Source organism: Shewanella sp. UCD-KL21, from assembly GCF_001957135.1.
Classification (GTDB): domain Bacteria; phylum Pseudomonadota; class Gammaproteobacteria; order Enterobacterales; family Shewanellaceae; genus Shewanella.
Genome location: NZ_MPHK01000021.1, coordinates 1 through 57,671, shown reverse-complemented (window position 1 = coordinate 57,671; position 57,671 = coordinate 1). Strand labels below are relative to the sequence as shown.

Annotated in this window: 55 protein-coding genes and 1 pseudogene (1 of these 56 running past the window's edge); 22 read left to right on the top strand and 34 right to left on the bottom strand. The window is 42.1% G+C overall.

Annotation, left to right across the window (positions count from 1 at the left end):
• From BM739_RS16465 to rpoE, 12 genes are all read right to left on the bottom strand, one after another.
• A protein-coding gene (locus BM739_RS16465; protein ID WP_076542564.1) for a DUF962 domain-containing protein crosses the window boundary here: on the bottom strand, window positions 1-392 show its 5' portion. It extends 151 nt beyond the left edge of the window; the window shows 392 of its 543 coding nt (coding positions 1-392); the start codon lies at window positions 390-392; its stop codon lies beyond the left edge, outside the window.
• A 158-nt stretch (window positions 393-550) separates the two neighbouring features.
• Entirely contained in the window at window positions 551-931 is a 381-nt protein-coding gene (acpS, locus tag BM739_RS16460; RefSeq protein ID WP_076542562.1) for a holo-ACP synthase, read from the bottom strand.
• A complete protein-coding gene (gene pdxJ, locus BM739_RS16455) occupies window positions 931-1,668 on the bottom strand; it encodes a pyridoxine 5'-phosphate synthase (RefSeq protein ID WP_076542560.1) in 738 nt (245 codons plus the stop codon). The genes acpS and pdxJ overlap by 1 nt, the downstream gene beginning before the upstream one ends.
• A 113-nt stretch (window positions 1,669-1,781) precedes the next feature.
• Window positions 1,782-2,489 carry a DNA repair protein RecO gene (gene recO / locus BM739_RS16450; protein ID WP_076542558.1) on the bottom strand — a complete coding sequence of 236 codons (708 nt, stop codon included), beginning with the start codon at window positions 2,487-2,489 and terminating at the stop codon, window positions 1,782-1,784.
• A gap of 47 nt (window positions 2,490-2,536) precedes the next feature.
• Entirely contained in the window at window positions 2,537-3,541 is a 1,005-nt protein-coding gene (gene era / locus BM739_RS16445) for a GTPase Era (RefSeq protein ID WP_076542556.1), read from the bottom strand.
• A complete protein-coding gene (gene rnc, locus BM739_RS16440; protein WP_076542554.1) occupies window positions 3,538-4,218 on the bottom strand; it encodes a ribonuclease III in 681 nt (226 codons plus the stop codon). The genes era and rnc overlap by 4 nt, the downstream gene beginning before the upstream one ends.
• Window positions 4,218-5,132 (bottom strand): signal peptidase I, encoded by a 915-nt coding sequence (gene lepB, locus BM739_RS16435; protein WP_076542552.1) that lies wholly within the window; start codon window positions 5,130-5,132, stop codon window positions 4,218-4,220. Before lepB ends, rnc begins: the two co-directional genes overlap by 1 nt.
• Window positions 5,133-5,340: 208 nt before the next feature.
• Window positions 5,341-7,131 (bottom strand): translation elongation factor 4, encoded by a 1,791-nt coding sequence (gene lepA, locus BM739_RS16430; RefSeq protein ID WP_076542550.1) that lies wholly within the window; start codon window positions 7,129-7,131, stop codon window positions 5,341-5,343.
• A gap of 141 nt (window positions 7,132-7,272) precedes the next feature.
• Window positions 7,273-7,740: a SoxR reducing system RseC family protein gene (locus BM739_RS16425; RefSeq protein WP_076542611.1), complete on the bottom strand. Its 468-nt coding sequence runs from the start codon at window positions 7,738-7,740 to the stop codon at window positions 7,273-7,275.
• 166 nt (window positions 7,741-7,906) lie between these two features.
• The gene (locus tag BM739_RS16420) at window positions 7,907-8,839 is read right to left on the bottom strand and encodes a MucB/RseB C-terminal domain-containing protein (RefSeq protein ID WP_076542548.1); all 933 of its coding nucleotides are present in this window, start codon (window positions 8,837-8,839) and stop codon (window positions 7,907-7,909) included.
• Between the two features lie 12 nt (window positions 8,840-8,851).
• Complete coding sequence (locus tag BM739_RS16415) at window positions 8,852-9,466, bottom strand: sigma-E factor negative regulatory protein (RefSeq protein ID WP_076542546.1); 615 nt, start codon at window positions 9,464-9,466, stop codon at window positions 8,852-8,854.
• A gap of 24 nt (window positions 9,467-9,490) precedes the next feature.
• Complete coding sequence (gene rpoE, locus BM739_RS16410) at window positions 9,491-10,069, bottom strand: RNA polymerase sigma factor RpoE (protein ID WP_076542544.1); 579 nt, start codon at window positions 10,067-10,069, stop codon at window positions 9,491-9,493.
• Between the two features lie 224 nt (window positions 10,070-10,293).
• On the opposite strand from rpoE, the gene nadB reads away from it, so the two are divergent.
• A complete protein-coding gene (gene nadB, locus BM739_RS16405) occupies window positions 10,294-11,904 on the top strand; it encodes an L-aspartate oxidase (protein WP_076542542.1) in 1,611 nt (536 codons plus the stop codon).
• A gap of 11 nt (window positions 11,905-11,915) precedes the next feature.
• On the opposite strand, the gene BM739_RS16400 is transcribed toward nadB, so the two are convergent.
• From BM739_RS16400 to rppH, 9 genes are all read right to left on the bottom strand, one after another.
• Window positions 11,916-12,347, bottom strand: coding sequence for a protein YgfX (locus BM739_RS16400; protein ID WP_076542540.1), 432 nt, complete (start codon window positions 12,345-12,347; stop codon window positions 11,916-11,918).
• A 51-nt stretch (window positions 12,348-12,398) separates the two neighbouring features.
• Entirely contained in the window at window positions 12,399-12,647 is a 249-nt protein-coding gene (locus BM739_RS16395; protein WP_102439242.1) for a succinate dehydrogenase assembly factor 2, read from the bottom strand.
• Between the two features lie 30 nt (window positions 12,648-12,677).
• Entirely contained in the window at window positions 12,678-13,610 is a 933-nt protein-coding gene (nhaR, locus tag BM739_RS16390) for a transcriptional activator NhaR (protein ID WP_076542538.1), read from the bottom strand.
• A 28-nt stretch (window positions 13,611-13,638) separates the two neighbouring features.
• Window positions 13,639-14,025 (bottom strand): hypothetical protein, encoded by a 387-nt coding sequence (locus tag BM739_RS16385; RefSeq protein ID WP_076542537.1) that lies wholly within the window; start codon window positions 14,023-14,025, stop codon window positions 13,639-13,641.
• Window positions 14,026-14,039: 14 nt separating this feature from the next.
• A complete protein-coding gene (nhaA, locus tag BM739_RS16380; RefSeq protein ID WP_076542535.1) occupies window positions 14,040-15,212 on the bottom strand; it encodes a Na+/H+ antiporter NhaA in 1,173 nt (390 codons plus the stop codon).
• A 501-nt stretch (window positions 15,213-15,713) separates the two neighbouring features.
• Complete coding sequence (locus BM739_RS16375; protein ID WP_076542534.1) at window positions 15,714-16,565, bottom strand: thymidylate synthase; 852 nt, start codon at window positions 16,563-16,565, stop codon at window positions 15,714-15,716.
• Window positions 16,566-16,640: 75 nt separating this feature from the next.
• On the bottom strand, window positions 16,641-17,444 hold the full coding sequence (locus BM739_RS16370; protein WP_076542532.1) for a sulfite exporter TauE/SafE family protein: 804 nt from the start codon (window positions 17,442-17,444) through the stop codon (window positions 16,641-16,643).
• Window positions 17,445-17,632: 188 nt separating this feature from the next.
• Complete coding sequence (ptsP, locus tag BM739_RS16365) at window positions 17,633-19,867, bottom strand: phosphoenolpyruvate--protein phosphotransferase (protein WP_076542530.1); 2,235 nt, start codon at window positions 19,865-19,867, stop codon at window positions 17,633-17,635.
• 24 nt (window positions 19,868-19,891) lie between these two features.
• On the bottom strand, window positions 19,892-20,410 hold the full coding sequence (rppH, locus tag BM739_RS16360) for an RNA pyrophosphohydrolase (protein ID WP_076542529.1): 519 nt from the start codon (window positions 20,408-20,410) through the stop codon (window positions 19,892-19,894).
• Window positions 20,411-21,144: 734 nt separating this feature from the next.
• Between rppH and mutH the strand changes: the two genes are divergently transcribed.
• Entirely contained in the window at window positions 21,145-21,810 is a 666-nt protein-coding gene (gene mutH, locus BM739_RS16355) for a DNA mismatch repair endonuclease MutH (protein ID WP_076542605.1), read from the top strand.
• Window positions 21,811-21,931: 121 nt separating this feature from the next.
• Window positions 21,932-23,011 carry an adenylate/guanylate cyclase domain-containing protein gene (locus tag BM739_RS16350; protein ID WP_076542527.1) on the top strand — a complete coding sequence of 360 codons (1,080 nt, stop codon included), beginning with the start codon at window positions 21,932-21,934 and terminating at the stop codon, window positions 23,009-23,011.
• Between the two features lie 35 nt (window positions 23,012-23,046).
• On the opposite strand, the gene oxyR is transcribed toward BM739_RS16350, so the two are convergent.
• The 3 genes from oxyR to BM739_RS16335 form a co-directional block, all read right to left on the bottom strand.
• Window positions 23,047-23,952, bottom strand: coding sequence for a hydrogen peroxide-inducible genes transcriptional activator OxyR (oxyR, locus tag BM739_RS16345; RefSeq protein ID WP_076542526.1), 906 nt, complete (start codon window positions 23,950-23,952; stop codon window positions 23,047-23,049).
• 164 nt (window positions 23,953-24,116) lie between these two features.
• Window positions 24,117-24,482, bottom strand: coding sequence for an Hpt domain-containing protein (locus tag BM739_RS16340; protein WP_076542524.1), 366 nt, complete (start codon window positions 24,480-24,482; stop codon window positions 24,117-24,119).
• Window positions 24,483-24,672: 190 nt separating this feature from the next.
• Window positions 24,673-25,593, bottom strand: coding sequence for a TIGR01212 family radical SAM protein (locus BM739_RS16335; protein ID WP_076542522.1), 921 nt, complete (start codon window positions 25,591-25,593; stop codon window positions 24,673-24,675).
• 514 nt (window positions 25,594-26,107) lie between these two features.
• Here BM739_RS16335 and gltB point away from each other — a divergent pair.
• The 7 genes from gltB (at window position 26,108) to BM739_RS16300 (ending at window position 35,545) form a co-directional block, all read left to right on the top strand.
• Window positions 26,108-30,556 (top strand): glutamate synthase large subunit, encoded by a 4,449-nt coding sequence (gltB, locus tag BM739_RS16330; protein WP_076542520.1) that lies wholly within the window; start codon window positions 26,108-26,110, stop codon window positions 30,554-30,556.
• A 6-nt stretch (window positions 30,557-30,562) separates the two neighbouring features.
• Window positions 30,563-31,975: an FAD-dependent oxidoreductase gene (locus tag BM739_RS16325; protein WP_076542518.1), complete on the top strand. Its 1,413-nt coding sequence runs from the start codon at window positions 30,563-30,565 to the stop codon at window positions 31,973-31,975.
• Window positions 31,976-32,187: 212 nt separating this feature from the next.
• Complete coding sequence (locus BM739_RS16320; protein WP_076542516.1) at window positions 32,188-32,880, top strand: 5'-methylthioadenosine/adenosylhomocysteine nucleosidase; 693 nt, start codon at window positions 32,188-32,190, stop codon at window positions 32,878-32,880.
• Window positions 32,881-32,977: 97 nt separating this feature from the next.
• Complete coding sequence (locus BM739_RS16315) at window positions 32,978-33,979, top strand: cobalamin biosynthesis protein (RefSeq protein WP_175609542.1); 1,002 nt, start codon at window positions 32,978-32,980, stop codon at window positions 33,977-33,979.
• A gap of 80 nt (window positions 33,980-34,059) precedes the next feature.
• Window positions 34,060-34,440, top strand: coding sequence for a DUF2721 domain-containing protein (locus tag BM739_RS16310; protein WP_076542602.1), 381 nt, complete (start codon window positions 34,060-34,062; stop codon window positions 34,438-34,440).
• Window positions 34,433-35,059 (top strand): trimeric intracellular cation channel family protein, encoded by a 627-nt coding sequence (locus BM739_RS16305; protein WP_076542512.1) that lies wholly within the window; start codon window positions 34,433-34,435, stop codon window positions 35,057-35,059. The genes BM739_RS16310 and BM739_RS16305 overlap by 8 nt, the downstream gene beginning before the upstream one ends.
• Entirely contained in the window at window positions 35,060-35,545 is a 486-nt protein-coding gene (locus tag BM739_RS16300) for a nuclear transport factor 2 family protein (protein ID WP_076542510.1), read from the top strand. It abuts the gene before it with no gap.
• Window positions 35,546-35,641: 96 nt separating this feature from the next.
• Here BM739_RS16300 and tyrS read toward each other — a convergent pair whose 3' ends face one another.
• Window positions 35,642-36,838 carry a tyrosine--tRNA ligase gene (gene tyrS / locus BM739_RS16295; RefSeq protein ID WP_076542508.1) on the bottom strand — a complete coding sequence of 399 codons (1,197 nt, stop codon included), beginning with the start codon at window positions 36,836-36,838 and terminating at the stop codon, window positions 35,642-35,644.
• A 124-nt stretch (window positions 36,839-36,962) separates the two neighbouring features.
• Here tyrS and BM739_RS16290 point away from each other — a divergent pair, with 124 nt between their 5' ends.
• The 5 genes from BM739_RS16290 (at window position 36,963) to BM739_RS16270 (ending at window position 41,803) form a co-directional block, all read left to right on the top strand.
• Window positions 36,963-38,477 carry a peptidoglycan DD-metalloendopeptidase family protein gene (locus BM739_RS16290; RefSeq protein WP_076542506.1) on the top strand — a complete coding sequence of 505 codons (1,515 nt, stop codon included), beginning with the start codon at window positions 36,963-36,965 and terminating at the stop codon, window positions 38,475-38,477.
• 101 nt (window positions 38,478-38,578) lie between these two features.
• On the top strand, window positions 38,579-39,691 hold the full coding sequence (locus tag BM739_RS16285) for an anhydro-N-acetylmuramic acid kinase (RefSeq protein ID WP_076542504.1): 1,113 nt from the start codon (window positions 38,579-38,581) through the stop codon (window positions 39,689-39,691).
• A gap of 283 nt (window positions 39,692-39,974) precedes the next feature.
• Window positions 39,975-40,676: an aquaporin Z gene (aqpZ, locus tag BM739_RS16280; protein WP_076542502.1), complete on the top strand. Its 702-nt coding sequence runs from the start codon at window positions 39,975-39,977 to the stop codon at window positions 40,674-40,676.
• 195 nt (window positions 40,677-40,871) lie between these two features.
• Complete coding sequence (locus BM739_RS16275; protein ID WP_076542501.1) at window positions 40,872-41,258, top strand: DUF2750 domain-containing protein; 387 nt, start codon at window positions 40,872-40,874, stop codon at window positions 41,256-41,258.
• 119 nt (window positions 41,259-41,377) lie between these two features.
• A complete protein-coding gene (locus tag BM739_RS16270) occupies window positions 41,378-41,803 on the top strand; it encodes a hypothetical protein (RefSeq protein ID WP_076542599.1) in 426 nt (141 codons plus the stop codon).
• A 68-nt stretch (window positions 41,804-41,871) separates the two neighbouring features.
• On the opposite strand, the gene erpA is transcribed toward BM739_RS16270, so the two are convergent.
• Together erpA and BM739_RS16260 are read right to left on the bottom strand one after the other, a co-directional pair.
• Entirely contained in the window at window positions 41,872-42,222 is a 351-nt protein-coding gene (erpA, locus tag BM739_RS16265) for an iron-sulfur cluster insertion protein ErpA (protein ID WP_055024237.1), read from the bottom strand.
• Window positions 42,223-42,301: 79 nt separating this feature from the next.
• The gene (locus tag BM739_RS16260; protein ID WP_083698201.1) at window positions 42,302-43,015 is read right to left on the bottom strand and encodes a DUF6776 family protein; all 714 of its coding nucleotides are present in this window, start codon (window positions 43,013-43,015) and stop codon (window positions 42,302-42,304) included.
• Between the two features lie 67 nt (window positions 43,016-43,082).
• Here BM739_RS16260 and BM739_RS16255 point away from each other — a divergent pair, with 67 nt between their 5' ends.
• The 4 genes from BM739_RS16255 to nhaD all read left to right on the top strand — a co-directional run bounded on the left by BM739_RS16255 (window position 43,083) and on the right by nhaD (window position 48,730).
• Window positions 43,083-44,807, top strand: coding sequence for a chloride channel protein (locus BM739_RS16255; protein ID WP_076542499.1), 1,725 nt, complete (start codon window positions 43,083-43,085; stop codon window positions 44,805-44,807).
• Window positions 44,808-44,952: 145 nt separating this feature from the next.
• Complete coding sequence (locus tag BM739_RS16250; protein WP_076542497.1) at window positions 44,953-45,972, top strand: aspartate carbamoyltransferase; 1,020 nt, start codon at window positions 44,953-44,955, stop codon at window positions 45,970-45,972.
• A 27-nt stretch (window positions 45,973-45,999) separates the two neighbouring features.
• Window positions 46,000-47,292 (top strand): glutamate-1-semialdehyde 2,1-aminomutase, encoded by a 1,293-nt coding sequence (gene hemL / locus BM739_RS16245; protein ID WP_076542495.1) that lies wholly within the window; start codon window positions 46,000-46,002, stop codon window positions 47,290-47,292.
• Between the two features lie 190 nt (window positions 47,293-47,482).
• The gene (nhaD, locus tag BM739_RS16240; RefSeq protein WP_076542493.1) at window positions 47,483-48,730 is read left to right on the top strand and encodes a sodium:proton antiporter NhaD; all 1,248 of its coding nucleotides are present in this window, start codon (window positions 47,483-47,485) and stop codon (window positions 48,728-48,730) included.
• A gap of 162 nt (window positions 48,731-48,892) precedes the next feature.
• Here nhaD and BM739_RS16235 read toward each other — a convergent pair whose 3' ends face one another.
• A complete protein-coding gene (locus BM739_RS16235; RefSeq protein WP_076542491.1) occupies window positions 48,893-50,083 on the bottom strand; it encodes a general secretion pathway protein GspB in 1,191 nt (396 codons plus the stop codon).
• Window positions 50,083-51,699: an ExeA family protein gene (locus BM739_RS16230; RefSeq protein ID WP_076542489.1), complete on the bottom strand. Its 1,617-nt coding sequence runs from the start codon at window positions 51,697-51,699 to the stop codon at window positions 50,083-50,085. Before BM739_RS16230 ends, BM739_RS16235 begins: the two co-directional genes overlap by 1 nt.
• Window positions 51,700-51,841: 142 nt before the next feature.
• Between BM739_RS16230 and BM739_RS16225 the strand changes: the two genes are divergently transcribed.
• Together BM739_RS16225 and BM739_RS16220 are read left to right on the top strand one after the other, a co-directional pair.
• Window positions 51,842-53,068, top strand: a complete 1,227-nt coding sequence (locus tag BM739_RS16225) for a multifunctional CCA addition/repair protein (protein WP_076542487.1) — start codon at window positions 51,842-51,844, stop codon at window positions 53,066-53,068.
• A gap of 279 nt (window positions 53,069-53,347) precedes the next feature.
• Window positions 53,348-53,614, top strand: coding sequence for an Lpp/OprI family alanine-zipper lipoprotein (locus BM739_RS16220; protein WP_076542485.1), 267 nt, complete (start codon window positions 53,348-53,350; stop codon window positions 53,612-53,614).
• A 155-nt stretch (window positions 53,615-53,769) separates the two neighbouring features.
• On the opposite strand, the gene BM739_RS16215 is transcribed toward BM739_RS16220, so the two are convergent.
• The 4 genes from BM739_RS16215 to folB all read right to left on the bottom strand — a co-directional run bounded on the left by BM739_RS16215 (window position 53,770) and on the right by folB (window position 56,464).
• Window positions 53,770-54,597, bottom strand: coding sequence for a methyltransferase domain-containing protein (locus tag BM739_RS16215; RefSeq protein WP_076542483.1), 828 nt, complete (start codon window positions 54,595-54,597; stop codon window positions 53,770-53,772).
• Between the two features lie 127 nt (window positions 54,598-54,724).
• Window positions 54,725-55,525 carry an undecaprenyl-diphosphate phosphatase gene (locus tag BM739_RS16210; protein WP_076542481.1) on the bottom strand — a complete coding sequence of 267 codons (801 nt, stop codon included), beginning with the start codon at window positions 55,523-55,525 and terminating at the stop codon, window positions 54,725-54,727.
• A 17-nt stretch (window positions 55,526-55,542) separates the two neighbouring features.
• Complete coding sequence (folK, locus tag BM739_RS16205) at window positions 55,543-56,046, bottom strand: 2-amino-4-hydroxy-6-hydroxymethyldihydropteridine diphosphokinase (RefSeq protein ID WP_076542479.1); 504 nt, start codon at window positions 56,044-56,046, stop codon at window positions 55,543-55,545.
• A gap of 64 nt (window positions 56,047-56,110) precedes the next feature.
• Window positions 56,111-56,464, bottom strand: coding sequence for a dihydroneopterin aldolase (gene folB / locus BM739_RS16200; protein ID WP_076542477.1), 354 nt, complete (start codon window positions 56,462-56,464; stop codon window positions 56,111-56,113).
• Window positions 56,465-56,705: 241 nt separating this feature from the next.
• On the opposite strand from folB, the gene plsY reads away from it, so the two are divergent.
• Entirely contained in the window at window positions 56,706-57,314 is a 609-nt protein-coding gene (plsY, locus tag BM739_RS16195) for a glycerol-3-phosphate 1-O-acyltransferase PlsY (protein WP_076542475.1), read from the top strand.
• Window positions 57,315-57,394: 80 nt separating this feature from the next.
• On the opposite strand, the pseudogene BM739_RS16190 reads toward plsY, so the two are convergent.
• Window positions 57,395-57,671 (bottom strand): annotated as a pseudogene (locus tag BM739_RS16190) (IS4 family transposase); the annotation flags it as partial.

Genomic DNA, 57,671 nt, shown 5'->3' with positions numbered 1-57,671 from the left:
TCAATAAAAGCTGGTTTGGCTTTTTCGTATTTATGGCCGATAAACTGAATCACCCAACCAACAACAAATACCGCAATGGCCACAAGCCAGCCCGCCCCATGCTGCGCTGCCAGCGAAGTGGTGATAAGCACTGGAATAATAAAAATCGTTAATCCTAACGCTAAACCTTTATGCAAGATGAAGTAGTAAATTAAGGTCGCGATAGCAAACGCGGATGCCACATTCACATTGATATACAAATTTGGCAATGACAGCAAATTCACCGGTATAAAATTTAACATCAAAAATGCCGACCAAATAATCAGCGGTACGCCGATGAAATGAGTGCGGATATTATTCGGGTTTAAGTGCACACTTTTGTAAGTTGCTAACTGCTCTACCGCTGATTTCATATCACCACCTTTAGTTGTTAGTTTTTTGTGAGTAATGGTTAACTGACGTTAACTTACCCTATCGGCATCAGCAAACTCAAGTTTCGCCATAAAAAGACTCAAGCACAAAAAAGGCGCATTAAGCGCCTTTAGGTATTTAATGTGAACAATTTCAGTTACTAAGACTCAATAATCACGGTTGCCACGGCATAATGCTGCTCATCAGCAATAGTAATATGGCCGCGGGTCGCGCCAAGTTGCTCAAGCCTTGCTAATGCACCATCGGTAAAGCTGATCAGTGGCGCGCCATTGTCATCATTACTGATATGGATATGCTGAAATGACACTCCGCGGCCAATACCTGTACCTAAGGCTTTAGCAGCGGCTTCTTTCGCGGCAAAACGTTTTGCTAGGTATCGGTGGGCTATTTTTGAAGATTGGTAAATTTCCAGCTCTGAAGGCGTGAGCACACGCTTAGCCAACTTATCGCCTAAACGGGCATATTGCTGCTCAATGCGGTTTATCTCAATAATGTCTGTACCAATACCCACAATGGCCATTATTCGCCTCTACGCCCTTCTAGCATTAATGTTTTCATATCTTTTACTGCAGTCGCTAAACCGTCAATGGCAGCTCTAGCGATAACAGCATGTCCAATATTTAACTCATACAACTCAGGGATAGCTGCAATGGCTTTGACGTTATGGTAATGCAAGCCATGACCGGCATTAACAACCAAGCCTTTACTGTGCGCATATTTGGCCATTTCAGTAATGCGCGCTAGCTCTATAGCCTGCTCAGCATCCGTTTCAGCGTCGGCATAACAACCGGTATGGATTTCAATATAAGGTGCACCCGATGCTACAGCGGCATCAATTTGGGTTTTGTCGGCATCGATAAACAACGATACCTTGATGCCTTTAGCTGCTAACGTCGTGACAGCTTGAGTGATTTTATCAAATTGGCCAGCCACATCTAAGCCACCTTCTGTGGTCAGCTCTTCACGTTTTTCTGGCACTAGGCAGGCATAAGCGGGTTTGACTTCACAGGCTATTGCAATCATTTCATCGGTAACAGCGAACTCAAAATTCATTCGCGTTTTTAGGGTTTTAGCCAACAAATACACATCACGGTCTTGAATATGGCGACGATCTTCTCGTAAATGAATCGTGATGCCATCTGCGCCAGCATGCTCTGCAACCGCTGCGGCATGGATAGGATCAGGGTAACTGGTTCCACGAGCTTGACGAAGAGTGGCAATATGATCGATGTTAATTCCTAATAAAATTCCACTCATTGTGGCTCCTTAATTGGCAAAACTGACTCGCTAACTAGCAAATCTAAAAAGTAATATTACAAACTAGTGGGCCTATTCTAATGTAAACCACTGGCTGCTCATATATGAAAAAGTTATTGTTTAATAAATAACTTACGGCTAAGTAATGGCTTACCGCCTAATAGCGGCGTTAACAGATAGCGCATCAGCCCTTTGGCTTGAATTAGGTGCTCTGGGGTTAATTGCTTTTGCTTGAGCTGAATGAGCATCTCGCCAGCGAGCAAGTTACGACTGCTACTAAAATGCTCTGATGCGGCTTGATTCACGACAGCAAAACCGGCATCAGCAACAAAACGGTAGCTGCAACCTGCCATGATCATCTCACCTAAGGTGTCGTAATCCAGTGATGGCAAAGCACCTAACTCTAAAAGCAGCTCCATCTCAAAGTAGCGTAAATGACTGGAACTAAATTGCTGGGCCAAGTCCATTAAACTGCGGTGATAATGCAGGAATAACCCTTCAGCATGTTGGCCTGAATTAACGACCCTAACCAGCAGCTCATTAAGATACATAGCAGAATATAAGCTTTCAGCTTTAAGGGGCAATGCCGGCGCTGCGGGTTCAACTTGGGTAATAAATTTAAGCGAGGAATCAGTCGAGCCTGATTTGCTATTGAACTGGAAGATCAGCGGCTGAAATGGCTGAATGATACTTTTAAGGGATTTTTTACCGCTACCGACTCTGACTAAGGCATCCACCCTACCTACACCATCAACTAACAGATTAACAATCACACTGGATTCTCTGTATGGTCGATGATGTAGTATGTAACCCCTTAACATAGCAGGGTTACACTGTCGCTAGAGTCGATATTAGACAAGGCATAGCTTTAGTCTTCACCATAGCCTAAGCTACGTAAAGCACGTTCGTCATCTGCCCAGCCTGACTTAACCTTAACCCAGACTTCTAAGAAAACTTTATTATCAAACAAGGTTTCCATATCAAGTCGAGCTTGGGTGGCGATAGTGCGAATACGCTCGCCTTTATTGCCGATAACCATACGTTTTTGGCCCGTACGCTCGACCAAGATCAAGGCATTGATTTGATAAACGCCGTTTTCCATCATTTTGAATTGTTCAATTTCAACGGTGGCATCATAAGGCAGTTCATCACCTAAGAAGCGCATTAGCTTTTCACGGACAATTTCTGACGCCATAAAGCGTTGCGAACGGTCAGTGACGTAATCTTCTGGAAAATAAAATCCAGCTTCAGGTAACGACTCACTGGCTAAATCTAAAATTCGTTGAATATTCGTGCCTTTAGTAGCCGAGATAGGCAGAATTTCATCAAATTTAAACTTAGCAGATAACTTTTCAAGATAAGGGAATAAAGACTCTTTATCTTTAATATTATCGACTTTATTGATAGCTAAAACCGTTTTACGCTGACCACTGCCTTGCTCTAATTTCTTGAGCACCATCTCATCATCTTCAGTCCACGTCATGCCATCAACCACAAACACAACCATGCAGACATCAGCAAGCGAACTTGCTGCAGCACGGTTCATAAGGCGGTTAATCGCACGCTTTTCTTCAATATGTAAGCCTGGAGTATCAACAAACACAATTTGCCTAGCTTCATCGGTATGGATCCCCATAATGCGATGACGAGTGGTTTGCGGCTTTTTAGAGGTAATACTGACCTTCTGCCCAAGCAACTTGTTCAGTAAGGTAGATTTCCCCACATTAGGGCGGCCGACAATAGCGACCATGCCACAATAGGTGACCTCGTATTTTGCTGTAGCGGCTGGCGCAGCGCCATTCATCCTTGCCAATAATTCATCTAAACTCGGCTCAACTGGTGAGTTCTCTGGCAAGTCTGTTTTTTTGGTCATTTATTAATAAGCTCCAATACCTGAGCGGCAGCTAGCTGCTCAGCTTTTCTTCTTGAAGTACTGACGCCTGTCACTACTTTATTGATTTCTGCTACGCGACATTCAACCGTAAATGTCTGGTCATGGGCCTCACCTTTTACATCGACAACATGGTATTCAGGTAAGGGCTTTTTATAACCTTGCAGATATTCTTGTAAAATCGTTTTCGGATCTTTTTGATTGATGCCAGGTTTGATTTCAGCCAAACGCTGCTGGTACCAGGTCAGTAATAACTTACGACAGGTCTCTAAATCAGCATCTAAATAAATCGCCCCGATAATGGCTTCAACCGCATCAGCTAAAATAGACTCACGTCTAAATCCGCCACTTTTAAGCTCGCCAGGGCCTAAGTAGAGGTAATCCCCTAGCTTAAATTCTTTTGCGATAACCGTTAAGGTTTCACCTTTGACTAAGGTGGAACGCATACGGCTTAAATCACCTTCAGTGGCCTTAGGAAACTGATGATAAAGTGCATCAGAAATAATGATTGATAAAATCGAGTCACCTAGAAACTCTAGGCGTTCATTATGTTTTGATGCAGCACTACGATGAGTTAATGCCTGAGTTAATAAATCAACATTAGTAAACTCATACCCCAGCGTGCGACACAGTCGCGGTAAGTTTTTAATTGGTTCCATTACTTGATCGCACCTACTCTGTCAAAACGCACCCCGGTTGGTACCCATGTCGGCAGCCAACTACTTGCAGGTCGTTCAAATTCAAAACTAATCCAAATCGCTACCGCTTTACCTACTAGGTTAGCTTCAGGGACAAAACCCCAAAAGCGACTATCCGTGCTGTTGTCACGGTTATCACCAATGGCAAAGTACTGACCTTCTGGCACAATAAATTCACCCACTGCCGTACCCGGTTGCTCAAAGAAATGTGAGCTAAAATCAGGGCGAGATGGATTGATTAAAATATCATGTTCTACATCGGTTAACTGCTCGGTATAGCGAGATAACGATACGCCTTCATGGGTAAACTCACCACGATTAACAGGCGTTAGCTTAATTGCTTTTGCTGGCGGGCAATTAGTTGCTGCATCACATTTTGGCTGAATAAGAAATTGCTTATTTTGGTAAACAATACGGTCACCCGGTAAACCAACCACTCTTTTAATATAGTCTATTTCAGGCTGCTGAGGATATTTGAACACAAACACATCGCCACGCTCAGGCTCACCTGTTTCAATTAGCTTGCTGCGAAATACTGGGTCACGTAAGCCATAGCTGAATTTTTCTACCAGAATAAAATCACCTACCAGTAAAGTCGGTTTCATTGAGCCTGATGGTATTTGAAATGGCTCATAAATAAATGAACGCAATATCAATACAAATGCGATAACCGGAAAAATTGAATGGGCAAATTCAACCAAGGTTGATTCACGCGTAATGCTGTATTTTGCATCATCGCTCAAATCAGGTTGCTTTGCTTCTGCAAGGGCTAAGCTTTCACGACGTTTAGGGGCAAATATCGTTGCATCGATTAACCAAATTAACCCACTCACAAGGGTTATTATGGTTAAAATAAGAGAAAAATGGGCTGCCATTGAAATTTAAGCTCCTGCCTTTAACACTTTCAAATAATAGTTTAATGAATAAACCGCTGAATAATGAGTATTCTATGGAATACTTCGTTAAGCACTAACTGTAATGTTACAAATTATACGAATAAGTCATTGTTGCAAAATTAACTTTTGCTAATGACAACGCCGCAAACTGCGGCGTTATCTGAACTCTAATGAAACCTACAAAGGTTTAATCATTAAGTTTCAATACAGCTAAGAACGCTTCTTGAGGCACTTCAACGTTACCGACTTGCTTCATGCGCTTCTTACCTTCTTTTTGCTTATTCAGTAGTTTCTTCTTACGCGAGACATCACCACCATAACATTTAGCCGTAACGTCTTTACGCATGGCTTTAATGTTTGAGCGAGCAATAATCTGACTACCCACCGCAGCTTGAATCGCGATATCAAACATCTGTCTTGGGATCAGTTCTTTCATCTTATCAACTAAAGCTAAGCCGCGATGACGAATGTTTGAACGATGAATAACCATTGCTAGCGCATCAACTCTGTCACCATTGATCAAGATATCTAAACGCACCATATCCGCTTCTTCAAAACGAATAAAGTTATACTCTAATGATGCATAACCACGACTGGTCGATTTCAATCTATCAAAGAAATCCATGACAACTTCAGCCATTGGCAATTCGTAAGTCACAGAAACTTGGTTACCGTGATAAACCATATTGGTTTGTACGCCACGCTTCTCGACACATAAAGTGATAACGTTACCCAAGTACTCTTTAGGCACCAACATGTTTGCTTCAACAATCGGTTCACGGATCATTTCGATGTTATTGATTGGCGGTAAATCTGATGGGTTATCAACATAAACCACCTCACCGTTGTTCAATTGAACTTCATAAACAACCGTTGGTGCAGTGGTAATCAAATCAAGATTGTATTCACGCTCAAGACGCTCTTGAATGATTTCCATGTGCAATAAGCCAAGGTAACCAATACGGAAACCAAAACCTAACGCTGAAGATGACTCAGGCTCGAAAAACAGAGATGCATCGTTCAAGCTTAGCTTGTTTAATGCTTCACGGAAGCTTTCAAACTCATCTGTCGAAATTGGGAAAACACCGGCATAAACTTGCGGAGTAACCTTTTTAAACCCAGGTAAAGGCTCTTCAGCACCATGTTTAGCGTGAGTTAAGGTATCACCTACTGGTGCGCCGTGAATTTCTTTAATGCCCGAAATAACAAAGCCAACTTCACCGGCTTTAAGCTCAGGTGTATCAGTTTGTTTAGGCGTAAAGATACCAACACGGTCAGCATTGTAGTTTTGACCAGTAGACATAACTTTAAACTTGTCACCTTTTTTCAAGACGCCATGCTTAATACGGACTAACGAGACAACACCAAGGTAACTATCAAACCATGAATCAATAATCAGCGCTTGAAGTGGCGCATCGATATCACCTTCTGGTGGTGGTATATCCGATACGATGACTTCTAATACATCTTTGATACCGATACCCGTTTTAGCTGAGCAGCGCACAGCTTCCATAGCATCGATACCAACAATATCTTCGATTTCTGCAGCTACGCGCTCAGGATCGGCTTGAGGTAAATCGATTTTGTTTAAAATCGGTACCACATCAAGGTCCATTTCTAAGGCGGTGTAACAGTTCGCCAGAGTTTGCGCTTCAACGCCTTGGCCGGCATCAACGACGAGCAATGCACCTTCACATGCAGCAAGTGAACGTGATACTTCATAAGAGAAGTCAACGTGGCCGGGTGTATCAATGAAGTTCAGCTGATAAGTTTCACCATCATCGGCTTTATAGTCGAGGGTAACGCTCTGCGCTTTAATGGTAATGCCGCGCTCACGTTCGATATCCATAGAATCGAGAACTTGAACGTCCATTTCACGGTCTGATAAACCACCACAAAATTGGATAAGGCGATCAGACAATGTTGATTTGCCATGGTCGATATGGGCAATAATTGAGAAGTTTCTAATGTGTTTCATGTGGGTGAAATGGCTACTACTAAAATGGTGGATATAATGGGGTCGAATTGTACCTGATAAAGGGGTTAATACCAATCACAATCAATAACTGGACAAAAAACAATAATAAAATCGCCCTTCATATCTGATAAATAATGCAATCTAACCCCGTGAAAGACTGATCCCTTGGCCTAAATACGCTGTAATGATGGGCGTTGAGGCTTTTTCAAGTTCTACAGCTTTGCTTTTACCGGCTTTCCAAGCCATGAAACTGCCGATGGCTGCCAGCACCATTGCGCCGTGATCAGTGTTGATTTCCAAAAGGTCAGCTAAGCCCTGCCCCATAATAGCGCCTAAAAACAATCCAACTAAAGGGGTAATATAAACCAGCATTGCGGCTTTTAATATGACGGATTCAGGCAAAGCAAGTTTCAGTAAATCACCGACTTCGCAGGCTTGTTCTGCCATGAGGGAGAATTGCTGTTTTTTAATCGAAAAGGCTTTCGCAACCGTTGAAGTGCCACAATTTTCACTGCTTGAACAATGATTGCAAGCACTCTTAAGTTCAATCTCAACGGTGACCCACCCTTTAGGATCGTAAGCGATTACCGTCGCCACCTCTTCTAACATCGATTGCGATAATGCTGGAGGCGATTGAGGTTGTTGCGCTGATTTTGAGTCTGCTTGTTGAGTCATAGCGAAAATCGCCCTGTATGTTAAGTGCTAGTGATTCTAGCACTTATTTTAACCCTTGTTTTGAGGCTAGTTACGTCAATACTGGCTATTTTAATACTTTTTATTTTAACACTAGGCTTTTAGCAATACGATTAAGCGTATCAGCAGGCACTTTACCCACTGCAACCACTTCAACATTGCCCACTTGCTCAACCACCATTGAAAGGCCGTTGCGGGTAATGAGCTCATCTGGCATCGGGCTATCACCCATTCTGGCCACATACACTGAAATGTTAACTAAGCCATCGGTTAAAGCGATATATTCAACTGATTCATCACTACCAAGTAAGCGGTGATGATCTTTTACCACTAAATGAAACCCTGCAGGTAACCAAGTAAATTGCCAATTTTGGCCTTCAATCCGTTCAGCTGGGTTCATCACCGGCGGCAGTTCTTGCTTTTCAGCTTCGACTAAAATGCTCGCTGGCTCACCAAGCTCTAATAGCTCAATGACCATCATTTGCTCAATCAGCTGTTTGTCTTGGTTAATCATGTCATAACGCAATGGTAAATGGGTTTCCATGTCTACCCAAACTTGTGACATAAAGCGGTGTTCATCAACCGGAATAATGCGGATCATCTGCCCTGGGCGCCCGGCTATGCGGCTTCTTCCACCTAAAACAAATTGATACCCCTGCTCTAAAGACGTGATATTAGATGCAAAAATAGCAGGCCAAAGACCTTGAATACGGGGGGCGCTGATGCTGTATGCCGGTTGGTCATGCTCAATAAATGTTACCGTATCGGCCACTCTGACCGCATTTTTAGGGGGGCCATTGAGGTATTCTAGAAATGCGACTTCTTTATCATTGACCGTACCATGCAGATAAACCAGTGGTCGTATGTGGTCGGCTTGAAGTTGAATAATAGAAGATTTGAATTGTTTGGTTTGTAATGCTTGGCTCATACTTTCGAGCCAAGCTTTCGCTGATTTTTCTTCTTCGGCAATACTAGGGAAAGCCAATACAGCAAGTACTAACAGGATTAGACGCAAGCTAACTCCGAATTAATGATTAATATCGTTTGGTTCAATTTCGCTATTGTTGTCCACAACCGCACCTGAATTCAACCTTTGTTGTAGCATATGGTCTTGGATATAAGAATTTATGCGGCGACGTTGCTCAACCATATTATCATTACTGATATTAGATTGATTTTGTACAGCCCCAGTTTGGAGACTAACAGGTGACGCAGAACCAATTAAAGGACGAGTATTTAACACAGGTAATGGTGAGTCTACACTTGGGTCTTGCTCATAATTTTGCACACCAACAATTGCAACCATTGCCACAGTTGCAGCAATTGCATACTGACCAAACTGTTTGAAAAACGGTACCACATTATCTTTCTTAGTCTCGTTAACGGTTTCAGTATCATGTACTGAAGTTGTTTGAGTCTGAGGCGCAATAATGGCTGGCTCTAATTCGATTGCAGCTGCAATATTAGCAGAAAGATCCAAATCAATTGTCTGTGGTAACTCGCCGCGCATTGCATCGCCTATCATGTGATAGTTTTGCCATTTGCTATGTGAGTCTTCGTCTGCTGACAATTCCGCTAATGTTTTCGCATCAACTTCGCCGTCAACTGCTGATGAAACCCATTCTTGACCTGATTTAAGCATTTTTCACCCATGTCATAAAGACTGTTACTGTTCCAGCAAAGGCTGGAGTTTTTTATCGATTGATTCCCGTGCGCGGAAGATCCTTGATCTCACCGTCCCAACAGGACAATCCATGATATTGGCAATATCCTCGTAACTCATACCATCGAGTTCTCGTAGTGATATTGCAATTTTCAATTCTTCTGGCAACGTTTCTAACGTTTCAAAAATCACCCGATTAATTTCATCTGATAACACCAAGCGTTCTGGTGAAGCAAATTCCTTTAATGCATCGCTGCCTTCGTAGTATTCAGCTTCTTCGGCGTCAACACTGTTTGGCGGTGTTTTTCTGCTCTGAGAAACCAAATGGTTTTTTGCAGTGTTTACTGCAATGCGGTAAAGCCAAGTATAAAAAGCACTTTCACCCCGAAAGTTGGGTAATGCACGGTAAGCTTTAATAAAAGCTTCCTGTGCAACATCTGCTATGTCCGCTTGGTTTCGTATGTATCTCGAAATTAAGCTCATTACCTTATTTTGGTATTTTTGGACTAGCAAATTGAAGGCGTTTTTATCACCACGCTGAACACGTTCAACTAACTGTTGATCACTTATTTGTCCACTCATCCGAGCCGACTACTCCTAAATCTATAATACTGATTTCTCAGTCGCTCGAATCATATTCACATTAAAGTAGACTCGCATGCTTTGAAAAAGTTCGATATTGAATGAAAAAAAATTAATTTAATTAAAAAATTAGCGATTAGCCCATCTAATAGTAATGTCTAAGTACCCAAAAAAGCGTAATTGATTTACCATTGAGGAACATATTAAGTACTCCATGATACCTTATGAAACAAGCAGTTGAACACCAGTCTGATATTTTGGTTATAGGTAGCGGTGCAGCAGGATTAACACTTGCCCTGCATCTAGCTGAAAAGTCTAAAGTTATTTTACTTTCTAAAGGCCCTTTGGCGGAAGGTTCGACTTATTATGCCCAAGGTGGAATCGCATCTGTATTCGATGAATCGGACACTATTGAATCACATGTTAACGACACGCTCATTGCTGGCGCAGGACTTTGTGACAAAGAAGTGGTGACTTACACGGCTGAAAATGCCAAAAAGTCGATGCAATGGTTAATTCAATGCGGTGTGGCATTTGATAAAGAAGAAACTGACGGCGATCAAAGCGCAGCACCTTATCATTTGACCCGTGAAGGGGGTCACAGCCATCGACGTATTTTGCACTCTGCCGATGCAACCGGTAAAGCTGTACAATCAACCTTGCAAGAACGCGCAATCGCGCACCCGAACATTAAAGTCCTTGAACGATATAACGCCATTGACCTAATCACCACTCGCAAATTAAACCGCCCCGGTAATCGTGTGGTGGGTGCCTATATTTGGAACCGCGATGCTGAGCATGTTGAAACGGTTACAGCCAAGTTTGTTGCTATCGCAACCGGTGGCTGTTCAAAGGTATATCAATATACTTCCAATCCGGATATTGCCAGTGGTGACGGAATCGCCATGGCTTGGCGCGCAGGTTGCCGTATTGCCAACATGGAGTTTAATCAATTTCATCCAACTTGCTTGTATCATGCTGATGCTAGAAATTACCTGCTTACTGAAGCTTTACGCGGTGAAGGGGCATATTTAAAACGCCCTGATGGTAGCCGTTTTATGCCTGAATTTGATGAACGCGCAGAACTTGCCCCCCGTGATATTGTGGCAAGGGCAATCGATTATGAAATGAAACGCTTGGGTGCTGATTGTCTGTATTTAGATATCAGCCATAAGCCAGCTGAATTTGTCATCAAACATTTTCCGACAATTTACAGTCGCTGTTTAGAATTTGGTATTGATATCACCACCGATCCCATCCCTGTGGTGCCAGCAGCCCATTACACCTGCGGCGGCGTCATGACAGATTTGCATGGACAAACTGATATCAATGGCCTATATGCTATTGGTGAGGTCGCCTACACCGGCTTACATGGCGCCAACCGACTGGCCAGTAACTCCTTATTAGAGTGCTTGGTTTTTGCTAGAGCTGCTGCTCAAGATATTGAAAGCTTACTTGAAAAAGTGCCGACACCCGGCCCTGTACCACTCTGGGATGAAAGTCAGGTCAGCAACTCAGATGAAGAAGTGGTTATTGCCCATAACTGGCATGAACTGCGTTTATTCATGTGGGATTATGTGGGAATTGTTAGAACCGACAAACGCTTAGAGCGCGCTTTGCGCCGCTGCGCATTGTTACAACAAGAAATTCAAGAATATTATAGTAACTTCAGAGTCAGTAACAACTTACTGGAATTGAGAAACTTGGTTCAAGTGGCCGAGTTAATCATTCGCTGCGCCATGGAAAGAAAAGAAAGCCGTGGACTGCACTATAATGCCGATTACCCAGAGCAAGTCGATAATCCCAAGCCAACTATTTTACAACCTGAAAGATAGCGTTAAGATTACTAACGCTTGCCATATGCAATTAATTGACGACACAGGTTTCGGTAACTGCTGTCGTCAAGCATGTCGCTCCAGACAATTAATAACTGCCTTTTTCCCCGAGCTGTAACTCCCAGTTCATCTGCAACGTCAAGTTCAATAAACATCACTGCAGCAAATACAGTAACGATTGAACTGCGCCATAATTGAAATTCTTGCCCTTGGGATAACTTACCTTTACCTGCATCAAGTAAACTAAATTGGCAACGCCAATGCCTTAACGCCAACAGGTGAGCGACAAAAAAAGCCAGACACGAGATAAGAATAAAATAGAATGCCAGTTGATAAGCCCAGTGGCGATAATCTGGCCAAAGAATAAAACTGCTTAAACACACACTGAGCAATACAATATGTGATAAAAATTGATTAAATGAAGCGCTTAAGCTGAAATGCATCAGTTAAGCACCTTCATCTTTTGCAGTAAGCTAATGTCGCTATAAACTAGCTTATGGTTGAGGACGACCACGAACCGTAACTATCATGTCAGCCATCGCAGCATCAGGGCAAACTTCATGGCCCATAAACCAAGCAAATAACTCAGGGTCTTCACAGGCTAATAAATCAATGAAGGTTTGCTTATCTTTATCAGCTAAAGCTTGGTAATGTTGCTCAACAAAGGGTTGAAAAAGAACATCTAACTCAAGCATCCCTCTTCGACAAGCCCAGCGCACTCTTGCTATATTCATTAATTCCAATGTACTTCTCCTAACATCTCTTCGGATACTTTATAGATGTTGCAAACTACGATGCTCAACATCTTGAACTTGTGGATCAACACCAGCAAACAAATCATTAAAGTCAGTTTCTAACAAGCGTTGAACCGCAGGGTGCTGAATCATCCTCTCTGCAAACATGACATGGTACTCTTCTTTAATATCAGTGGTTTCACCCAGTAATACCATGCCTTGGGAGAGTATATCATGACGATAAATAGACGGAGCAACAAATATGCCACGCTTAAACAAACCAAATGCTTTCATCATCGCGGCATCGTCAAACTCACCTAAAATACTCACATTAAGATTCTTTTCAGCAAACCAGCGATGTAACTGTTGCCCTAGGGAAGTACGCTTGCCTGGGATCAGTAATTTCTCTTGCTCAAGACAGGCAGGAAAGTCAGCAGAGGGCTTTGATGAAGAGAAAAAGCTAATACCGCACTCGCCTAACTTTTTGGATAAGATTTCAGGGTATTTAAGTGATACGCCAGCACAATCAGATAAAATCATATCTAATTTATGTTCACGTAACCTTGCTATCAGGCTTTCATGGGTTGATTCATAACAGCTCAAATGCATTGAACCGTCGCTTGGGATCACCGTCAGTAAAACGCGACTGGCTAAGGCTTTTGACAAGGCATCAGCAATACCCACTTCAAATAACACTGAGTCATCTTTTTGATAAGAGAGTAAATCGATCATTTCGTAGCTGAGGCTAAACATCTTATCAGCATAACGAAATACGATTTCACCAAGTTCGGTGGATTCAAGGTTGCGGCCGACACGTTTAAATAGACTGCCATTGAGGCGTTCTTCTAAAGCGCGAATTTGACCTGTGATAGTTTGCGGGGCTAAACATAAAGCGACGGCAGCCTTGGCTACCGTCCCTTTCTTTCTAACCATCCAAAAATAATATAGATGGTTATAATTTAAATGTTGCATTCATATAAGCCAGCTAATGAAAGATGACTTATTTTAGTCTCTGACAGTTCAACAAGCTATCAATTAATATCGACAACTCATTTAGGTCATTGATGTTTTTATTGGCCGTTTGTTCTTGAATGGCCAAAACAATATCAGCCTTGTCAGGGACTCTTTCTGCACAAAAACTGCGGTTAGCCTCTTGATAGCGTTTACCTGCGCGGTATTTAAGCGCTCGAGACTCATAGCCACTATCAGCGTCTAATCGGCTAGCAGAAGCTTCGTCGTGGTACATCAATGCACCATCAACCACGCCATCTAAGTAACTTTTACACTCGCTTGATTCAACATCCTTTTGACAAACATTGAATGACGTTGCTTGGGCAGGAACAACAGCCCCCATAGCAAAGGCTAACATTAACAGTTTAAGTTTCATTTAATCGCTCCAGCTTATTTTGCTTCAGCTTTAGGAAGCACCTTGTTTAACCAGAAATAACCCACTAATGCAGCTAGCATTGAACCGGTTAAAATACCTAATCTTGCAAAATCACCATATTGATCAGGTGCACCATCAAAGGCAAGCGACGAGATAAATACTGACATAGTGAAACCAATACCGGTCATCACTGCCACAGGGATAATTTGAGTCCAGCCAATTCCTGGTGGTAATTCAGCTAATTTTAGTTTTACCGCAACATAACTAAACAGTAATACACCTACTGGCTTACCTAATAGTAGGCCTAATATAATACCGATGGTTACTGGCTCAACTAACGAGGTTACACTCATACCTGCAAGTGATAAGCCTGCATTGGCAAAGGCGAATACGGGTAGAATGAAGAAGGTGCTCCAAGGGTGTAGGCTATGCTCTAAATGCTCAGAAGGTGATGTGCCGTCTTTAGCGCGCAATGGAATACAGAACGCAATAATCACACCTGCTAATGTGGCATGTACGCCAGACTTAAGCACTGCAACCCATAAGATCAGACCAAGTAAACCGTAAGGGATCAGTGAGCTGACGCCTTTGCGGTTCAGAGCAACCATTAATACAATTGAAATAGCTGCAACAATCAAGCTTACCATCGATAAATCAGCACTGTAAAATAGTGCGATAATGACGATTACGCCCAAGTCATCGATAATGGCTAATGCAAGTAAAAACACTTTCAATGCCACCGGAACACGACTACCAAGTAGCGCCATTATACCGAGTGCAAAGGCAATATCAGTCGCAGCTGGAATTGCCCAGCCCACTTGAGTCACAGGATCTGAGTAGTTGAACGCTAAATAAAATAACGCTGGGAACAACATACCACCAATAGCAGCAAAGGTAGGTAATGATGCTTTTGAAACGCTTGAAAGCGCACCTTCTAGCAGTTCACGTTTAACTTCTAAACCAATTAATAGGAAGAATAACGCCATAAGACCATCATTAATCCACAACAGTAATGGCTTATCTATATCAAGTGAACCGATACGTACTTGGACTTCTGTATCAAGAAAACCACTGTATAAACCCGCTAATGGCGAATTTGCCATTAACATCGCCAGCACTACAGAGATCATCAAAATGATACCCCCTGCAGATTCTTGACTTAAGAAATTCTTAATTGCACGTTCCATAATTTTCTCCACAAAAAACAATTAATTCGAGTCTAGCGGAATTATTCAAACAATCATAATCGTTAGTTTGGGTCTTATATGTCGGGATTTCCGAGGTATCAAACAAAATAATACGAACAAGATCACACTTAAGTGTATTAACGTGAGCCCAAATTGCCAATATTTCGCTTTTTTAAGCTAATCAATTACCAACAAGCTTCTTGAAAAAAATATCAACTGCTGAATAAAAACACAATCCGCTAAATTAATTAATCTTTTATTTACAATGCTCTGCAAAATTTTTATCACAAGCATTATTAACTAACATTGTCTTTTTAGTCTTAAAAAGCAACTTAGCAATGAGGCACTTTTGCATAAACAGTCCCCATAAAATCATTAAAGATTAGCTGGTATTTTCATTGTCGAATTTAAAAATCGTCGATACTTTGCGCAGTAGGAGACAATCGCTTTGGTTTAGATGTAAACCAAAGCGATTGGGTGAAATGATGACTGGAATGTGATTTATACGGAGAATGGATACTTAATCGCGTCGTGATGTTGGTAACCAATCACTTCAAAGTCATCCATGGTGACCCAAGTTTCCAAGTCACGTAAACTTTTTATATCAGGGTTAATATTCAACTGTGGCGATGGGAATGGCTCACGCACAAGTTGCTCAGTTTTCATCAATTCAAGTTGATCTTCATAAATGTGTGCATTAATGATCTTGTGATAAGCCAGACCCGGCTTATTTCCGGTGATCTGCGCCATTAGTGCTAAAAAGGTGTACACCTGAATTTGATTAAAGTTAAGCCCCAAAGGCACATCACATGAACGCTGATAGCTTGTTAGGTAAAGGGTATCGCCCAGTAGCGAAAAAGTATGAGTATGCATACAAGGTCTTAAGCAGCCCATATCAAACTCACCAGGATTATAGAAAGTGATAATCTCACCGCGATCGTCAACCCCTTTAGATAAGTTATCGACAATTTTAGCAAGCTGATCAACGCTTCCACCACAAGGTTTTTGCCAACGCCTACCTTGGACGCCGTATACTCGGCCCATATCATCCTCACCTTTGCGGTGTGGATTGTTTAACCAACTTTGGTTGTCATTGGCGTTCATATCCCAGGTTTTAGTGCCGATAGCGCGAAAATCTGCAGCATTATCGTAACCACGAATGTAGCCAATTAGCTCAGCAATTGCAGCCTTCCAGAAGCTTTTACGAGTGGTAATAATGGGAAATTGATTATTGGCAACATCGTATTGTAAATCTGCATTGATCACGGTTAAACAGCGCTTACCTGTACGTTTATTTTCAATCCAATGGCCGTTTTCAACGATGTGGTTGCAGAGATCTAAATACTGACGCATTTTATTGTCCTATTATTAAAACGTTTATTATTTGCAGAATATTAATTATCAAAATTCGTGGCTAGTGTAATTTTTTTAAGCAGAAAGCGCGAGCTTTAAACCTATTACCATCAGCAAAACTGCGAATATCTTTTTGAGTATCGGCGTTGGCCAAATACTGGCGGCCTTTACCCCTAAAGGTGCAATAAGCATAGAGGTAATGATGATCCCCACTAATGCGGGAATATAAATATAACCGACTGTCCAAGTGGGTAAGTCAGTGGCATTTAATCCAGCAATAACATAGCCCGCAGTGCCCGCTATCGCGATTAAAAAGCCTGTTACTGATGCAAAGCCAACCGCTTGACGCATTTGTAAACCGCAATAGCACAAGAAAGGCACCAGCAGTACTCCGCCGCCAATGCCCATTAAGCCGGCAATGACAGCTATTAGCATTGAAACAATAAACATCACTTGAAAACTTGGCACTTTGGCCATGGCTTTGGGTTTTAATGGAAATGTCATTTGTATTGCCATCACAATGACAAATATCGAGAAAGCCTGCTGCAACAAATCGGCTGCGATTTGTTCTGAGATAAAAGCCGATGCTAACGCGCCAACCACAATACCCGGCAACATGGGCTTAAAAAGCTCCCAAGGGATATTGCCGCGCCTATGATGGGCAATAGCAGAGCTAAACGAGGTCATAATAATAGAGGCTAACGAGGTGGCAATGGCCACATGGGTGAGTTGGCTGGACTCAATACCTATCCAGGGCAGTAAATAAATCAGTGCCGGTACAATAATAAGCCCGCCACCTATGCCTAACAAACCAGCAAGAAATCCAACCACAGCGCCTAATAACAAGCACAGTGAAAAAACTAACAATATATTGTCCAATGTACTGCCCTAACAATGAAAAATGTGTAAATTGACTTAGCCAAGTTGCTTTTATCAACTTGTTTAATTAACTAACTTTGCTGCTGTATTTTTAATTTAACTTACTGATTTTAACTTACTGATTTTAAATTACTGATTTTAAATTACTGATTTGAAGTTACTGCAATAAGTGTTTCGCTGATCTGTCATTAGTCTAAAATCGACAGCAAGTTGTGCTGTTGCAAATATTGATTCAATAATTGCCTGACTTGCTCACCATTAGACAAGCTTAATACCTGCTCTAATAATCGCTCAAGTTCAGCTTTATTAACCCGTCTAAGTAGATAGTTTATCCGCGCAATACTGCCTTGGTTCATACTGAGTTTTTCGTAGCCCATAGCCACTAACAATAAGGCGCCCATGGGCTCGCCAGCAAGTTCACCACAAATACTGGCATCAAGCTGAAAACGGTTACAATCAGTAATCGTCCATTTTAGCGCCCTTAATACACCAGGATGAAAACTGTCAAATAATGGACTGACACTGGGGTTATTTCTGTCCACCGCAAGCAAATATTGGGTTAAGTCATTGCTACCCACAGAAACAAAATCAACTCTTTTGGCCACATCTTCTAATTGGAACAGCAAAGAGGGTACTTCAAGCATTACCCCTATTTTAGGTTTGGGTATTTCTCTTGCGAGCTCTTCAGTTAGCTCTGTATATGCCTGCTCTAGATACAGTAATGTGCGATCAATTTCGTCTAAATTACTGACCATAGGCAGCAATATCTGCAATTGTGAAGAGTCAGCATTGGCTGTTAACATCGCCCGTAATTGCATTAAAAACAGTTCTGGGTGATCTAAAGATAAGCGGATGCCACGCCAGCCTAAAAATGGATTATCTTCTGTAATAGGAAAATAAGGCAATGGTTTATCGCCGCCCACATCAAGGGTACGCATTACCACAGGCCTGTCTCGCGCTGCTGATAGCACTTGTTTATAAACTTGAACTTGCTCAAGTTCACTGGGAAAGCGTTGATGCAGCATAAAGGGAATTTCAGTACGGTACAGTCCAATACCATCAGCGCCTTCTGCCATATCGGTGCTTAAACCACTTAATAAACCGGCATTCAAATAAAGCTGTATTCTTTGGCCGTCTAAGGTTTCAGCGGGTAAGGATATTTCAGCAGAAAATTGTCGTTGCTGGGCTTTACTCTCAGAAATTAAGCAAAGATATTCATGAATAATGGCATCAGATGGCGAAATTAATAATTGGCCGCTATTGGCATTTAGCACTAACTTTTTATTATCAACATCTGCAGACAACACTTGATCAACACCAACAATCGCCGGCACACCTAAGGCTCTTGCCAATATTGCTGCGTGGGCATTCACCCCACCAAGTTCCGTGACTATTCCTGCAAGTTTTCCTCGAGGAAACTCTGCTAATAATGTGGCATCAACCTCTTTCGCTACTAGTATGACCGGTTTATCAGGTGCGAGTTCTAATTTGTCAGGTTCGATTAATTGACGTAAAACTTTTTGACCTAATTCACGGATATCACTGGCCCGCTCTTTTAAATACGGGTCTTCCATCGCGATAAACTGCTCAATATAGCGTTTAGACACTCGGCTAACGGCAGATTCGGCTTGCCAACCTAAATTCACTTCCCGTAGATACTCGCCGCCAAGACTGGCTTCACCTAACAGTAATTGTAAAGCAGAAAAAATAGAGGCCACATCATCTACATTTTCACGGTCAAAGCGTTGGGATAAAGTGCTGATAATATCGCTACAGCGTTGCATAGCGGCTTTAAGACGCTGAACTTCTGTTGCTAAGTCTGTGGCTTGTTCTTCGGGCTGATCAAGTGAGATAGCACCACCAAGCACAAAGCCATCAGCAATGGCGATACCTTTTGACGCTGAAGTACCTTTAAAGACCACTTGTTGTTGAACATTACTGATCGCAGCTTTGTTTTTTAAATTACGCACCACCACGGCTAATTGAGCCGCCAAAGTCATCAAAAAGGCTTCTTCATTTTCACTAAACTGTCTTGGCTGCGGTTGCTGCACCACAATGACGCCGACAACCTGTTTTTGAAAGATAATAGGCACAGCCAGAAATGCGCGGTACTCTTCTTCTTCAACTTCGGGAAATAGTTTAAATCTGGGGTGTGATTTGGCATCGGCAAGGTTAACAGCTTCTTCTTTTTCTGCCGCTAAGCCCACTAAGCCTTCAGATAAAGGCATTTTGACACGATTGATGGAATTAGTTGCAAGGCCCTCTGTGGCAGAGAGCACCAATTGTTGCTGTTCAAGAATATAAATAGAACAGCAGTGCGTTTGCATTGCCAACTTGGTTTGGGAAACCAATAATGACAATGCCGTCTCTAAGCTATTAGCACTGGCGACAGACTGTGTAATATCCCTAAGCGTATTTAGCACTGCTTCACATCCTTTTTTGATCAGCTAATTTCTATAACGGCCTCTTTTTCGGCTAGGCTCACGGCCTTGAAATGCCAATGTAATAGAGGAAAACTCCTTCATAACTTTACGGTAAACATCACGCTTAAAAGAAACGACTTGTCTGACTGGATACCAATAATTCACCCAACGCCAATCATCAAACTCCGGATGACCACAGGAATTCAAATTAATCGTGTCGTCACTGCCTTTAAGTTGTAATAAATACCACTTTTGTTTTTGACCAATACAAACTGGTTTACTTTCTTGCCTAATTAATCTCTTAGGCAAACGATATCTCAGCCATGAACGTGTTGACGTTAAAATTTGCACATTTTCAGGTTTAAGACCGACTTCTTCATACAATTCTCGGTACATAGCTTGTTCTGGGGTTTCACCATCATCTACACCACCTTGAGGAAATTGCCATGAATGTTGTCCAAACCGTCTGGCCCACATTACTTGACCATATTTGTTACAGATAATAATGCCCACATTTGCGCGAAAGCCGTCGCTATCAATCACATGGACTCCAATTTCACTACAAATTAATGACTAGATTGTTTCATAAAGCTCGCCAACGGGCAAACGACTATTTCAATAGAACACTTGGATAAAATGAGCCCTTAGCAACTTTTATCAACAGATGATGACCCTAGTTATGATTATTATCCACAAAATCTGTGGATATCTCTGTTTGAAACTCTAAAATAACTCTAAACGAGCCTAATTACAGTGACACTTACTGTCGATAACAAAACTAAATCAACTAATAAAAATAAATAAAATACAATGAGTTAAATAAGACATGTATTGTTAACTTATAATCGAATCATATAAAAGGTTATTTTTTAAGCAGTAAAGGTAATTATTAATTGTGGCCATACTGGCTAAAGAAGTTATACACAAAAAACAACATATTTATTTTATAAATATCAAAATAAAGCTATTTTTCACCATTGACTGTCAAAAAAATATCCGCTAAGCATTAACAAATTAAAGTTATTCATTCATTCTGTGGATAAGTGTGTGTGAAATAGTGGAGCAAAAGGAGAGTAACTTTATAAAGTGGTCAAACAAACTCACCAATATTTATAAAAATCGTTAATAAACAGAGCGATATATTACTGCAAAACCTTGGATAACTTTAAATCTTCACGGTGTTCAAAAAACAACCAGCCGCTGTCGTTTTAAAATAATCGATAAAACAGTACACTTTAATACACCCAAACTTTTTTAAAGTAAGACATTGCTCCATGATGAATACCCCACCAAACTCAATCGATGAATTGATGCAAAGAGCCAATGACATGGCTGGTGTCAGTTTAGGTGACATAGCAAAAGACCATGGCGTAAACGTGCCAGAGAACTTAAGAAGAGACAAAGGCTGGGTAGGACAATTGATTGAAATGGAGCTAGGGGCGACTGCAGGCTCAAAACCACAGCAAGACTTTCTTCATTTGGGCATTGAGTTAAAAACCATTCCAATTGATAAACAGGGTAAACCAATAGAAACCACCTATGTCACCGTTGCCCCACTGACCAATATTCAAGGGCTCACTTGGGAAGACAGCGTGGTTTATCATAAATTACAACAAGTGCTGTGGATCCCCATTCAGGGTGAAAGAAGTATCCCTGTCGCTGAGCGAAAAATAGGCTCACCAGTATTATGGCAACCCAATCAACAACAATATTCACAGTTAAAGCAAGACTGGGAAGAGATAATGGAATTAATCGCCATAGGTAAAGTCGAGCAAATCACCGCCCGTCATGGTGAAGTATTACAACTAAGACCAAAGGCAGCCAATAGCCAAGTATTAACTGAGTCAATTGCCGAAAACGGTCTGATTAAGCTCTCTAATCCCAGAGGCTTCTATTTAAAGATCAACTTTACCCACCAAATACTAACAAATGCATTTGGCTAGTATTACAAACTGTAAACATAAAGGCTTTTTATTAAAACTATTGTAAATACCACTATGACAAGTATGGGAATTTTCTATAAACTAGCCTGTCTTAAAATATCAACGGACTCGATATAATCCAGTGAAAGCACGTCGTCAGACAAGAAAGCTATTATTTGCGATTTTAGCATGGTGTATTGCCATGAGCGCATTTGTCTTTTTCCGATATTCACAAACTCCTGATTTACCTCAATGGGCCATCGGAAAAATAGACTTAGCAACGCTAGCTATTTTTATGGGCTTCGTATTCGGCTGCCTGCATTGGATGTCCAACCTTATTGCTGATTTTAGCGCCATCAGCCGCCTGCCCTATCTTTTTTCAGTCATATTTAAAGGCCTATTTTTACTCCTAGGTGCAATGACGCTGGCTTATGTCACTCAATTTTTAAACATGTGGGCCATAGAAAACCATCTAGTATCACTAAGACAAATGCTTACTGCGCACATTTTATATAGCCCAGCATTTCAAGCCTTAGTGGTTTATCTCGCTGTAGTACGCGTCGGCTTAGCCTTTATTGAACAAATGGCGCTACTGGTTGGCCCAAGAGTGTTACTTAACATTGGGTTAGGTAAATACCACCAACCACGTTATGAGCACCGACTATTCTTATTTGTGGATATGGTGTCATCTACCGCCCATGCAGAAACATTAGGTGATTACCGTTTCAGTCGCTTAATCCAAGATAGTTTTAGCATGCTGGCTGATACAGTAACCAATAATGAAGCTGAAATTTATCGTTATATGGGTGATGCGGTATTAATCCATTGGCCGTTAGATGAAGGGGTTAAAGAAGATCGCTGTATGAATATCTATTATGAATTCAGCCAACAGTTAAACTGGCATCGCGCTTACTTTGAAGAACATTATGGTTTTGTACCCAAATTTAAAGCTGCTGCCCATTGTGGTCAGGTTGTGGCTGCCGTCGTTGGCGTTCATAAGCAAGAAATTAGCTACTTTAGTGATGTACTCAATACCCTCGCAAGGCTTCAAGATCAGTGTAACCCTTTAGGTCAGCGAATGTTGATCTCCGGTGAAGTTGCCCACCGTTTAGAACGTCAAACCAGTCAATACGATTTAACGGATTTAGGTGCGATGATGCTAAAAGGTAAAAAACACGAAATTGAAGTATTTGGTGTTGCTCCGAAAATAATCCCTCAATGAAACAACACCACACAAGATAACCCCTTCCGCCTTGATTACTGCTTATGTAACAAGCCTTCTAGCATCAAGCCTAAGGTTCTAAAGGTCGAAATACGACTGGTGGTTTGTCGCCAAACCAATCCAATATCACGATATGGCGCTTCACCTGGCGGGGTCATGATCTGAAGTTCAGTGTCATTCAAAATACCTGCATCAATGGCCATTTGCGGTAAAAAGGTGGTGCCTAACTTGCTATCCACCATTTGCACCAAAGTATGTAAACTCGTGGCAGCAAAAGGATTAATCTTGGCGCTGTTGCCTAATTGGCAAGCGGTAATCGCATGGCCAGTAATACAATGCTCACTTTGCAGTAAGAAAATACTTTCATCGGGCATTTGTTGATAATCAATAGGCACATGGATCCCATTAGATAGTTCCTGATGAACCACCATTTTAAACGGGTCAATGCCCACTTTCATACTATGAAAACCAGTGGTATCCACAGGTAAAGCTAAAATAAGCAAATCAAGCTCACCTTTTCCCAGAGATGCTAACAAACTCTCTGTGGTGTCTTCCCTTAGCAATAAACTCAATTGCGGATAATCGGCTTGGCACTGTTTTACCACTCGGCTCAGTAAAAAAGGCGCTATAGTGGGAATACAACCTAAGCGAATTTCACCTGTCATTGGTTCACCTTGGTTTTTGACTAGCTCGACAAGATCATCAACATCTGTCAATAATTTTCTCGCTCTATCAACCACTTCTTCACCAATGGCGGTGAACATAAATGATTTATGATCACGCTCGATAAGCTGATATCCCAATTGCTCTTCAAGGTTTTGAATCCCACTTGAAAGAGTCGACTGGCTAACAAAGCAAGATTTTGCCGCTCGGTTAAAGTTTTGCTCTTGATGCAAATTCACTAAATAAAATAGATTTTTAAGGCTTGGCAGGTTTTTCATTTAATCGATTACCATAAGATGATGTCATTCAAATAGTGAATTAACTAAACATAAATAACAATAAATTAAGCTGGATCTAGTCCGCATAATCAGCAAATTTAATGCTGTTAGTTTTTTAAAGACAAAAAAAAGCCCCTTGCGGGGCTTTTTAAAGTCAAAAGCAATTACGCTTTTGCTTCTAAAAATTCTTTTAATTGCTGTAGATCTGAACCTGCATGCTCAACGATTTGACCTAACCATTTATCATGCTCAGTATCCCAAGCTGGCTCTTCGCCATGTTGCACAAGTTGTGCAAATTGCTGAATACGCTTTAATCCAACAGAACCTGCAGCACCTTTAAACTTATGGGCTTCAGCACAAAGGGTATCTTTGTCATTCGCTTCATTCGCTTTAATGAGGCTACCTAAATATTCAGGCATTAGCTGCTCAAATAACACGACACTTTTTAATAAAGTTCCAGCACCAATAGCACTACAATATTGCTCTAACGTATTGAGATCCAATACAGACTCTAACTCAACTGTGGCCATCTCGGCACCTCTTAATCAATTCATAACTTTAAAATTGAATTTATAATACTCGCTAAAATCCCCTATGCAACTAAACAAGGCTTTTCAAGCCTAATTACTGGCAAATGAGCACAATATTTTAACAAGCTGTTAAAAATAATTTATAAAATAAGTTAATAAACTTTCATAGATTGCAGTTAAAGGTTGAATTTTAGGACTTATTGGCAGACAAATAGTGCCCTTGTCCACCGTTAGCCGCTAAATTTTGCACGATAGCCACTAAGCCTTCCCATCGATAACCGCACCAATCAGGCGCCAGTAATAGCGGTTTTTTAGCATAAGCTGTGACTCTGTGAAAAATAATATCTTTAGGTGTATGACGAATAAGCTCACTGGCATAGTTGGCATAGTCTTGTTTTGTCAGTAGTGCCATCCCTTTATGACGCCATGTCTTAGCCATCACACTCCCTTCAACGATATGTAATGGATGCAGCTTAATGCCATCAACTCCAACGTCAATGACACTGTTTAAACTGCGCAAGTAATCACTATAGTCTTCACCGGGTAAGCCAAGGATCAAATGAGCACAGACTTTTATGCCACGTTTTCGAGCCCGCAGCACGGTATCTTGATAACAGGCAAAATCATGACCGCGATTAATGCGCTTTAAAGTGTCATTGTTTGAAGTTTGTAAGCCAAGCTCAAGCCAGACTTCGATGCCTTTATCTTGATAACTGACTAACAAATCTAAAATATCATCTGGGACACAATCTGGCCGAGTGCCAATATGCAAGCCTACGATATCAGAATCCTTAACGGCCTCATCATATTTTGTTTTCAGCACCTGATACTCATCATAGGTACTCGTATAAGCCTGAAAATAAGCAATATATTTGGCACTATCATTTAGCGAGCGCTGCTTACCTTGCTTTAATTGCTCAGAGATACTGGCTTCAGTACCTTGCTCATAGCTAAATGACGACACATTACAGAAAGTACAGCCGCCTTTACCTAAGGTGCCATCTCTATTTGGGCAAGTGAACTTAGCATCAATTGTCAGCTTTTTAATTCTGCCGCCATATTGCTGCTTACACACTGCACCGAAGGTATTTACAAAATCATCTAAACCCACAATTGCTCCTGACGGCAAAAAGTGGCAGACAATACAGGCTCTGGCAGATAAAAACTTGGTGCCACATCAAAAAAACAGCAAATAAATCGATTAATTTATATTCATGCAGTGACAAAGGGCACATTTTTGAACTTGCAGTTACGACTCTTAGTCAAATTAATTGAATAAATAATCATTTAAGGCAATTTAGCTGTTCAAACTGTACTTGAAAATAAATTCACTATCCCTAAATCAATATCAATCCACAATAAATGTTAACCAAAAGTAAAAGTGACAATTGGGTAATTTTAAAATTCTTTTTATTCATAAGGTTATACGAACAAAAATACAGCTTACGTTAACGTAAAGCAGCTTTTTAGTAACATTTGTAATAACAGTAACAATTCATTTTGTTGAGTAATTTAAGTTTGACCTTTATCCATTATCGAGCTAATTTGGGTGGTTCGGGTGCATATCTATGAGAACTTCTCCGCATTATCCGAGTCGTATTAAGTTAGGTTTAGGGAGTTTTTGTATGAGCTTATATCATCCCAGTTTTGAGCGGGACAATTGTGGATTTGGTTTAATAGCCCAAATGGATGGCGATGCTAGCCATCGTATTGTCCTTACTGCTATTCACGGTTTGGATAGAATGAAACACCGTGGCGGGATAGCATCAGACGGTCGCACAGGTGATGGCTGTGGACTATTAATGTCGATGCCGAAAGACTTTTTTGCAGCCATTGCAACTGAAAATGATTGGCACCTTAGCCGAAAGTTTGCAGTGGGCATGCTATTTCTCAGCCAAGATCCAGTCAAAGCTGAAACCGCAAAAGCCATTTTAGAAAAAGAACTCCAGCGTGAAACCTTAAGTGTTGCCGGTTGGAGAAAGGTGCCTGTTAATCCAGATGTACTGGGTGAGATTGGCCGTAAAAGCCTGCCACAAATATACCAAGTGCTAATTAATGCACCTGTGGGCTGGCGTGAAAAAGATTTAGAACGTCGCCTTTATATGGCCAGACGTCGTCTTGAACAACAAATCATCGATGATAGCGACTTCTATGTTGCCAGCTTATCGGGTGAGGTTATTGTCTATAAAGGCTTAATGATGCCTGCTGACTTACCAGCATTTTATTCTGACTTAGCCGATATTCGCCTTAAAAGCACCATTTGTTTATTCCATCAGCGCTTTTCAACTAACACCTCGCCGAAGTGGCCATTAGCGCAGCCCTTTAGATTTTTAGCACATAATGGTGAAATCAATACCATTACTGGTAACCGCCAATGGGCAAGAGCCCGTGCTTATAAATTTAATTCGCCACTGTTACCTGATTTACAACAAGCGGCGCCTTTTGTTAATGAAACAGGCTCAGATTCATCATCATTGGATAATATGCTGGAAATGCTATTAGCCGGTGGCATGGATTTATACCGTGCTATGCGTTTGCTTATACCACCAGCATGGCAAAGTAATCCTGAAATGGATGATGAGTTAAAAGCATTTTATGATTTCAACTCCATGCATATGGAGCCGTGGGACGGCCCTGCAGGCATCGTAATGAGCAATGGCCGCCATGCTGCCTGCGCAGTAGATCGTAACGGCCTACGCCCTTCTCGCTACGTTATAACCAAGGACCGCATCCTAACACTGGCATCAGAAGTGGGTATTTGGGATTACTCTGCCGATGAAGTGGTAGAAAAAGGCCGTGTTGGCCCTGGCGAGTTATTAGTACTCGATACCATGAATGGCCGTTTGTATTCATCGTTCGAGATTGATAATGACTTAAAACGTCGCCACCCATACAAAGAATGGATGGCTAAAAACAGCCGTACTTTAAAACCTGCAACCAAAATTGATGCCGCTCAACAAGGCGCCAGTAATTTTTGTGCTGATGTATTACTTCAGTATCAAAAGCAATTTGGTTACAGCCGTGAAGAGTTAGAGCAAGTTATTTGGGTACTAGCAAGTAAAGGTGAAGAAGCCACCGGCTCTATGGGTGATGATACTCCAATGGCGGTATTGTCGAAAAAGTCGCGCTCACTGTATGACTATTTCCGTCAAAAGTTTGCTCAAGTCACCAACCCGCCAATTGATCCATTACGTGAAAAACACGTGATGTCATTAACCACTTGTATTGGCCGCGAGCAAAACTTATTTTGCGAAACAACCGGTGTTGCTTACCGAGTAATGTTTGAGTCACCGGTTCTACTCTTTAGTGATTTTAATCAGTTACTTGGTCTTGATAGCAGTTACTACCGCGCCAATACCATTGATTTAAACTACGACGCCCACGAAAACTTAAAGCAAGCTATCGAGCGCATTACCGATGAAGCTGAACGTTTAGCAAGAAGTGGCACAACCTTGCTCATCCTGTCAGACAGAGCCGCCGCTAAAAATGTACAAGTGATCCCTGCCGCTATGGCTGTGGGCGCGGTGCAGCAACGTTTAGTTGATCAAAGCTTACGTTGTGACACCAACATTATTGTTGAAACTGCATCTGCGCGCGATCCACATCACTTTGCCGTGCTATTAGGTTTTGGCGCGACAGCGATTTACCCTTATCTGGCTTATGAGTCAATTTCAGCCATGGCCAAGAAACATCAAGTAGAAGATGACAGCATCTTGATGTTGAATTTCCGCCAAGGTATTGAAAAAGGCCTGCGTAAGATCATGTCGAAAATGGGCATTAGTACTGTGGGCTCTTACCGTTGTAGCCAGCAGTTTGAAGCCATTGGTTTATCTTCAGATGTGATTGAATTGTGCTTTAAAGGCGTGATTAGTCGCATTGAAGGTGCAAGCTTTGAACATTTAGCAGCCGATCAAAAAGTGCTTCATACCGCAGCTTACCGCGCTCACATACCACTGCCACAAGGCGGTTTATTAAAGTATGTTGAAGGCGGCGAGTATCATAGTTTCAACCCCGATGTTGTTAATACATTACAGCAAAGTCTTAAAGATCAGGATTACCCTAAATATAAGAAATTTGCAGCGTTAGTCGATGACCGTCCTATTGCCACCTTACGTGACTTAATTGGCATTAAAGGCACGAATGCGGCCATTGACGAGTCAAGTGTTGAAGCCGCTGGAAACTTATTCCCACGCTTTGATAGCGCAGCAATGAGTATCGGCGCATTAAGTCCAGAAGCCCATGAAGCCCTAGCCGTTGCCATGAACCGCATTGGTGGCCGTTCAAATTCTGGTGAAGGTGGTGAAGACCCAAGTCGTTTTAATAGCGAACGTAACTCAGCGATTAAGCAAATTGCCTCTGGCCGTTTTGGCGTTACTGCCCATTACCTTGTTAATGCTGATGTATTGCAAATTAAAGTCGCTCAAGGGGCAAAACCCGGTGAAGGTGGTCAGTTACCTGGCCATAAAGTGAGTGTTGAAATCGCCGGTCTTCGTCATGCACGCCCTGGCGTTACCTTAATTTCGCCGCCGCCACATCATGACATTTATTCTATCGAAGATTTAGCCCAGCTGATTTTTGATTTAAAGCAAATCAACCCTAAAGCTTTAGTGTCAGTGAAACTGGTATCTGAGCCGGGCGTTGGCACCATCGCGACAGGCGTAGCGAAAGCTTACGCCGATATGATCACCATATCAGGTTACGATGGCGGTACTGGTGCAAGTCCAATTACGTCAGTTAAATATGCTGGCTCACCATGGGAACTTGGCCTTGCAGAAGTGCATCAATCTCTGGTTGAAAATGGTTTGCGTCATAAAATTCGCTTACAGGTCGATGGCGGCTTAAAAACCGGTCAAGACATCATTAAAGCCGCGTTGTTAGGTGCAGAAAGCTTTGGCTTTGGTACCGTACCTATGATTGCTTTAGGGTGTAAATATCTGCGTATTTGTCACCTAAACAACTGCGCAACCGGTGTGGCAACCCAAGATAAAAACTTACGTGACAAGCATTATCATGGCTTGCCAGAGCGAGTAATTACTTACTTTGAGTTTGTCGCTCAAGAAGTCCGTGAATGGATGGCAAAATTAGGCGTGGCTAAATTTGAAGATTTAGTCGGCCGTACTGATTGGTTATATGCCCTTGAAGGCCAAACAGCCAAGCAGTTAGGACTGGATTTAGCGCCAATTTTATATCAGCCCAACGTCGCTGACGGAAGTGCAATCACTTGGAAAGAGTTAAACCCGCCTTCTGATAAAGGTGAGTTAAATCTACAAATTGTTTCAGACACAGCGCAAGCGGTATTAGCCGGTGATGCGTTAACCAAGCAATATGCCATTAATAATACCGACCGCTCAATCGGCGCGACATTATCAGGCTTTATTGCCACCAACATTGGTAAAGAAGGCACTAAATCACCTATCACGCTGCGATTTAACGGCAGTGCAGGTCAAAGCTTTGGGGTATGGAATAGCCCGGGGTTAGATTTAGAATTAATTGGTGATGCTAACGACTATGTCGGAAAAGGCATGTCTGGCGGTAAGATTATTATCCATCCTCCTGTTGGCAGCCCATTCCAAAGTGAGCGCAGTGCCATTATGGGTAATACTTGTCTATATGGTGCTACTGGCGGCCGCGTTTATGCCGCAGGTCAAGCTGGCGAGCGTTTTGGGGTGCGTAACTCTGGCGCCGTTGCCGTAGTTGAAGGTGTGGGTGATAACGGTTGTGAGTACATGACAGGCGGCATCGTGGTTGTTCTTGGTAAAACAGGGGTTAACTTCGGCGCTGGTATGACGGGTGGGTTTGCCTATATCTTTGATCGCTTTAATCACTTTAGTCGCCGCGTTAATACTGAGCTTGTTGATACCCAAAAACTTGAATCAACAATCCAGCAGCAACACCTTAAAGGCTTGATTGAAGAGCATGCAAAAGCCACTGGCAGTGAGCATGCCAAAATGATCTTAAGTGATTTTGAAAACTGGTTAGATTGTTTTGTACTAGTGAAACCGAAGAACATTGCCGTTGCTGACTTGCTCAAAATTGAGCAAAAAAGCCCGGAACTTGCAGTAAAGGCGGGGTAAATTAAGATGAGTAATGATTTTCAATTTATAGAAGTCGATCGTAAAGATCCAACTAAACACGCCGCTGCGAAACGTTCAACTCAATTTATTGAGATTTATCAGCCGTTTTCTCAGCCTCAAGTGGCTGAGCAAGCAGACCGTTGTTTAGATTGTGGTAATCCTTATTGCGAGTGGAAGTGTCCACTGCATAACTACATTCCTAATTGGCTAAAACTGGCCGAACAAGGTCGTATTTTAGAAGCGGCAGATTTGGTTCATGAAACCAATACCCTGCCAGAGATATGTGGCCGAGTATGCCCTCAAGATCGTCTATGTGAAGGGGCTTGTACCCTTAATGATGATTTCGGCGCGGTCACCATTGGTAATGTTGAAAAATACATTACCGATACCGCAATCAGCCAGGGATGGCGACCCGATATGACAAAAGTGAAGCCACGCAAAGAACGTGTGGCGATTATTGGTGCAGGGCCTGCGGGCCTTGGTTGTGCCGATATCTTAAGTCGTAACGGTGTGAAAGCTGTGGTATATGATAAATACCCACAGATTGGTGGATTGCTGACTTATGGCATTCCCTCTTTCAAGCTGGATAAAGAGGTTATGGCCACCCGACGTAGTGTACTTGAAGGTATGGGCATTGAATTTAAAATGGGCGTTAGCGTTGGTAAAGACATTCCCTTCCAAAGCCTGCTAGATGGTTATGATGCCGTGTTCCTCGGTATGGGTACCTACACAGCAATGAAAGCTCGCCTACCCGGTGAAGACAGTCAAGGTGTCATTCAAGCACTGCCTTACTTGATTGGTAATACTCATCATTTAATGGGCTCTGAATGCTCTGAAAACCCATATTTAAGCCTTGAAGGTAAAAACGTGGTGGTATTGGGTGGTGGTGATACTGCAATGGATTGTGTCCGCACTGCTGTTCGCCAAGGGGCTAAAAGCGTTACTTGTGCATATCGACGTGACGAGGCAAACATGCCAGGCTCTCGCCGAGAAGTGCAAAACGCCCGCGAAGAAGGGGTTAATTTCTTATTTAACCGCCAACCCGTGGCAATTAAAGAGCAAGATGGCGTGGTAACGGCGATTGAGTGCGTAGAAACTCAAATGGGCGAAGCCGATGAGTCTGGTCGTCAAAAAGCTGAAGTCATTGCTGGAAGTGAGCAAATCCTTGAAGCAGATGCCATTATCATCGCCTTTGGTTTCCAAGCCAGCCCTGCAGCTTGGTTTAGCGACTTTGGCATTGAAACCAATGAATGGGGCTTAGTAAAAGCCAGTAAGTTTGACGATAACCCTTTCCAAACAACCAACCCGAAAGTGTTTGCCGGTGGTGATATGGTTCGTGGCTCTGACCTTGTGGTCACCGCTATTGCTGAAGGCCGCGATGCCGCGCAAGGGATTTTAAACGCCTTTGAAGACGTATAACAAGCTTTTGCAGCCATTGTAAGCCACAGTCAATAACACGGCTTGGGCTAATTAATCGCAACACTTGTTGATAGCAAAACTCTTAAAGCGCATCTTTTGATGCGCTTTTTTATTTGCTGAATTTGCTGCTACGGTGCTCTTTCCCTGTTTGCTTTTGTGCTATATTAGCCGCCATTATTATTTATTTAAATGAACTGTTTGAGACGCTAATTATGAAAATCGCTATTATCGGTGCAATGGAACCTGAAGTTGCTCACCTAATTGAATCAATGACCAACCCAGTACACTCAACTGTAGCGGGAATTGAATTTGTTGAAGGACAACTTTCAGGTAAAGAGGTTGTCGTCACCCGTTCAGGCATTGGTAAAGTCGCTGCCAGCGTTGCAACCACATTAGTGATCAACAACTTTAAGGTTGATGCTGTGATTAACACTGGCTCTGCGGGTGGATTTGTTGACAGTTTAAATATTGGCGATATTGTTATTTCTTCTGAAGTACGTCATCACGATGTTGATGTAACCGCCTTTGGTTATGAAATTGGTCAAATGGCATCACAGCCTGCTGCTTTCATCCCTGATGAAAAGTTAGTCACTGCCGCAAAAGCGGCTATTTCATCATTAGGTGAAGCTAAGGTCATTGAAGGCTTGATTGCCACAGGTGATAGTTTTATTTGCGATCCTGAGCGCACTAAGGTGATGCTGGCTAATTTCCCAACTATGGCGGCATGTGAAATGGAAGCGGCTGCGATTGCCCAAGTTTGTCATCAATTTAAGGTGCCGTTTGTAGTCATCCGCTCATTATCAGATAACGCTAACAACGACTCGCCTGTTGATTTTGATTCCTACATTGTTAAAGCGGGTCATTACTCAGCATTAATGGTCATTGCATTACTAAAAAACTTTTAAAGCATAAGGCAATGTACTCTAGCCGTTATCAAGGTTAGATGTTGCCACTTTGACTTAGGGTTATATTTTAGCTGTGAATTGATAAGGTGCCATGACATTGTTTGATAGTTCTTTTTACCAACAACTGATGACTGTTGATGGTAGTTTTCTGGTTAACTGTCTGGTGCTTTTTACGGCGCTGCTCATTTCTAAAGTGGCGCCAATCCCCAGAAATCTACAGCCTATTGTATTTTTTCAACTGTTAGCGAAAAAATTAAGCGCGAAAGTTAACCATCCACAGCGCTCTTCTCAACAGCAAGTTACCGCCGGCCTACTTGCAACAGGTTTACTGATTTTACCACTGTGGTTTAGCGTCTATTTTATCTTGTCGCTGGCAGTATACCCTTGGTTTTTTGACTTTTTATTAGTGTATTTTTGCATCAGTGACGCAGGCTTTAGACCCGTTGCTAATGACGTTGTAAACTCCCTAGAGCTTAATGATAAACAACGAGCCAAAAAATTACTGAGCCCATGGCTAATTCAGCAAACCGATAATTTGTCAGAAATCGGTATTTGTAAAGCCACCATTGAAAGGCTATTAATCAGCCCAAGTTATGGCACCGTCGCCACCATCTTATTTTTTGCCATTGGCGGTGCGCCCTTGGTGTTATTTATCCATTTGCTGCGTCAATTAGAACATTGCTGGCCCAATTACGTGCCGCAATATCGCTACTTCAGCGCCCCTATTTATGCCCTCAATCAAATCATTTTTGCACTCCCCAGTTTACTGTGGAATTTGACTTTAATATTGCAAGGCAAATTAAAGAACGTATCAGCATTAGTTAAACAGCCGCCTCATACCGCAGGAGTGTTTGGTTACTCAAGCTTATATATTGGCAGTAAAGTGTTGGAAGTAGAGCTCGGAGGGCCGCAACAAATCATCTTAAAACACCAATTACAGCGGGTTGAATTAAGCAAGATAAACCCATCAACAATGCCGCTTACTCAAGATATCCGCAACGCGATCAGCCTGACATCATGGGCAATCAGCTTTTGGATTTGTTTTACCATTGCCATTCCGATTTTATGGACCGCAATAAGGTGGTTTCAAGCGATGTAACTTTATTATAAAAAGGTTATTATACCCAGCTTAGTCATTTTTGTTGTTTGATGTAGAGGCGACTCCTTTTGTTAGATAATCTGCAAATATCTTTAACGACCCCAGGCTTGTTATTCCCAGCGATTTCATTATTGCTATTGGCTTACACTAACCGTTTTTTCGCATTAGCGGCTTTAATCAGAAACTTAAGCTCTTCGGGTAAGCCTATTGATAGCGAGCAAATTAAAAACCTTCGTCAGCGCATTAAGATTATTAGACGCATGCAAGAAGCCGGCGTCATCAGTTTTGCCATCTGTGTCATCAGTATGATTTTTATTTATTTAGGGCTGTTTGATATCGGCTCAATGGTATTTGGGGTGAGTTTATTGTTTTTACTTTATTCACTGATTCTATCTGTAGTTGAAATCCGCATTTCAGTTGATGCATTAAATATCCACCTAAAAGAGCTTAGTAATGATTGAGTGGATTTATTTTTTCGACTTGTGTGGCACCGCGGTCTTTGCCTTATCTGGCGCCTTAGCTGCAGGTAAACATAAAATGGATCCATTTGGGGTAATTGTTTTGGCCTCAGTGACGGCCATTGGTGGCGGCAGTATTCGTGATGCGCTTATTGGCTCAACACCGGTGTTTTGGATCAGTAACCCCAGTTATGTGGTGGTCATTTTGGCAACCGTTATAGCCTGTTTCATTTTAGTTCGTAAACCCCATAAATTACCTAAGTTAACCCTACCTATAGCCGATGCCTTTGGCTTGGCTCTGTTTACCGTGATTGGCGCAGAAAAAGCATTGCAACTAGGATTATCTGGCATGTCTGCGGTGATCTTAGGTTTAATCACCGGTGTCGGTGGTGGTATTATCCGAGACTTATTATGCCAGCAAGTGCCGATGGTGCTGCGCACCGAAATATATGCCACTGCTTCTATTGTTGGCGGTATTTGTTATACCTTGAGTATTAAAGTTGGCATGGATAGCACTTACGCGCTGTTTTTGGCCATGTTTAGCACCTTGATTATTCGTTTAAGTGCAATTCGCTGGCATTTATCATTACCTGCATTCGATTTAAAAACTAAGGGCCATTAGATGCGACTCATTTTATTAGTATGCTGTTTATTGAGTGGTATTTGGAGCACTTCAAGCCTTGCTAATAGCGGCGAAATGCCAAAACAGCAGCAGCTTGCGGTGCAATACATGCAAGCATTAACCAGCCATGATTACCGCACTTTAAAGCAGTTTTATAATCGTGATAGCGTGTTTTTTGATAAAACCGCCAATGTAAAATACACCGGTGGTCGTCATATTATCGAGTTTTTCCAGCGCGCCCATGATGGCGTTCTTGAGTATAAATTGAATATTGAGCACATGTTTAATACCGGCTCTTTAGTGGTACTCATTGGTAACTATCACCTTAGAGGCCCAGGTGATCAATTTGGCAAACCCGGCAAGATTATTGAAATCGCCGTGCCAGGTGTTACCACCTTAAAGTTCGACATGAAAACTGAGCGGGTGACAGAGCAAGTTGACTTAATGGACTATCAAACCATGTCCGATCAACTTGAGTCGCAATAAAGACCTTAAATCGGCTTCGCTTTGGTCAATATCACCCATAAAAAAACGGCTCATTGAGCCGTTTTTGGTATCTAGACAATTAATCTCTAAGGTATTTTATACCAGTGTTACTTTAGCAAACTTGCGCTTACCCACTTGGAATACCGCTGTCATACCCGCAGTAAACACCTGACGAGTATCAGTTAGCTTTTCGCCATCCATTTTTACCGCGCCTTGCTTGATCATGCGCATGCCATCAGATGTTGAAGCAACCAGTGCTGCACTTTTAAGTAAGTTAGCAATCGCTAAGCCTTCGCCAGCTTCAAGCTCAACTTCTTCGATATCATCAGGAATAGCGCCCTTTTGAAAACGGTCGATAAAGGCTTGATGTGCTGAGTCTGCTTGAGCTTGATCATGAAAACGGGCGATAATTTCTTTTGCTAAGGCAATTTTGATATCACGTGGGTTCTGACCGTTTTCAACATCTTGCTTAAATTGTGCAATTTCAGCCAATGGACGGAATGACAACAATTCAAAATAGCTCCACATTAGGTCATCTGAGATTGACATAATTTTGCCAAACATCTCATTTGCAGGCTCGCTAACACCAATGTAGTTATGTGCCGATTTAGACATTTTCTTCACGCCGTCTAAACCCACTAATAAAGGCATCATGATCACGGTTTGTGGCTTTTGCCCTTCCGCTTTTTGTAACTCACGACCCATTAATAGGTTGAACTTTTGATCGGTTCCGCCTAATTCAACGTCAGCTTTTAATGCAACTGAGTCGTAGCCTTGCAGTAATGGATACATAAACTCATGAATGGCAATTGACTGACCACCAGCATAACGCTTTTTAAAGTCATCACGTTCCATCATGCGTGCAACGGTTTGTTGTGATGCTAAACGGATCATACCAGCAGCGCCCAGTGACTCTAACCACGATGAGTTAAACTCAATGCGGGTTTTTGCTGGGTCAAGAATTTTAAATACCTGCTCTTTGTATGTTTCAGCATTAGCCAGTACATCTTCACGGGTTAATGGCGGGCGCGTAGTGTTTTTACCACTAGGATCACCAACCATACCGGTAAAGTCACCAATAAGGAAAATCACCTCATGCCCTAACTCTTGGAAGGTACGTAGCTTATTTAAGATCACCGTGTGACCTAAATGAATATCTGGAGCGGTTGGGTCTGCACCTAGTTTAATTCTTAAAGGACGACCTTCTTTAAGTTTTTCTAGCAGATCAGACTCAACTAAAATCTCGTCAGTACCGCGTTTAATTTCTGCTAACACTTGGTCTAAATCAGCCATTTCGGCACCTACTCCTGCAGCTTGGATAAAAAATAAGACGCCTATGTTACTTGTTAGCCACAGTAATTGAAAGTGTGTACACTAAGGGGATTACAACGAAAAAGAGAAATTGGTACCTAGGTCGATGGCAAAGCTTATCACTTTATTTAAATTGCTCCCTAAAGTGCATCAAATTGCACTGTGTTCATTAGTTATTCTCACGATAGTTATCGTGTTATTCCCATCAGACAATGCCCAAGCATCCAAACAAGCTAACACTGGTACGGTTGATATTTCCGATAGAATTGGCATCCAAGCCCCTTCGTCTGAAGAAGGTCATGTCAGTAACAATGACAAACAAAGCCAATACTCTGTGCCGCTGGCCTTTAGAACTCCAACCCCGCCTGGAGGCAGCGCCCCAGCAAGCTCTGTAACGGCAAGCAATAATGATGCTCAACTTCGCCCTTCGCAAGAAAGTAACCCTATTGCTGATTTAAACCCACTAATGACAGCCTCTGACGGCTTGTTAGCCACCCAAGCAGATGCTGAAAATTCAGTGCCCTATCGCGAAGCAGATTTACTGTCACATAAAACCTTTAAAGTCGCTAAAGGTGACACCTTTGGTGGTTTAGCCAAAAGAGCAGGCTTAAGCCCAAAAGATGTATATCAAATCACTCGCTTACCAGTATCTAAGAAAAATTTACTCAAAATCATGCCCGGTGAAGAGATTATTGTCTCTAAAGATGCCCAAGATGAAGTGACCCAAATTAGTTATCAAATGGACAAGGTCTCTACCCTTTTGATTTCAAAGCTTGATGATAAATTCGAAGAAAAGGTCAATGTTAAGTCCATCACCTTAGAAACAAAGTTCATCACCGCCAATATTAGTACTAATTTTTGGAGCGCTGCAGCCAGTGCCGGTTTATCCGCTAACCATATTATGCAACTAGCTAACATATTTGGTTGGGATATCGATTTCGCGCTCGATATCCGTAAAGACGATCATTTCTCATTGATGTTTGAAGAAGAGTTTGTTGATGGCCAATTTATTGGTACTGGCAACATTTTAGCCGCTGAGTTTTTTAACCAAGGTGAGCGCTATACCGCTGTGCGTTACACCGATGGCGAATATTACTCAGAAACAGGCAGTAGTATGCGCAAAGCCTTCCTTCGCTCACCTGTTGACTTTAAATATGTCAGCTCAAGCTTTAACCCGCGCCGCTTACACCCAGTCACAGGCCAAGTGAGAGCGCACCGTGGGGTAGATTATGTGGCTGCGATTGGTACCCCGATTAAAGCGGCGGGTCGCGGTAAAGTGATTGAGTCAAGTTATAACAAATACAATGGTAACTATGTTTTTATCAAGCATAACGATACCTATACCACCAAATACTTGCACTTAACCAAGCGCAAAGTAAAACGTGGCGAAACCGTTAAGCAAGGGCAGATTATTGGTACTTTAGGAAAAACCGGTCGCGTTACTGGCGCTCACTTACATTACGAATTTATCGTTAATGGTGTGCACCGTAATCCAAGAACCATTAAGTTACCGCAATCAAAGCCAATTGATAAAAAAGAAAAAGCGCAGTTTGATATACTCAGCAAGCAAATAATGGCTAAAATTGAGCAAAATAAACAGCAGCATTACGCCAGTAATTAATTGCTAATGCCCCGATTGGACTCGCGCTCCCTAGTCATCCATTCCTTTGTTGGGCTAGTTTCATTACAGAATCTAGCCCAATACATAAATGAGCCAATACCATGGATAAACCTCAGTATTATATCGGTTTAATGTCAGGCACCAGTATGGATGGTGTCGATGCTGTTTTAGTTGATTTTAGCAATAACCAAACCCGCTTAATCGCTACCCATACGGTGGCAATTCCAGAGCATGTTCTACATCAATTACACCGTTTATGTAGTCCCAATAATGATGAACTGAACATTATGGGCCGCATGGACAGAAGTATGGGCTTACTGTTTGCACAGGCGGTCAACGAATTATTAGCAACCACCACTATCAATAAAGCCGATGTCATTGCCATTGGTAGTCACGGCCAAACCATTCGCCACATGCCCAATCTTGAGCACGGTTTCAGCTTACAAATTGGTGATGCCGATACCATAGCGGTAACCACGGGGATTAACGTTATTGCAGACTTTAGGCGCAAAGATATCGCCTTAGGTGGTCAAGGCGCGCCGCTAGTCCCGGCATTTCATCAAGCGTTATTTGCTAAAGCGCACACGCCACGAATTATTTTAAATATTGGCGGCATTGCTAATATCACTTACTTGCCAGGTGAGTCAGATCAGGTCATTGGATTTGATACTGGCCCAGGTAACACCCTCATGGATGCATTCATTCTGCAACAGCAGCAGCTCAGTTTTGATGAATCAGGTCAATGGGCTGCATCAGGTAGCACCAATGCCGAATTATTAACTCACCTGCTAACTCACCCGTACTTTTCGATGGCCTATCCTAAAAGCACCGGCAGAGAGCTATTTAATCATGCTTGGCTTGAACAACAATTGGCTGAGTTCTCCCATCTAGCACTAGAGGATATTCAATCCACGCTACTTGATCTTAGCTGTCAGACAATGGCTAATGATATTAATCAACTCACGGATGCGGGCGATATTTTTGTTTGTGGCGGCGGCGCTTTTAACATTGAGTTGATGCAGCGTTTAGCCAAACTGGTGCCTAACTTTACCCTGTCAAATACCACGGCAATCGGCATGGACCCCAAATGGGTTGAAGCCATCGCCTTTGCTTGGCTTGCTATGAGACATCACCACGGCTTAACGGCAAACTTACCTGCTGTGACTGGCGCAAGTAGAGCGGCGATCCTTGGCAGCTTTTACAGCGCTGTTTAGTAACTGAATAGATAGCAATACTAGTAGCCAAAGTCGCTATCAAAACTCGGAACTAAACTAGGAACTAAAACTCAGTACTAACTCGATATCAAAGCGATGCATATAGCTGAACAAAAGTGAGTGGGATTTCACCCACAAGCTTTGTTCAGCGTTAATACTTTTTCTTTAAATTCCCTTTCTTGTACAAAGTCACATTGTAATAACGGTAAATTACTGCTTAACTCTTTGTAGTGATTGATTTTTGTTCACGCAGCACTATTCAATTTTAATTAAGGAAGGTTAAATGAGTATTTCGCAAAAAATGTTTGCAGAGTTTCTAGGAACCTTATGGTTAGTTCTAGGCGGCTGTGGTAGTGCTGTATTGGCAGCGGCTTTTCCTGAGGTAGGTATTGGACTATTGGGCGTATCCTTAGCTTTTGGTTTAACCGTACTTACCATGGCATTTGCCATTGGTCATATTTCTGGCTGCCATCTAAATCCAGCGGTTTCATTTGGTTTATGGGCTGGAGGTCGCTTCCCCGCATCAGAGCTAGCGCCCTATATTATTGCCCAAGTGGCTGGCGGTATTGCTGGCGCAGGAATTTTATACCTTATTGCCACAGGCCAAGACGGCTTTAGTTTAGCAGGCGGTTTTGCCTCAAATGGTTTTGGTGAGCACTCTCCCGGAGGCTACAGTTTAACGGCGGTATTAATTACTGAAGTGGTAATGACGTTATTCTTTTTATTAATCATCCTAGGTGCGACAGACTCTCGTGCTCCTGCGGGGTTTGCCCCGATTGCGATTGGTTTAGGGCTAACGTTAATTCATTTGATCAGTATTCCAGTATCTAATACCTCAGTAAACCCAGCTCGTAGTACTGGGCCAGCATTATTTGTCGGCGATTGGGCGGTATCCCAACTGTGGTTATTTTGGCTTGCGCCCATTGCAGGTGCGATTATTGCGGGTTTGATTTATCGCTTTTTTGAAGAACCAGCAAGCAACTGATTAAGCTTCAACCTTGGCCTTAATGAGTAACAACACCTGAATAAAAGAGCACCTTGAGTGCTCTTTTCTTTTTCAATCTAAAAGTCGATGTTATCATGAGCCACCGACGGGATTTGGTAACGCTAAAGCTTGCTCTTTAGCTGCTTAATTTAGCCAATACCGCAACCTATTTACTTATTTTATTGAGAATACACCATGAGTAGCAAACCAAAATCTATTGCCGACCAATTAAACATGACCCCAGAAGCAAGATACGATTACCTTGTTGAGCAAGTTAAGCAAGAACAGCAAATCTGGAGTCTGCAAGATCAAGATGGCTGCGTAATGCTCACCACTGAAGATGAAGATTGTATTCCAATGTGGCCTTCAGAAGATGCGGCAAAATTATGGGCTGTTGATGAATGGAGTGATTGTGAGCCATTATCAATTCCACTTAATGAATTTCAACAGCGCTGGGTAAGCGGTATGGAAGAAGATGATTTATTCATTGCGGTATTCCCAGTTCATGAAGATTTGGGTGTCGTGATCCCACCATTTGAACTTGATGCACGTTTAACGCCGAAAAAACAATCAAAGCACTAACTCTTAAGCAAAACATAATTCTCAAGCACAAACATAATACTTTAATACAGATATAAACCATGACAGATAAAAATGTGACCACAAGCGAGATATGCCCTGACACAGATAATACTCCCGCAATGGAGCAAAGCGCTGCAAGCCAAACTAAAGCTGTTTTTCCTAAAAGGTTAATGGCTTTATTGGCGGTCTACGTTATCTCATCCGTCAGCGGTTTAATGGCCCAGCAAGGTGTATTGCTCTGTATATTGACCTTAATGATGGTGCTCGGTATCACAGGGCGTCAAAAAGCGGCTTTATACATGCTCCGTGGCTACGGGATCTTGCAGCTGGCCTTATACAGCATGCTACCTGTCATTATGTATGATCCTGACAACTTAGTCGCAGGGCCGACTACGGTTAATTTAGGCTTTGTGCAAATGGTGCTATCTGATTGGGTGATATTTACAGTGCTTATCATTCTCGCACTGATCCAAGTGTGGATTAGCTTTAATGCTAAAGTGTTAAAGTGGTTTAAGCCGCGAATGAACTTTAATATTATTAGTTGATATTATAGGAATTTTAGACACAAAAAAGCCGTCACAAGACGGCTTTTTTATTGGTCTCAGTTTAGCGATTAAACTGAGAAGCTTGCCCCACAACCACAGGTTGTTGTTGCATTTGGGTTTTTCACAAAGAAACGTGACCCTTCTAAACCAGAGGTGTAGTCAACTTCACCGCCAACAAGATATTGAAGGCTCATAGGATCAACAACCAGTTGCACCCCTTGCTTTTCAATAGTGAAGTCACCTTCATTCACTTTTTCATCAAAAGTAAAACCATACTGGAAACCTGAACAACCGCCTCCAGTTACGTATACTCGAAGTTTTAATTCAGGATTCTGCTCTTCTTCCAGCAGTCCTTTAACTTTAGTTGCCGCAGCATCGGTAAATTGGATTGGCATTGCTGCATCTGTTTGTTCAGTCATTACTACCTCTAACTTCAGTTTCAGATCGGGATTATCTATTACCTGACTAATTTGTTCAAGTATTACCCTTAGTTCTTTTTTAGCTTTCTAGTAACTCTGCGATATCGAACGTTTGCTCAATACGTCCGCCTCGTACCCCACGGGCCGCTGAGACTTGCACCACCGCTTTTACACGTTGTAAAGCAAAGCCTTCAGGCAGGTTCATTTCAGCATCAAATACTTGAAAATAGCGAAAACCAAAAGCAAATTTTTCGATATCGATATCAGATAAGGAAATTTCAACCTGTTGTTCATTTTGTAAACCCACCAAAACAATATCTGCAACCCCTTTGACGCTGGTTTTACGCTTTTGGTTTTGGGTCAAAATTAATCTTAATTGATAACTATTGGCGACTAAGCCTTTTGACAGCTCAAGACCATGGATAGCAATGCCATCGACCTCTTTTTCAGGTGACACTAAGCTGCGATAAAATGCTAACTCTTGTTCGATAGTTTTTTGCTGTTGTAGCTGGTCTTTAAACATGGTTTGCATGTTGCTATTGGCTGTTTCAGCAATTGATACCGCCATTTCAAGCCGTGAAACCACCAGAGATTGTTTTTGATAAGCCGTTTGTAATGCCTGAATTTCTTCCGCATTAAGCTCGGGCTCTACCACTTCTGACATAACAAAATGTTGGCTCAGCACCCCAATGGTGAAACTAATCACAATAAGCCCAAATAAATACAGACCTGAAGCGCGCTTTTTTCGTTCTAAAACTTGCAAGCGGTTCAGCAAGCGACGATAATTTAACATTAGGTAACAAGCCTTTAATAAAATACAATGCTAACAATATGCCCACTGATGGAAGTTAGGCAATAAAGTGCAATTAAAGTTTAGTAAAGCCGCTATTATTCACACCAAAGCAGTTACACGCAAATATCTTCGTAACGATTTGAGAGATAAACTTTCTCAAGCGAAAATTAGTGTGCAACTTTGTGCGTTAGCGCTTTTATTTGCCCTTATTACCTCCGGTGTGATCATCTTATTTCGCTTGGCCTTAAACTGGGCACAAGTGTATACCGTTGCAGAAGCCAGCCATTTCACTGATACGGTCAGTGATTGGCGCACTTACTTACCCATTTTAGGCGCATTACTTATTTGGTTGGTGGCTGGTATTGGTTCCAAACGCTATCGCCGCATGGGCATTGCCTACGTCTTACATCGATTCAAATTACATTACGGCAAAGTGCCATTACCATCGGCTGCAGGTCAGTTTTCTCAGGCATTAATTGCCCTAGTGGCTAATTTTTCAGTGGGTAAAGAAGGACCGGCGATTCACCTTGGCGCGGTGAGCGCGAGCTTTTTAGCTGAAAAATTTAAATTGCCCGACAACAGTGTGCGCATTATGTGTGCCAGTGGCATTGCTGCAGGTATCGCCGCCATTTTTAACGCGCCATTAGCCGCGGTATTATTTGTATTTGAAGTGATTGTGCGCGAATACAAGATTCATTACTTCTTTCCGATCATGCTATCGGCCATTTGCGGGGCATTATCAAGCCAGTTGGTCTTTGGCAATATCCATGAATATGACTTAATTAACGTCACTCGTATTCCGTTAGATCAATACCCCATTCTTGCCATAGGCGGTTTCGTTTTAGGCTGCACTGCGGCGCTGTTTAATCACTCATTACTTAAAATGACCGCCATTGGTCAGCATTGGCCATTAATTTATCGGTTAATGATTGCCGCGGCCATCACCACCTTAATCGGCTTAATACTGCCACAAGCGCTAGGTTCAGGTGATTTAGCCATTGAAGCCGCCATTAGTGAACATCCAAGTTTATGGTTTTTAGGCGCATTGCTAGTGGCTAAAATAATCGCCACCATTGCTGCAATCAGTTTTGGCATTCCTGGTGGTTTAATTGGCCCCTTGTACGGCATAGGGGCATTAATTGGCGCCATGTTAGCCCTTGTTAGTGCGATTTTTTTCCCCTCAATTGCGCCTTATGTTGGCCTTTATACCGTGATCGGAATGACGGCGATGATGGGGGTGTGTTTAAGTGCGCCATTAGCCGCATTAGTGGCACTATTAGAGCTCACCAATGACGCTGCGATTATTTTACCCGCCATGTTTGTCACTATCCCCGCCTTTTTGATTGCCTATCAGGGCTTTAATACCAATTCGGTTTTTTTAAAACAATTGGACATTATGGGGCTTGGCTATAAAGTGCCGCCGGTTAATCTTGGGCTGCAAAAGAAAGGCGTACGGGCGCTTATGGATAAACGCTTTGTGATCGTTAATGACGATAATGCCTTACTGCTTGAAGTGATGAAACGTGCTGAAGGCCGCCCTGTGATGGTGCGTAATGCTGATAACCAAATTGAAATGCTCAGCCTTGAGATGCAGTCCTTTGAAGATAAAACGACCCTTTCACGGCACTTAATGCAAGGCATTGCTGATACCGCAACGTTAAATGAAGTGTACGAGCTATTGTCACTAAAACGCAGTGGTGAAGTGTATATTTATCAGAATAATACCAATAATGTCGTTGGGGTCATTAGCTGGGCAAACCTATGGCAAGAAATCCGTTCAGGGCAAGTATAATTGGCGCGAGATCTTAAATAACAGAAATAATCATTCGCATGATTTAATATTGGTTCACTCTCTGTTAAAATCTCGCCTCAGCCACCCTACATAACCACTGAGTAGATAGTTCTATTTACTCGCCTAATAATTGGAAATCAGGCTGATGACACAGTTTACAGGTTCTCACATCCTTTCAGTTAACCAACTGAATATTGATTCAATCAACACTATTTTCAACGTTGCCAATGATATGACCCCTTATGCACTTCGTGAAAAGCGAACCAAAGTGCTTGATGGCGCCATTTTAGGTAACCTATTTTTCGAACCTAGTACTCGTACTCGAGTCAGCTTCGGTTGCGCATTTAATTTACTTGGTGGCAATGTCAGAGAAACCGTCGGCATGGGCTCATCGTCATTGTCTAAAGGCGAGTCACTCTACGATACCGCCCGAGTGTTATCGACTTATTCAGACGTTATCGCTATGCGCCACCCTGATGCTTACTCAGTAAAAGAATTTGCACAAGGCAGCCGCGTCCCCGTGATTAATGGCGGTGACGGTGCGAACGAGCATCCGACCCAAGCATTATTGGATTTATTTACCATTCAAAAAGAGCTCAGTCATCGCGGGCAAGATATCAGCGGCATGCACATTGCGATGGTTGGCGACTTAAAACATGGCCGCACGGTACATTCGTTGTCGCGCTTGTTATGTATGTATAACGATGTGAAGTTCACATTAATTTCACCAACTGACTTAGCAATGCCTGACTATGTGATCAGTGACATTGAAAATGCTGGTCATCAGATCACAATTACAGATCAGCTAGAAGGTAATTTACATCAGGCTGATATACTCTATTTGACTCGCATTCAGGAAGAGCGATTCCCTTCACAAGATGAAGCGGATAAATATCGCGGAAAATTCCGTTTAAATCACAGTATTTACACCAAACACTGTAAATCTAACACTGTGATAATGCATCCATTGCCAAGAGACTCTCGTGCTCAAGCCAATGAATTAGATAATGATTTAAATAGCCATCCTAGTCTGGCAATTTTCAGACAAGCTGATAATGGCTTACTTATAAGAATGGCACTTTTTGCTCTAACACTTGGGGTTGAAAATCAACTACAACAATACGAGTGCCCCGTTAATTGGTATTCACGCAAAGCCGATAGATAATTGGCTAACGACTTAAAAGGATTACACATGACCCGCTCAGAAGCGCTTTTTGAACAGGCTAAACAAACCATCCCTGGTGGCGTTAACTCTCCAGTTCGTGCATTTAATGGTGTCGGTGGCTCGCCACTGTTTATCGAAAAAGCCGATGGTGCATATATCTTTGACGCTGATGGTAAAAAATACATCGATTACGTCGGTTCTTGGGGCCCAATGATCCTTGGCCACAACCACCCACAAATTCGCCAAGCAGTATTAGACGCTGTGGAAAATGGCCTTTCATTTGGTGCGCCGACTGAGCTTGAAGTCAAAATGGCTGAAAAAGTGATCGAGATGGTGCCATCAATGGAACAAGTTCGTATGGTAAGTTCTGGCACTGAAGCAACCATGAGTGCGATTCGTTTAGCTCGTGGCTTCACTAACCGTGACAAAATCCTTAAATTTGAAGGTTGTTACCATGGCCATGCTGACTGTTTGTTAGTAAAAGCAGGTTCTGGCGCGTTAACTTTAGGCCAGCCTAGCTCACCAGGTATCCCTGAAGATTTTGCTAAGCACACACTCACCGCTGTGTATAACGACCTCGATTCAGTACGTGCTATTTTCGAGCAACACCCTGAAGCGATTTCTTGTATTATTCTTGAGCCAGTTGCTGGCAACATGAACTGTATTCCTCCAGTTGCGGGCTTCTTAGAAGGTCTTCGCACAATTTGTGATGAATTCGGCGCACTGATGATTATTGATGAAGTGATGACAGGTTTCCGCGTTTCAAAAAGCGGTGCTCAAGGTCACTACAATGTGAAACCAGATCTTACTACCCTAGGTAAAGTCATCGGTGGCGGCATGCCAGTGGGCGCTTTTGGTGGCCGTAAAGATGTGATGCAGTTTATTGCACCTACTGGCCCAGTTTACCAAGCAGGGACTTTATCGGGTAACCCAATTGCGATGACTGCAGGTCTTGCACAAATGGATGCTCTTTGCCAAGACGGTCTTTATGACGAGTTAGCAGCAAAAACCAAACGTATTGCTGAAGGTTTTAAAGCCGCAGCAGACAAGCACGGTATTCCACTTAACATCAACTACGTTGGCGGCATGTTTGGTTTCTTCTTCACTGAAGACACCAGCCCTATTACCAGTTTTGATCAAGTGACTAAATGCAACATGGAGCATTTCCGTAACTTCTATCACCTTATGCTAGATGAAGGCGTTTACTTAGCACCAAGTGCTTATGAAGCAGGCTTCTTATCAATGGCTCATGGCGAAGAAGAACTTGAAATGACCCTAGCGGCAGCAGATAAAGCTTTTGCGGCGTTAAAAGCACTGTAATAGCCCGATAAAATAACAGGGGTTGATAGCATTGCTATCAACCCTTTTTTTGTCACCAAACAGGATCAAAGTTGCAACAACCCTGTTTATGTGATGAAATTCCGCGCACTGAAACAAACCAATATTAACTTGGTTTGCCTACTTTCATTTTAGCAATCTAGCTTTGCTAAGCAGCAATGGAAACATCAATATGTTTGAAGTCTTTCTCATATCGCTGGCAGTACTTGCCTTACTCAGTATTGTGTTTGAAGAAGTCACTCATATTAACAAAGCCAAAACCACGCTATTTCTTGGCTGTGTTGCTTGGATTAGTTTATTCATCTCTGCTGCTGGCACTGACAAAACACCGCTCATAGCCGCAGAGTTAAACGACAATTTACTGGAAATTGCCACCTTATGGTTATTTCTCATGTCGACAATGACCTTTGTGGCTTATCTCAACGCCAAAGGCATGATCCAATTATTAGTACAAAAAATCTTCCCACAACGAGTTTCTGTCAGAATGTTGATGCTGCAAGTCGGCCTTTTTGCACTGGTGTTATCTACCTTCTGTGACAATGTCACTGCCACCTTGGTGTCCTTAGGCTTATTAACCACATTCAACTTAGCAAGCCGAATGCGTCGGCGGATGGCAGTATTAATTATCTTCGCGGTTAACTCTGGCGGCGTGGCCTTGATAACCGGCGATGTCACCACCTTAATGATATTTCTTGCCGGTAAAGTGCAAATGTCACAACTGCTGATTTTGTTTTTACCTGCTGGCATTAGCGTGATGCTATTAGCGCTGTTGTTCTCTTTAAACGCTGAAGGCCATGTCAGTACCACACTGGTAGATAAACAACTAAACCCTATCGATATCATTATCGGACTGATTTTCTTAGTCACGATTGTGATGACTATGCTATTGAATATCTTATTTGATATTCCACCCGTGCTTACCTTTCTTGCAGGTTTATCGGTAATGTTTTTAGTTGGTCGTACAAGCCACACTAAAAAAGAAGAAATTCAAATTTTAGAGTACATTCGCCAAGTAGAATTTGACACTTTACTATTTTTTTTAGGGATTTTATTACTGGTAGGCATGCTCAAGGAAATTGGCACTTTGGAGCTACTGACTGAAGCTTATGGGCTGTATAACCCAGCGATATCAAACTATTTTGCCGGAGTTGGCTCCGCGATTTTAGATAACGTACCACTGACTGCAGCCTTACTTAAAGCTGAGCCGGTACTCACCACAGCCCAATGGTTAGGTTTAACCTATTCTGTCGGTGTCGGAGGCTCACTATTGGTGATTGGCTCTGCTGCGGGGATTATTGCCATGAGTAAGATAAAAGAACTCACTTTTGTCAGTTATTTAAAATACTTTCCAGCATTATTACTGTGTTACTCAGTAGGTTATGGCTTAACCATTTTAATCGCCAATCAGATCCATAGCTAAGGTGTTAGCTTGCAGGCTAAGCGCTATAATAATCATAGCGAATAACTAAGCGCTAATAGCCTGTGCTCAGCCGAAACTTGGCTCTAATAACACACATAAAACAATAAAGGCGCCATCGGCGCCTTTATTAAAATCAGAGATTAACTAAAGAAGTTACCCAAACTAAATTGCTGGCACTTTAAACTCTGAGCCATCGATTTCAAGTATCACATCTCTGGGTCTTATTTCGATAATTTTAAGCTTTCCACTGATCACATCGCCTTCTTGAAGCTCTGCACCATCAATGTTTAACCAACGATTATTGGCATCAGAAGAATAGACATGAGCCTGAATATTAAACTCTGGCACTTGTAATTGCACACTGGCAGGTAGCTCACCGTATTTCGGGATCTTATCTGATTTTGGTGTCGGGATGGGGTCAAACTCAGCTTCAGTCACAGGTTTATTGGCTGATTCTTCATACTCAACATCTTTAAGAGCGGCTTGAAAAGCGGCCATTAAATTATTCGATTGCTCAGCAGTTAACTGATTTTTTTCTGGGGTGTTTTGGGTAGCAGTCACTTCATTGCTCGCGCCTTGCTGCTCCAAATTGACGTTTTCAGCTGCGGTTGCCACTTTCATCTGCAGTGCAGTTAAATCTGATATTTGCTTATAGTTAGAATTGGCCCCTAAAATAATCGCATCTTCGCCATAAAGCGCGGTTAACTCAGCGGCAGTTAACTGCCGTTGGGGGTCATTCTTACTCGCAGTTGAAGTACCAGTTGCACTTACTGCGCTAGCGGTAAGCTCATTTTGCGATGCTGAGCTTACTTGACCTCGATTACTCTCATTCAAGCGATACTCATACTGAGTATTATCAAGGCTATTTGAGGAACTCTTTGCTGATGAATTACTTGAAGGTGAGTCACTTGAAAATGAGCTATTTAAAGATGAGTTATTTGAAGATAAGTCATAGCCAGAAACAGCTTGTGGTTTTGCCAAGGGCAAAGCCACTTTATTAGCAATTCTTATCTCGCCACTAGCTGCTTGAGCGCTCTCGCCACTGCCCGCCTGAGCGGTATTGGTGCTCTGGCTTTGCTGCGTTCTGGCTTGCTTAACAGCTGCATCTTCCTCACTAGAAGTTAGTGCTGAATTCGCCGTTAAAGTCGGTTGTACTAATGTCGCTAAGCCCCATGCAGATAACACGCCTAATAAGATCACTGAGATTAACACCAGCGCCTTGCCCCAAAGCTGACTAAACCAGTGCTGCTTAGTCGCTGGTTTATAACCAGCCCTTGGGGTTAATACCGCATCAGGTAACTCGCCCATCTGTTGCTGTTTTTCTTTGGTCACGGCATCTAATAAAATAGACATTAGCTGCGCCCTACTTTAGTTAATCTTGGGCCTTGCTTACTAAGGTATAAGTTAAGCTGCACCAAAGTTTGGCTCCCCGCTATACCATCAGATTTAAGTCCATGTTGACGCTGAAAGGCCATTAAATCTTGCTCTAAGGTATTATCAAATCGGTTTAATAATCTCGCCGCTCGCTGTTGTACCAAGGCTAAACTATTTTCTAACCATTGAATTTGCGACAAACTGGATGTTTGACCGATTTCTCTTGGCATGACGCCATCGGTTTGCCATAAGATTTCAAAGGTGCCGCTAAAATGACGGTTAAACCAATCCTTGTTGACCCAAAGTTGCTGCTCATTTAATTGCAGTAATACTTGCTCACCTTCTCGGGCGACAACAACCCCATAGAATTGATTCGCTTGCTGATCCTCTAGATAGACCACCGCAGGATAATTCAAGCGTGCAATACTGTTCCAATTACCTTGTTGTTGATGGCATAGCAGGCCTTGCTGTGTCGCTGCTTGGCAAGAAGATAAACCAATAATGGGTTGTTTTCCCCATAAGGCAAACAGTCCAGCAAAGGCAATATCAATGCTGCGACTTTGCGCCATCGCGGCGCGGACAATAGTTTGATTGCGATTAGCTTGTGTTGATGCCACATGGGCTGCATCTTCAATAACAACCATGTTTTCAACCGCTTGTTTATTAACTAAAGCACTCACCTGCTCTGAGCCAACTTGTTGCGGTAAAAAGCCATAAAAAGACACCCCAAAGGTAATCACCAATGTCGCAGCAATGGTTAAAGGCCAATGAGAACGAGTCTCTACCGGCATTTCACCTAATACTTCAGCAGCAGCTTGCTTAACCATATGCTGATCGATTGGCACTTTTGATTGGCCATAACCGGCCATTAAGGCTCGTTCACACAACAGGTTGGTTAAACGTGGAATACCGCCACTGTATTTATGTAATGCTTTACAGGCTTTTTTAGAAAATAACGGCTCGAAACGCCCAGCAACTTGTAATCGATGTTGCACATACAGGGCAATCTCTTCAACGGTCAAAGGCAACAAATGATATCTTGCGGTAATTCGCTGGGCTAACTGGCGCAACTCTTGACGTTTAAGCAGTTGCTGTAATTCTGGCTGGCCAATAAGAATAACTTGCAGCAGTTTTTTGGTATCTGTTTCTAGGTTGGTCAGTAATCGTAGTTGCTCTAACACCTCTGGGCGTAAATGCTGCGCTTCATCGATAATTAATACGGTATTGCGGCCATTTTGATGATTATTCAGTAAATACTGGCTGATTAAGTCGGTCAGTTGTTTAATTGAAGGATCATCACCATAGCTAATGGCAAGTTCATCACACAAGGTTGCCAGTAACTCTTGCTCAGTTAATGATGGATTAAGTATAAAAGCGGTATCCGTGTGCTCAGGTAATTGCTTTAATAAACAACGAGACACTGTGGTTTTGCCCGTACCAACCTCACCCGTTAATAACACGAAGCCACCGGTCTCGCCCAGACCATAGGTTAAATGCGCTAATGCTTCTCGGTGTCGGTCGCTTAAGAACAAATAATGTGGGTTGGGTGCGATTGAAAATGGATTATCATTTAATCCATAAAATGCTTTATACATCTGGCCAAAAATCCTTATCTATAACTGACGGGTCAAGTTATATCTTGCCGTACTGCTTGTCAAAATTTAGCAGCAGAAATGTTAGTCGTGCTAAGATTTATCTTAAGATACTTAAGATATAGCTCCTTAGGCAAAAACATTTATGAAAATCTATTTAGTTGGTGGCGCCGTTCGCGACGGTTTTTTATCACTTCCAGTCAAAGACAAAGATTATGTGGTTGTGGGTGGTTCAACCGAGGAAATGTTTGCCCTTGGTTATAGCCAAGTTGGCCGTGATTTCCCGGTTTTTTTGCACCCTAAAACCCAACAAGAATATGCCTTAGCACGCACCGAACGTAAAAGTGGCCAAGGGTATTCAGGCTTTAGCTGCGATGCCAATAAAGAGGTCACTTTGGAGCAGGATTTACTGCGCCGGGATCTAACCATTAATGCCATGGCCCTAGATGACCAAGGTAATTTATACGATCCCTACGGCGGCATGGCCGATATTGATCAGCGCCAATTGCGTCATGTGTCAGATGCGTTTATTGAAGATCCATTGCGGGTACTGCGGGTTGCCCGATTTGCGGCGCGTTTTGCCCACCTTGGTTTTACTATCGCTAAAGAAACTTTAGCACTGATGCAAAGTATCAGTGACTCAGGCGAGTTAGCGTATCTAACGCCTGAGCGCGTGTGGCAAGAGCTAGATAAAGCATTAAGTAGTCGCAACCCCGAAGTCTTTTTTGAGCAGCTACGCTGTTGTGGAGCGCTTAAGGTGTTATTTCCCGAGATAGATGCCTTGTTCGGCGTACCTCAACCTGAAAAATGGCATCCTGAAATAGACTCAGGCATTCATACCATGATGGTAGTGCAAGCGGCGGCCAAACTCACTGATAAAAAAACCATACGTTTTGCCGCTTTGGTTCATGATTTAGGTAAAGCCGTTACCCCTGCAGAGCTTTGGCCAAAACATCATGGCCACGGCCAAAAGGGCTTACCGATAATCAAAAAGCTAGTTCAAAGAATTAAAGCCCCAAATGAATACAAAGAATTGGCACTGCTGTGCAGCGACCAACATCAAAATATCCATAACGCACTAGAGTTACGCCCTGAAACCATTATAAAGATTTTTGATAAGGGTGACTTCTGGCGCAAACCCCAGCGCTTAGCTGAGTTATTGTTATGTTGTCAGGCCGATATCCAAGGTCGAACAGGTTTTGAGCAAGCGCAGTATCCACAAAGCGAGTTTTTAACACATTGCTTTAACATTGCCAAAGAGGTCGATGTGCAGCAGGTGATTAGTGATGGATTTAGGGGCGCAGAAATTAAACAGCAGTTGAGCATACGCAGAGCTGAGGCTATTAGCCTGTATAAAAAAAGCCAAGTTTAATAAGCATTATAATTGTTACGTTTAAGCACTAAAAATGCACAAACCGAAACCTTAACACTACTTCAATATCAGAGCGATTAACCTAATACTAACGCCGTAGATTATGCCTTTTTGCAAATTTCTACAGATGAATATCCTTACATTAATTGGGTTTACGCTGTTTTTTATGATTTTTTTTGCCATTTTGTGTAGCAAAATACAATAGCTGTGACATAATTAAAAGGCTGTTGGGTATTATGCCTCAGCAATTTATTACAACCTATAATGAAGGGATTTTCCATGAACAAGAAAGTATTAATGATTGCTGGTGTTGCTATGACTGCTCTTATCGGTGGCTGTGCAAACACTACTGCTTTAGAAGAAAGTGTTGCTAACCTAGGTAACAAAGTTGATCAACTATCTTCTGAAGTTAGCTCTTTAAAATCAGAGCAAAGCAAATTATCTGCTGATGTGAAAGATTCTAAAGCAGCTTCTATGGACGCTCAAGCTGAAGCTAAGCGTGCAAACGATCGCATCGATAACATGGCTTCTTCTTACAAAAAGTAAGAATACATGAAAATTAGCTTATTTTTATAGGTTGATTATTAAGGCTTGAACATAGTAAACAGACTTAAGTCGTTTACCATTTCAAGCCTTAATTGTATCTGCAGGGTTAAATCTACATAACATCATGCCGCGTAATCTATAACTCTATAATAAACTTACTTGGCTTCTGCTAGCTTTGCAGTTATCAACACATAATCAAATTCCAATCCTGTCACAGGATGACTCTTAATTTGATGCTTTAATTGATCATTTACCCGCCATGCAAGGTGGTTCATCTCCAGCAATGTCATTGCTTGTTCGCCGCTCACATCACCCGTAAAGCTAATCGATTCAGTATTAACCACTTCAATCTGCTTGGGTAAATTCAACTGCAATGGCTTTTCCGCTAAATTGTCATATACCTGCTGCTTCAGTTGCCATAAATGCCGAGGGCCAGGCACTAACATTAATAATCTACCGCTGTCTTTTAACACCCTGAGACATTCTTTGCCTTTTAAAGCCACGTCAAATAGCGACACGATATCTAAACTGTTATCAGCAAAAGGTAACTTTTTATAAGGAGTCAGGATTAAATTAGCTGGAGTATTTTCTTTGCTAGCCGCAAATAGTGCGTTCTCAGCTTCAGAAACGCCCCAATGGCTGACATCAACAGTAGTGCTGGCAGCAAGGTGTCGCAAATATAGACCATCAGCACAGCTAAAGTTCAGGTGCTGTAGCTCGGTGCGCCCATCAACCAATTGATTAAATGACTCACTCAGTTTATCCATTAACGGTTTAAACAAGTCTTCAGCCATAAGGAAGCGTTTCGAGCGCAATTGCTGGCGTGACTCATTCGCGCCCTTAAACTTGGTTGAGGTAACAAAGGATAAATAGCCTTGAGCATTTTTATCAATATGATGCTTATTATCACAATAGTAGCCTGCTGAGGCCTGATGATAATGCAATGCTGTCGCACACTTAGGGCAGATCAAAATTGAGTTCATTACAGAAAACGTCCTAGACTTTACAGCTAAATTTAAGGAATAAAAAACGGGTGCTCACACCCGTTATTTATTTTATTAATCATTGATGATTTTGTCTCTCATAATGATTAATCAATTGTGGTTCATATTACAGGAATATAAAGCCACATAATACTGCGCCAAGAGTTAGGCGATACAGCACAAATGGCGTCATGCCAATCTTGCTGATAATTTTCAAGAAAAAGTAGATACAGGTATAAGCCGCAAAAAACGACACCAGCACACCTAACAATACCTCACCATAATTAATCACCAAGTCACTTGAAACAGCGTCTTTCGTCATTAAAATTGCCGCCCCTAAAATCACTGGTATTGACATTAAAAATGAAAAGCGTGCTGCAGCTTCTTTGTTTAAACCTAGCATCAAAGCGGCTGTGATGGTAATCCCTGAACGTGACGTACCAGGAATAATCGCCAATGCTTGAGCAAAACCGATTAATAGCGCCTTTCTCCAACCGGTTTGATACTCAGTTAACTCATTACGGGCCATTTTATCACCGACCCACAACAGCAAACCAAAGATAACCGTGGTGATAGCAATAACCCCTGGGCCACGTAGGTAGGTTTCGATTAAATCTTTTGCCATAAAGCCAAAGAACACCGCTGGTAATGTGGCTAAAATGATCCACCAAGCTAATTTACTGTCTTGGGTATGAACACCTTTAACCATGCTCGCTATCCACGCATTGAGCATCAGCCAAATTTCTTTTCTAAAATAGATCACTACCGCCAATAATGAACCAATATGAACAGCAACATCAAAGAAAAGACCTTGATCTTGCCAGCCTAATATTTGCGCAGGCAAAATCAGGTGAGCGGAGCTTGAAATAGGTAAAAACTCTGTTAGCCCTTGAATGATGGCAAGTATAATAACCTGAATGGTTTCCATGATTGTCCTTTAAAATATTAACGTGTCAGTGTTGCTGGGAAGTCAAATTCAATCGGCCAAATGTGCTGGCTAGATTTATCGTAATTATCCCAAAGTAATTGATAGGGTTGATGAGCGATTGGGTGAGTTAATTGCGGCGCAATTTCAGCAAGCGGCCACAATACAAAAGCATTAAATAAAATCTCACCTCGAGGCAGTTCAACCGGCTGCTGACAAATTTCATCATCATAAAGCAGTAAGTCGATATCTAAACTTCGTGGACTAAATTTTTTTTCACCGCGAATGCGGCCATTTTGCTTTTCTATTCGTTTAAAGCTGGCAACTACCTCAGCAATACTCATGTCAGTATCTGCTGCGGCCACCATATTTAAAAAGTTGGTGCCTTGAAACCCAACCGCTTCACTTTCAAACATCCTTGATAACTGTAATGGGCCAAATTGCTGGTGCAAATCAATTAAGCCTGACTGCATGTGTGCAACAGGGTCAATATTAGTGCCTAGACTGATATAAATACGTGCCATTAACTCACTCTGTAATATAAAGAACAAACATGAAAAGATGATTAAATCGCGCTAAAACATCTGATTAAAATTGACCGCGCTCAATAACCACACCAACAGAGACTGCAGTAGCTACTGCACCAGGTTTCATCACTGTCACTTTAACCCCTGCAACCTTAAATTCCGTCATCAAACACTCGGCAATCATTTCAGCGACGGTTTCAATTAGCTCAACCGGTTTTTGAGTGATTAATGCTGTAAGGCGGTTAGACACACTTTCGTAGCACAAGGCATGTTGATAATCATCAGTGGCAGCAGCCATTTTATTATCCCAAGCCATATCTAAATCGATGAGCAATGTTTGCTGTATTTGTTTTTCCCACTCGTAGATCCCAATTACAGTTTCAATTTTTAGCTCGCGAATAAGAACTTTATCCATGCTTTCTCCGAGTTTTACTCATTTATTTAAAAAAACAGCCTAAAAAAGCTGATAATGACATCAATTAACCGTTATTATGATTTTTGTCTTTTTCCTGAGCAACTAAAGCAGTAGGATAATGGCTATCTATTTATGAATGATAACCATTCTAAATAGCGTTTTAAAAGCTGATAATAACCATTAAGATCAAGTGATATAAATTAATGGGCGATGATACCCTAAGAAGACTAAGGACACCAATTTGAGCGCTGTTACAATCACAATATTGATGATTATAACCGCCTACCTAGCCGGTTCGATTTCAAGTGCCATTTTGGTTTGTAAATTAAGAGGTTTACCCGACCCTCGCACTGAAGGTTCAGGTAACCCTGGCGCAACCAACGTACTTCGTATCGGCGGCGCAAGTTCTGCTGCCTTAGTGTTATTTTTCGATATGCTTAAAGGTGCCGCCCCCAGCTATTGCAGTTACTTACTAGGCCAAGATGCCGTGTCATTAGGGCTGATTGCCATCGCAGCTTGTTTAGGCCACATCTACCCGCTCTTTTTTAACTTCCAAGGCGGTAAAGGCGTAGCAACTGCCTTTGGCGCGATGGCCCCTATTGGCGGCGATTTAGCGGCCATGTTAATAATTACTTGGCTAGTATTTGTAGTTATTACCCGCTATTCATCATTAGCCGCTATTTTAACTGCAATACTTGCACCAGTTTACACATGGTGGTTAGACGAACGCTTTGTTATTCCTGTGGCAATGCTCTCTTTATTAATCGTCATTCGCCATAAAGATAATATTAAGCGCTTGAGAATAGGCGAAGAAAGCAAACTTTCCCGTAAGAAAAAACAAACTAACTAATTTTATCTCAAGCTATCTAGCTGATTATATTATTGATATAAAAAAACCTAAGCCATGGCTTAATGCCGTTCGGATAAGCATTACTGTTTAAACCTAAGTGGATAGCGGCTAGGTATATAAAGCACTGAACGTGGATACGTTCGGTGCTTTCTTTTATCAGGCAAGATAAAGTGTTTTATATCGGCACGCATTTGCTTCAATTTAGCGGGCAACTTTCCATCAGGTGATAGAGCCTGCCACCTCAATTGGGTATCTATCAGACTTATTGCTGCCGTAAAACTAATTCGAGTGGGTGCAACCTCTGCCTCTTTTGCTATCGCCACCATCTCTAAACGGACGAGATTATAAGCGGTAAGC

Excerpts from the sequence above, each read along its gene's own strand:
- oxyR (WP_076542526.1), bottom strand. The coding sequence starts at position 23,952 with ATGAAAAACCTGCCAAGCCTTAAAAATCTATTTTATTTAGTGAATTTG.
- BM739_RS16235 (WP_076542491.1), bottom strand. The coding sequence starts at position 50,083 with ATGTCTATTTTATTAGATGCCGTGACCAAAGAAAAACAGCAACAGATG.
- BM739_RS16210 (WP_076542481.1), bottom strand. The coding sequence starts at position 55,525 with ATGGAAACCATTCAGGTTATTATACTTGCCATCATTCAAGGGCTAACA.
- folB (WP_076542477.1), bottom strand. The coding sequence starts at position 56,464 with ATGGATAAAGTTCTTATTCGCGAGCTAAAAATTGAAACTGTAATTGGG.
- era (WP_076542556.1), bottom strand. The coding sequence starts at position 3,541 with ATGACCAAAAAAACAGACTTGCCAGAGAACTCACCAGTTGAGCCGAGT.
- tyrS (WP_076542508.1), bottom strand. The coding sequence starts at position 36,838 with ATGGCTGATTTAGACCAAGTGTTAGCAGAAATTAAACGCGGTACTGAC.
- BM739_RS16415 (WP_076542546.1), bottom strand. The coding sequence starts at position 9,466 with ATGCTTAAATCAGGTCAAGAATGGGTTTCATCAGCAGTTGACGGCGAA.
- recO (WP_076542558.1), bottom strand. The coding sequence starts at position 2,489 with ATGTTAAGGGGTTACATACTACATCATCGACCATACAGAGAATCCAGT.
- BM739_RS16230 (WP_076542489.1), bottom strand. The coding sequence starts at position 51,699 with ATGTATAAAGCATTTTATGGATTAAATGATAATCCATTTTCAATCGCA.
- nhaD (WP_076542493.1), top strand. The coding sequence starts at position 47,483 with ATGTTTGAAGTCTTTCTCATATCGCTGGCAGTACTTGCCTTACTCAGT.
- BM739_RS16270 (WP_076542599.1), top strand. The coding sequence starts at position 41,378 with ATGGAGCAAAGCGCTGCAAGCCAAACTAAAGCTGTTTTTCCTAAAAGG.
- acpS (WP_076542562.1), bottom strand. The coding sequence starts at position 931 with ATGGCCATTGTGGGTATTGGTACAGACATTATTGAGATAAACCGCATT.
- lepA (WP_076542550.1), bottom strand. The coding sequence starts at position 7,131 with ATGAAACACATTAGAAACTTCTCAATTATTGCCCATATCGACCATGGC.
- lepB (WP_076542552.1), bottom strand. The coding sequence starts at position 5,132 with ATGGCAGCCCATTTTTCTCTTATTTTAACCATAATAACCCTTGTGAGT.
- BM739_RS16340 (WP_076542524.1), bottom strand. The coding sequence starts at position 24,482 with ATGGCCACAGTTGAGTTAGAGTCTGTATTGGATCTCAATACGTTAGAG.
- nhaR (WP_076542538.1), bottom strand. The coding sequence starts at position 13,610 with ATGCAACATTTAAATTATAACCATCTATATTATTTTTGGATGGTTAGA.
- BM739_RS16290 (WP_076542506.1), top strand. The coding sequence starts at position 36,963 with ATGGCAAAGCTTATCACTTTATTTAAATTGCTCCCTAAAGTGCATCAA.
- BM739_RS16275 (WP_076542501.1), top strand. The coding sequence starts at position 40,872 with ATGAGTAGCAAACCAAAATCTATTGCCGACCAATTAAACATGACCCCA.
- BM739_RS16215 (WP_076542483.1), bottom strand. The coding sequence starts at position 54,597 with ATGAACTCAATTTTGATCTGCCCTAAGTGTGCGACAGCATTGCATTAT.
- rnc (WP_076542554.1), bottom strand. The coding sequence starts at position 4,218 with ATGGAACCAATTAAAAACTTACCGCGACTGTGTCGCACGCTGGGGTAT.
- mutH (WP_076542605.1), top strand. The coding sequence starts at position 21,145 with ATGAATACCCCACCAAACTCAATCGATGAATTGATGCAAAGAGCCAAT.
- erpA (WP_055024237.1), bottom strand. The coding sequence starts at position 42,222 with ATGACTGAACAAACAGATGCAGCAATGCCAATCCAATTTACCGATGCT.
- BM739_RS16285 (WP_076542504.1), top strand. The coding sequence starts at position 38,579 with ATGGATAAACCTCAGTATTATATCGGTTTAATGTCAGGCACCAGTATG.
- BM739_RS16305 (WP_076542512.1), top strand. The coding sequence starts at position 34,433 with ATGATTGAGTGGATTTATTTTTTCGACTTGTGTGGCACCGCGGTCTTT.
- BM739_RS16220 (WP_076542485.1), top strand. The coding sequence starts at position 53,348 with ATGAACAAGAAAGTATTAATGATTGCTGGTGTTGCTATGACTGCTCTT.
- BM739_RS16300 (WP_076542510.1), top strand. The coding sequence starts at position 35,060 with ATGCGACTCATTTTATTAGTATGCTGTTTATTGAGTGGTATTTGGAGC.
- pdxJ (WP_076542560.1), bottom strand. The coding sequence starts at position 1,668 with ATGAGTGGAATTTTATTAGGAATTAACATCGATCATATTGCCACTCTT.
- BM739_RS16250 (WP_076542497.1), top strand. The coding sequence starts at position 44,953 with ATGACACAGTTTACAGGTTCTCACATCCTTTCAGTTAACCAACTGAAT.
- BM739_RS16260 (WP_083698201.1), bottom strand. The coding sequence starts at position 43,015 with ATGTTAAATTATCGTCGCTTGCTGAACCGCTTGCAAGTTTTAGAACGA.
- BM739_RS16320 (WP_076542516.1), top strand. The coding sequence starts at position 32,188 with ATGAAAATCGCTATTATCGGTGCAATGGAACCTGAAGTTGCTCACCTA.
- BM739_RS16425 (WP_076542611.1), bottom strand. The coding sequence starts at position 7,740 with ATGTTAGAAGAGGTGGCGACGGTAATCGCTTACGATCCTAAAGGGTGG.
- folK (WP_076542479.1), bottom strand. The coding sequence starts at position 56,046 with ATGGCACGTATTTATATCAGTCTAGGCACTAATATTGACCCTGTTGCA.
- gltB (WP_076542520.1), top strand. The coding sequence starts at position 26,108 with ATGAGCTTATATCATCCCAGTTTTGAGCGGGACAATTGTGGATTTGGT.
- BM739_RS16400 (WP_076542540.1), bottom strand. The coding sequence starts at position 12,347 with ATGCATTTCAGCTTAAGCGCTTCATTTAATCAATTTTTATCACATATT.
- BM739_RS16385 (WP_076542537.1), bottom strand. The coding sequence starts at position 14,025 with ATGAAACTTAAACTGTTAATGTTAGCCTTTGCTATGGGGGCTGTTGTT.
- rpoE (WP_076542544.1), bottom strand. The coding sequence starts at position 10,069 with ATGAGTGGACAAATAAGTGATCAACAGTTAGTTGAACGTGTTCAGCGT.
- BM739_RS16225 (WP_076542487.1), top strand. The coding sequence starts at position 51,842 with ATGAAAATCTATTTAGTTGGTGGCGCCGTTCGCGACGGTTTTTTATCA.
- BM739_RS16375 (WP_076542534.1), bottom strand. The coding sequence starts at position 16,565 with ATGCGTCAGTATTTAGATCTCTGCAACCACATCGTTGAAAACGGCCAT.
- nhaA (WP_076542535.1), bottom strand. The coding sequence starts at position 15,212 with ATGGAACGTGCAATTAAGAATTTCTTAAGTCAAGAATCTGCAGGGGGT.
- nadB (WP_076542542.1), top strand. The coding sequence starts at position 10,294 with ATGAAACAAGCAGTTGAACACCAGTCTGATATTTTGGTTATAGGTAGC.
- BM739_RS16325 (WP_076542518.1), top strand. The coding sequence starts at position 30,563 with ATGAGTAATGATTTTCAATTTATAGAAGTCGATCGTAAAGATCCAACT.
- aqpZ (WP_076542502.1), top strand. The coding sequence starts at position 39,975 with ATGAGTATTTCGCAAAAAATGTTTGCAGAGTTTCTAGGAACCTTATGG.
- hemL (WP_076542495.1), top strand. The coding sequence starts at position 46,000 with ATGACCCGCTCAGAAGCGCTTTTTGAACAGGCTAAACAAACCATCCCT.